This is a genomic window from Pedobacter miscanthi (assembly GCF_003315595.1).
GTDB classification, from domain to species: Bacteria; Bacteroidota; Bacteroidia; order Sphingobacteriales; family Sphingobacteriaceae; genus Pedobacter; species Pedobacter miscanthi.
In genome coordinates, this window is record NZ_QNQU01000010.1 from 172,675 (window position 1) to 230,345 (window position 57,671).

56 protein-coding genes, 1 tRNA gene and 1 pseudogene (2 of these 58 only partly in view) are annotated in these 57,671 nt (G+C 41.0%); 16 read left to right on the forward strand and 42 right to left on the reverse strand.

Annotated features, from left to right (window positions below; all coding sequences use genetic code 11):
- From hmpA to DRW42_RS13515, 3 genes are all read right to left on the reverse strand, one after another.
- On the reverse strand, positions 1-1,072 hold the 5' portion of the coding sequence (gene hmpA, locus DRW42_RS13505) for an NO-inducible flavohemoprotein (protein WP_113949346.1). The gene continues 134 nt to the left of window position 1, outside the view; the window shows 1,072 of its 1,206 coding nt (coding positions 1-1,072); the start codon lies at positions 1,070-1,072; its stop codon lies off the left edge, out of view.
- A 171-nt stretch (positions 1,073-1,243) separates the two neighbouring features.
- A complete protein-coding gene (locus DRW42_RS13510) occupies positions 1,244-1,546 on the reverse strand; it encodes a GNAT family N-acetyltransferase (RefSeq protein ID WP_113949347.1) in 303 nt (100 codons plus the stop codon).
- Positions 1,547-1,555: 9 nt separating this feature from the next.
- Positions 1,556-2,560 carry a hypothetical protein gene (locus DRW42_RS13515; protein ID WP_113949348.1) on the reverse strand — a complete coding sequence of 335 codons (1,005 nt, stop codon included), beginning with the start codon at positions 2,558-2,560 and terminating at the stop codon, positions 1,556-1,558.
- Positions 2,561-2,731: 171 nt separating this feature from the next.
- Here DRW42_RS13515 and DRW42_RS13520 point away from each other — a divergent pair, with 171 nt between their 5' ends.
- Positions 2,732-3,685: a helix-turn-helix domain-containing protein gene (locus tag DRW42_RS13520; RefSeq protein ID WP_147243743.1), complete on the forward strand. Its 954-nt coding sequence runs from the start codon at positions 2,732-2,734 to the stop codon at positions 3,683-3,685.
- Between the two features lie 73 nt (positions 3,686-3,758).
- Positions 3,759-4,661, forward strand: a complete 903-nt coding sequence (locus tag DRW42_RS13525; protein WP_113949350.1) for an oxidoreductase — start codon at positions 3,759-3,761, stop codon at positions 4,659-4,661.
- 150 nt (positions 4,662-4,811) lie between these two features.
- On the opposite strand, the gene DRW42_RS28590 is transcribed toward DRW42_RS13525, so the two are convergent.
- The 21 genes from DRW42_RS28590 to DRW42_RS13630 all read right to left on the reverse strand — a co-directional run bounded on the left by DRW42_RS28590 (position 4,812) and on the right by DRW42_RS13630 (position 27,371).
- Complete coding sequence (locus DRW42_RS28590) at positions 4,812-5,000, reverse strand: hypothetical protein (protein ID WP_147243744.1); 189 nt, start codon at positions 4,998-5,000, stop codon at positions 4,812-4,814.
- Between the two features lie 379 nt (positions 5,001-5,379).
- Positions 5,380-7,494 (reverse strand): DEAD/DEAH box helicase, encoded by a 2,115-nt coding sequence (locus DRW42_RS13535; RefSeq protein WP_113949352.1) that lies wholly within the window; start codon positions 7,492-7,494, stop codon positions 5,380-5,382.
- Positions 7,494-8,459, reverse strand: coding sequence for a HamA C-terminal domain-containing protein (locus DRW42_RS13540; protein WP_113949353.1), 966 nt, complete (start codon positions 8,457-8,459; stop codon positions 7,494-7,496). Before DRW42_RS13540 ends, DRW42_RS13535 begins: the two co-directional genes overlap by 1 nt.
- A 374-nt stretch (positions 8,460-8,833) precedes the next feature.
- Positions 8,834-9,010, reverse strand: coding sequence for a histone H1 (locus tag DRW42_RS13545; RefSeq protein ID WP_113949411.1), 177 nt, complete (start codon positions 9,008-9,010; stop codon positions 8,834-8,836).
- Between the two features lie 51 nt (positions 9,011-9,061).
- Entirely contained in the window at positions 9,062-9,433 is a 372-nt protein-coding gene (locus tag DRW42_RS13550) for a recombinase family protein (protein ID WP_113949354.1), read from the reverse strand.
- A 42-nt stretch (positions 9,434-9,475) separates the two neighbouring features.
- Positions 9,476-10,753, reverse strand: a complete 1,278-nt coding sequence (locus tag DRW42_RS13555) for a hypothetical protein (protein WP_113949355.1) — start codon at positions 10,751-10,753, stop codon at positions 9,476-9,478.
- 14 nt (positions 10,754-10,767) lie between these two features.
- Complete coding sequence (locus DRW42_RS13560; RefSeq protein ID WP_113949356.1) at positions 10,768-11,817, reverse strand: hypothetical protein; 1,050 nt, start codon at positions 11,815-11,817, stop codon at positions 10,768-10,770.
- 2 nt (positions 11,818-11,819) lie between these two features.
- The gene (gene traM / locus DRW42_RS13565; protein ID WP_113949357.1) at positions 11,820-12,902 is read right to left on the reverse strand and encodes a conjugative transposon protein TraM; all 1,083 of its coding nucleotides are present in this window, start codon (positions 12,900-12,902) and stop codon (positions 11,820-11,822) included.
- 265 nt (positions 12,903-13,167) lie between these two features.
- Positions 13,168-13,797 carry a conjugative transposon protein TraK gene (gene traK, locus DRW42_RS13570; protein ID WP_113949358.1) on the reverse strand — a complete coding sequence of 210 codons (630 nt, stop codon included), beginning with the start codon at positions 13,795-13,797 and terminating at the stop codon, positions 13,168-13,170.
- 60 nt (positions 13,798-13,857) lie between these two features.
- On the reverse strand, positions 13,858-15,051 hold the full coding sequence (gene traJ, locus DRW42_RS13575) for a conjugative transposon protein TraJ (protein WP_113949412.1): 1,194 nt from the start codon (positions 15,049-15,051) through the stop codon (positions 13,858-13,860).
- 30 nt (positions 15,052-15,081) lie between these two features.
- Positions 15,082-15,729, reverse strand: a complete 648-nt coding sequence (locus DRW42_RS13580) for a TerB family tellurite resistance protein (RefSeq protein ID WP_482811915.1) — start codon at positions 15,727-15,729, stop codon at positions 15,082-15,084.
- Complete coding sequence (locus tag DRW42_RS13585; protein ID WP_113949359.1) at positions 15,716-16,411, reverse strand: hypothetical protein; 696 nt, start codon at positions 16,409-16,411, stop codon at positions 15,716-15,718. The genes DRW42_RS13580 and DRW42_RS13585 overlap by 14 nt, the downstream gene beginning before the upstream one ends.
- Entirely contained in the window at positions 16,404-17,087 is a 684-nt protein-coding gene (locus DRW42_RS13590; protein WP_113949414.1) for a conjugal transfer protein TraI, read from the reverse strand. The genes DRW42_RS13585 and DRW42_RS13590 overlap by 8 nt, the downstream gene beginning before the upstream one ends.
- A 128-nt stretch (positions 17,088-17,215) precedes the next feature.
- Positions 17,216-17,590, reverse strand: a complete 375-nt coding sequence (locus DRW42_RS13595) for a hypothetical protein (RefSeq protein WP_113949360.1) — start codon at positions 17,588-17,590, stop codon at positions 17,216-17,218.
- 12 nt (positions 17,591-17,602) lie between these two features.
- Positions 17,603-20,080, reverse strand: a complete 2,478-nt coding sequence (locus tag DRW42_RS13600; protein WP_113949361.1) for a TraG family conjugative transposon ATPase — start codon at positions 20,078-20,080, stop codon at positions 17,603-17,605.
- Positions 20,081-20,085: 5 nt separating this feature from the next.
- Complete coding sequence (locus DRW42_RS13605; protein ID WP_113949362.1) at positions 20,086-20,403, reverse strand: DUF4133 domain-containing protein; 318 nt, start codon at positions 20,401-20,403, stop codon at positions 20,086-20,088.
- Positions 20,404-20,405: 2 nt separating this feature from the next.
- Positions 20,406-20,750: a DUF4134 domain-containing protein gene (locus DRW42_RS13610; RefSeq protein WP_113949363.1), complete on the reverse strand. Its 345-nt coding sequence runs from the start codon at positions 20,748-20,750 to the stop codon at positions 20,406-20,408.
- Between the two features lie 56 nt (positions 20,751-20,806).
- On the reverse strand, positions 20,807-21,343 hold the full coding sequence (locus DRW42_RS13615; RefSeq protein ID WP_113949364.1) for a hypothetical protein: 537 nt from the start codon (positions 21,341-21,343) through the stop codon (positions 20,807-20,809).
- A gap of 369 nt (positions 21,344-21,712) precedes the next feature.
- Positions 21,713-25,669: an NACHT domain-containing protein gene (locus DRW42_RS13620; protein ID WP_113949365.1), complete on the reverse strand. Its 3,957-nt coding sequence runs from the start codon at positions 25,667-25,669 to the stop codon at positions 21,713-21,715.
- Between the two features lie 341 nt (positions 25,670-26,010).
- The gene (locus DRW42_RS13625; protein WP_208643561.1) at positions 26,011-26,250 is read right to left on the reverse strand and encodes a VapC50 family PIN domain-containing toxin; all 240 of its coding nucleotides are present in this window, start codon (positions 26,248-26,250) and stop codon (positions 26,011-26,013) included.
- A 230-nt stretch (positions 26,251-26,480) separates the two neighbouring features.
- A complete protein-coding gene (locus DRW42_RS13630) occupies positions 26,481-27,371 on the reverse strand; it encodes an RteC domain-containing protein (RefSeq protein WP_113949366.1) in 891 nt (296 codons plus the stop codon).
- Between the two features lie 275 nt (positions 27,372-27,646).
- Here DRW42_RS13630 and DRW42_RS13635 point away from each other — a divergent pair, with 275 nt between their 5' ends.
- The 3 genes from DRW42_RS13635 (at position 27,647) to DRW42_RS13645 (ending at position 30,802) form a co-directional block, all read left to right on the forward strand.
- Positions 27,647-28,273 carry a Crp/Fnr family transcriptional regulator gene (locus DRW42_RS13635; protein WP_113949367.1) on the forward strand — a complete coding sequence of 209 codons (627 nt, stop codon included), beginning with the start codon at positions 27,647-27,649 and terminating at the stop codon, positions 28,271-28,273.
- Between the two features lie 674 nt (positions 28,274-28,947).
- Positions 28,948-30,216 carry an AAA family ATPase gene (locus DRW42_RS13640; RefSeq protein WP_113949368.1) on the forward strand — a complete coding sequence of 423 codons (1,269 nt, stop codon included), beginning with the start codon at positions 28,948-28,950 and terminating at the stop codon, positions 30,214-30,216.
- The gene (locus DRW42_RS13645) at positions 30,209-30,802 is read left to right on the forward strand and encodes a hypothetical protein (RefSeq protein WP_208643562.1); all 594 of its coding nucleotides are present in this window, start codon (positions 30,209-30,211) and stop codon (positions 30,800-30,802) included. Before DRW42_RS13640 ends, DRW42_RS13645 begins: the two co-directional genes overlap by 8 nt.
- Before the next feature lie 128 nt (positions 30,803-30,930).
- Here the strand turns inward: DRW42_RS13645 and DRW42_RS13650 are convergent, their stop codons facing one another.
- Positions 30,931-31,152, reverse strand: coding sequence for a helix-turn-helix domain-containing protein (locus DRW42_RS13650; RefSeq protein ID WP_113949369.1), 222 nt, complete (start codon positions 31,150-31,152; stop codon positions 30,931-30,933).
- Positions 31,153-31,462: 310 nt separating this feature from the next.
- Here DRW42_RS13650 and DRW42_RS28790 point away from each other — a divergent pair, with 310 nt between their 5' ends.
- The 4 genes from DRW42_RS28790 to DRW42_RS13670 all read left to right on the forward strand — a co-directional run bounded on the left by DRW42_RS28790 (position 31,463) and on the right by DRW42_RS13670 (position 37,561).
- Positions 31,463-31,612 carry a hypothetical protein gene (locus DRW42_RS28790; protein ID WP_158544345.1) on the forward strand — a complete coding sequence of 50 codons (150 nt, stop codon included), beginning with the start codon at positions 31,463-31,465 and terminating at the stop codon, positions 31,610-31,612.
- Between the two features lie 262 nt (positions 31,613-31,874).
- Positions 31,875-34,847: a SusC/RagA family TonB-linked outer membrane protein gene (locus tag DRW42_RS13660; RefSeq protein WP_113949371.1), complete on the forward strand. Its 2,973-nt coding sequence runs from the start codon at positions 31,875-31,877 to the stop codon at positions 34,845-34,847.
- A 7-nt stretch (positions 34,848-34,854) separates the two neighbouring features.
- A complete protein-coding gene (locus DRW42_RS13665; RefSeq protein WP_113949372.1) occupies positions 34,855-36,228 on the forward strand; it encodes a RagB/SusD family nutrient uptake outer membrane protein in 1,374 nt (457 codons plus the stop codon).
- Positions 36,229-36,244: 16 nt separating this feature from the next.
- Positions 36,245-37,561 carry a TlpA family protein disulfide reductase gene (locus DRW42_RS13670; RefSeq protein WP_158544346.1) on the forward strand — a complete coding sequence of 439 codons (1,317 nt, stop codon included), beginning with the start codon at positions 36,245-36,247 and terminating at the stop codon, positions 37,559-37,561.
- Positions 37,562-37,625: 64 nt separating this feature from the next.
- Here DRW42_RS13670 and DRW42_RS13675 read toward each other — a convergent pair whose 3' ends face one another.
- From DRW42_RS13675 to DRW42_RS13685, 3 genes are all read right to left on the reverse strand, one after another.
- A complete protein-coding gene (locus DRW42_RS13675) occupies positions 37,626-37,907 on the reverse strand; it encodes a hypothetical protein (RefSeq protein WP_147243745.1) in 282 nt (93 codons plus the stop codon).
- Positions 37,908-37,938: 31 nt separating this feature from the next.
- Positions 37,939-38,412 carry a MauE/DoxX family redox-associated membrane protein gene (locus DRW42_RS13680; RefSeq protein WP_113949375.1) on the reverse strand — a complete coding sequence of 158 codons (474 nt, stop codon included), beginning with the start codon at positions 38,410-38,412 and terminating at the stop codon, positions 37,939-37,941.
- Between the two features lie 127 nt (positions 38,413-38,539).
- The gene (locus DRW42_RS13685; protein WP_113949376.1) at positions 38,540-39,127 is read right to left on the reverse strand and encodes a cyclic nucleotide-binding domain-containing protein; all 588 of its coding nucleotides are present in this window, start codon (positions 39,125-39,127) and stop codon (positions 38,540-38,542) included.
- A gap of 302 nt (positions 39,128-39,429) precedes the next feature.
- Between DRW42_RS13685 and DRW42_RS13690 the strand changes: the two genes are divergently transcribed.
- Positions 39,430-40,158 (forward strand): LytR/AlgR family response regulator transcription factor, encoded by a 729-nt coding sequence (locus DRW42_RS13690; protein WP_113949377.1) that lies wholly within the window; start codon positions 39,430-39,432, stop codon positions 40,156-40,158.
- Here DRW42_RS13690 and DRW42_RS28795 read toward each other — a convergent pair.
- Positions 40,155-40,307 carry a hypothetical protein gene (locus DRW42_RS28795; RefSeq protein ID WP_158544347.1) on the reverse strand — a complete coding sequence of 51 codons (153 nt, stop codon included), beginning with the start codon at positions 40,305-40,307 and terminating at the stop codon, positions 40,155-40,157. The genes DRW42_RS13690 and DRW42_RS28795 overlap by 4 nt on opposite strands.
- Positions 40,308-40,394: 87 nt before the next feature.
- On the opposite strand from DRW42_RS28795, the gene DRW42_RS13695 reads away from it, so the two are divergent.
- Positions 40,395-41,432 (forward strand): sensor histidine kinase, encoded by a 1,038-nt coding sequence (locus DRW42_RS13695; protein ID WP_113949378.1) that lies wholly within the window; start codon positions 40,395-40,397, stop codon positions 41,430-41,432.
- Between the two features lie 410 nt (positions 41,433-41,842).
- Here DRW42_RS13695 and DRW42_RS13700 read toward each other — a convergent pair whose 3' ends face one another.
- The 5 genes from DRW42_RS13700 to DRW42_RS13715 all read right to left on the reverse strand — a co-directional run bounded on the left by DRW42_RS13700 (position 41,843) and on the right by DRW42_RS13715 (position 46,078).
- Complete coding sequence (locus DRW42_RS13700) at positions 41,843-43,243, reverse strand: type IV secretory system conjugative DNA transfer family protein (protein ID WP_425273473.1); 1,401 nt, start codon at positions 43,241-43,243, stop codon at positions 41,843-41,845.
- A 65-nt stretch (positions 43,244-43,308) separates the two neighbouring features.
- Positions 43,309-43,944: a YWFCY domain-containing protein gene (locus DRW42_RS29505; protein ID WP_425273474.1), complete on the reverse strand. Its 636-nt coding sequence runs from the start codon at positions 43,942-43,944 to the stop codon at positions 43,309-43,311.
- Between the two features lie 10 nt (positions 43,945-43,954).
- Positions 43,955-44,890: a DUF5712 family protein gene (locus DRW42_RS13705; RefSeq protein ID WP_113949379.1), complete on the reverse strand. Its 936-nt coding sequence runs from the start codon at positions 44,888-44,890 to the stop codon at positions 43,955-43,957.
- Between the two features lie 2 nt (positions 44,891-44,892).
- Positions 44,893-45,435, reverse strand: coding sequence for a BfmA/BtgA family mobilization protein (locus DRW42_RS13710; protein WP_147243746.1), 543 nt, complete (start codon positions 45,433-45,435; stop codon positions 44,893-44,895).
- A 229-nt stretch (positions 45,436-45,664) separates the two neighbouring features.
- Positions 45,665-46,078 (reverse strand): hypothetical protein, encoded by a 414-nt coding sequence (locus DRW42_RS13715; protein ID WP_113949381.1) that lies wholly within the window; start codon positions 46,076-46,078, stop codon positions 45,665-45,667.
- 159 nt (positions 46,079-46,237) lie between these two features.
- Here DRW42_RS13715 and DRW42_RS13720 point away from each other — a divergent pair, with 159 nt between their 5' ends.
- Together DRW42_RS13720 and DRW42_RS13725 are read left to right on the forward strand one after the other, a co-directional pair.
- Positions 46,238-47,371 (forward strand): DUF262 domain-containing protein, encoded by a 1,134-nt coding sequence (locus DRW42_RS13720; protein WP_113949382.1) that lies wholly within the window; start codon positions 46,238-46,240, stop codon positions 47,369-47,371.
- Positions 47,364-47,855, forward strand: a complete 492-nt coding sequence (locus DRW42_RS13725; RefSeq protein ID WP_113949383.1) for a HEPN domain-containing protein — start codon at positions 47,364-47,366, stop codon at positions 47,853-47,855. Before DRW42_RS13720 ends, DRW42_RS13725 begins: the two co-directional genes overlap by 8 nt.
- A gap of 124 nt (positions 47,856-47,979) precedes the next feature.
- On the opposite strand, the gene DRW42_RS13730 is transcribed toward DRW42_RS13725, so the two are convergent.
- The 3 genes from DRW42_RS13730 to DRW42_RS13740 form a co-directional block, all read right to left on the reverse strand.
- Positions 47,980-49,437, reverse strand: coding sequence for a hypothetical protein (locus tag DRW42_RS13730; protein WP_113949384.1), 1,458 nt, complete (start codon positions 49,435-49,437; stop codon positions 47,980-47,982).
- A gap of 177 nt (positions 49,438-49,614) precedes the next feature.
- Entirely contained in the window at positions 49,615-50,022 is a 408-nt protein-coding gene (locus DRW42_RS13735) for a hypothetical protein (RefSeq protein ID WP_113949385.1), read from the reverse strand.
- A 282-nt stretch (positions 50,023-50,304) separates the two neighbouring features.
- Positions 50,305-50,760, reverse strand: coding sequence for a JAB domain-containing protein (locus DRW42_RS13740; protein WP_113949386.1), 456 nt, complete (start codon positions 50,758-50,760; stop codon positions 50,305-50,307).
- Positions 50,761-51,076: 316 nt separating this feature from the next.
- On the opposite strand from DRW42_RS13740, the gene DRW42_RS13750 reads away from it, so the two are divergent.
- The gene (locus tag DRW42_RS13750; RefSeq protein WP_147243747.1) at positions 51,077-51,307 is read left to right on the forward strand and encodes a hypothetical protein; all 231 of its coding nucleotides are present in this window, start codon (positions 51,077-51,079) and stop codon (positions 51,305-51,307) included.
- Positions 51,304-52,083, forward strand: a pseudogene (locus DRW42_RS29295) (recombinase family protein); the annotation flags it as partial. The gene DRW42_RS13750 and the pseudogene DRW42_RS29295, both read left to right, overlap by 4 nt.
- Positions 52,084-52,825: 742 nt before the next feature.
- Here the strand turns inward: DRW42_RS29295 and DRW42_RS13760 are convergent.
- Positions 52,826-52,899: transfer RNA gene (locus tag DRW42_RS13760), tRNA-His, on the reverse strand.
- Positions 52,900-53,074: 175 nt separating this feature from the next.
- Between DRW42_RS13760 and rnhA the strand changes: the two genes are divergently transcribed.
- On the forward strand, positions 53,075-53,548 hold the full coding sequence (gene rnhA / locus DRW42_RS13765) for a ribonuclease HI (protein ID WP_113949389.1): 474 nt from the start codon (positions 53,075-53,077) through the stop codon (positions 53,546-53,548).
- On the opposite strand, the gene fbp is transcribed toward rnhA, so the two are convergent.
- The 4 genes from fbp to DRW42_RS13785 all read right to left on the reverse strand — a co-directional run.
- Positions 53,545-54,624: a class 1 fructose-bisphosphatase gene (gene fbp, locus DRW42_RS13770; protein WP_113949390.1), complete on the reverse strand. Its 1,080-nt coding sequence runs from the start codon at positions 54,622-54,624 to the stop codon at positions 53,545-53,547. The two genes, rnhA and fbp, sit on opposite strands and share 4 nt — an antisense overlap.
- A 19-nt stretch (positions 54,625-54,643) precedes the next feature.
- The gene (locus DRW42_RS13775; RefSeq protein WP_113949391.1) at positions 54,644-55,135 is read right to left on the reverse strand and encodes a metallophosphoesterase family protein; all 492 of its coding nucleotides are present in this window, start codon (positions 55,133-55,135) and stop codon (positions 54,644-54,646) included.
- Positions 55,136-55,319: 184 nt separating this feature from the next.
- The gene (locus DRW42_RS13780) at positions 55,320-57,131 is read right to left on the reverse strand and encodes a serine hydrolase (RefSeq protein ID WP_113949392.1); all 1,812 of its coding nucleotides are present in this window, start codon (positions 57,129-57,131) and stop codon (positions 55,320-55,322) included.
- A gap of 75 nt (positions 57,132-57,206) precedes the next feature.
- A protein-coding gene (locus DRW42_RS13785; RefSeq protein WP_341866232.1) for a tRNA1(Val) (adenine(37)-N6)-methyltransferase crosses the window boundary here: on the reverse strand, positions 57,207-57,671 show its 3' portion. Its footprint extends 249 nt past the window's final position; only the last 465 of its 714 coding nucleotides appear in the window; its start codon lies off the right edge, out of view; it ends in the stop codon at positions 57,207-57,209.

Here is a 57,671-nt window from a genome sequence, read left to right on the forward strand (position 1 = left end):
CATTGATTCCCTTTTTTAGTTGTTTTAATTCTACCCAGCCTGAATAATGGTCACCGGTAACCTGACCGTCAGCTGAATTGTAAAATATATATTTTTTAAGGGCCTGATCCTGATTGGTCCAGTGAGATACCTGTTTATTGAATGCATGTGCCTCCGGGGTTTTACTTCCGTGAATCCAGACCTTTTCCCTCATCGATCCTGAATTGATCAACTGTTCCATCATCGCTATCAAGGGTGTCTGACCTACCCCCCCACTGATAAAAACAGCAGGACGATCACTATCCTTGAGGGTAAAGACGCCTGAAGGCGAGGACACATCAACCAGATCTCCTTCTGAAATATCATCATGAAAATAATTACTGATCATGCCATTCAGATTCGGATCCGATGATAGCTCTTTTTTAACAGAAATCCTGTAGTACTTCCCGTTCGGTGCGGTTGAGATACTATACTGCCTTGGCTGAAAAAGATTTAACTTGGGCAGAAAAACCTTTACACTGATATATTGACCAGGCTTATGTTCTGCAACCGCCCCACCATCTGCAGGATAGAGATAAAATGATGTGATTTCTGTCGATTCTATGATTTTTGATTTTACCAGAAAAGGCCTCCATCCCGACCAGCCGCCAACCTGGCCAATCTTATCCCGATACAATGACGCCTCATGACCAGACATCAGGTCAGCGAGCTGAAAGTAGGCCACTTCCCAAGCTTTCAGCAGCTTGGCTGTAGCGCCAGATCCAACCACTTCGGCGATTGCGGCAAGCAGGTGTTCGCCGACAATCAGGTAATGCTCAGGCCGGATACTTAAACTCACATGCTTATGGCCTATACCATCAACCACAGGCATTAGCACCGCAGGGTTATCAATATTGTCTGCGTAAGCTAAAACTGCCATGGCCAGCGCAGTCTGCTGTTTTCCGTTTTGCTGGTTTCCCATGTTGAATACATTCTTGAGCTCAGGATTATGCTTAAACATCCTCTTGTAAAAATGATCGGTGAGGGCTACCCCATTCTCCCTAAGAAAAGGAACTGTTGCTTTAACCAGGGATTTTTGTTCTTGAGTTATCATATTATATATATTAATATCTTTTTATCTTTTATTAACCGCTGAATTTTGTACTTGACAAACAAAAGTATAAGTAAAAAGCATAATAAAAGACAAAAAAGTATTTTATTATGCTTGATGACACTACCGTGATCTTATACCCGAACTTGTAGATAAATCGCTTAAAAAATTGGTCTAATCCTCATCACCTTTTAACCATACATCTTTGTAAAGATCAGGATGGGATTTAAACAGGCTAGCAACGTAATGACACTCGGGAATCACTTTCATCTTGTTTTTTCTTGCATACGCTACCATTTGGTCAAATAATTTTCTCGCGTAGCCTTTTCCCTGCTGGTCCTCATTTACCAGCGTATGTACCGAAGTAAGCACATCTCCGTCGACCTGAACGGCAATTTCACCGGTTCTCTTTCCATCAACATAGAGGCCGAAAGACTGATCCCCATTCTGGTTAGATTCAAATTTTATGTCAGTCATTTTTCTGTGTTATTGATAAAGGTAAATTGAATCATAGCGCTCGAGGTCGCTCACCCAACCGGAAATATAGGATTGAACCGCATCAAGGTCTGGCAGGTTTTCATACTTTCCGCATGCGCCGAAGACGATCAGGCCGAGCGCGATGCTTTGCGGTAAACTGTGACCGAACAAAAGGCCTGCACTATAACCGGAAATAAAATTGACCCTGGCATTATTGCCAAGCTCAACTTCGGCATTTTCAACCTTTCTGGACAAGATGAACTGTTCCTCATGTGAAATCAAGATAGCGCTACTGGTGGAATATATAAGCAGGCGGGATACCCCTATTGTATTGTAGATTGAGAAATACTTCAGTTTGAGCTCAACGACTGTCTGCGTAGACAGATTAAGTTCCGGTCCTACGCCGTTCAATTGTTTCCAGAGGTTAAAAGCTTCACGCTCGTCCAGGGCTAAGGTTACGCTTCCAGCACCGGAGAATCCGGCCATTACCTCAAGTGCCTGGCCAACATCAAACCGATCTTTTTTTGATGCGTCCCCCAGGTAGAATATGAATTCGATACCTGGATTTTCAGTTGGTAAAAAAACCTTCGACAGAAGTTCCGGCCACAGCTTGGCAGCGTCTTTAAAATCAGTCCAGTCATCAAAGGCAACTGTCCGGCATTTGGCGAATATTTCCTTGAGCATAGCGGTGAGCTGGACATTGTGCAGGTAATCTTCAGGGCGCAGATCTTCATTCCAGAATATTTCGTTTCCAAGCTGATTCAATGCTGTTATGTCATAACCACCGAACAGGGTAAGGCTCCTGATCCCGAAGGCATGGATAATTTCTGGCAAAATATATTCACGCATCCCAAGTGCATTATTTTTCAACCCCATATTCAATGGATTTGCATAATCTTCCTGGAGAGGCATTTTGAGGTAAACCTTTTCAGTGGGTTCATTGCTACTGAATTTTAACTGTAAATCCCGAAGAATCGGGCTGGGATTCGTAATCTCCAAATTAAATGTCTTCATAATATCTATCAGTGTTTATACCAAAGTAGCAAGACAACATAAATACCACAAAGCTATACAACTGAATACAAAGGCTTTACATATAAATAATCTAAATAGGTAAGGCGATATATCGTTATTAACTACTCATACGCGCGAAATACAAAGAGATAATAGCCCACCATTTTGGAATTGGAAAGAAAAAGAAATCCGGCCCTAATATATTTGATTTATGTATTTTTGTGGATGATCCCAGTGATAACATTAAATGGTCTTTACGAGCAAATTGGATTAAAACATCCAGATTCGATATTTTCCGGAAGTTTCAATCTGATCAGGGTTGAAGACCTTCCCAACAATACTAAATATCCGGGTTACACCAGGAGGGAATTTTTCAAAATCAGTCTGGTAAGGGGAAAGAGCCGGATTGAATATCCTGACGTCAAATTTAAAATTAACGAACGGGCCCTTGTTTTCACCAACCCCATGCTGCCCTACAAATGGGAAAAGGAAACACCGGACCAGCATGGTTATGTCTCGCTGTTTACCTCCGGTTTTTTAAAGCGGTTCGGTTCAGTAACAGACTTCGTCTCTTTTAAAGATATCCAGTATAGCGTGATAGAACTGACCGAACATCAGTATACCCTATTCGAAGATATTTTCATACGTATAAAGGATGAACTTGAGGAGAGCTACTTGCAAAAGTATGAGCTTATAGCCTGCATGATGATGGAAATTATCCACCATTCCAACAAAATTACAGGCTACGCGGATCAATCAGCTGCCGCATTGAGTCCTTCCGAAAGAATTGTATCGATTTTCCTCGATCACCTGGAACGTGATTTCCTTTCTGCGCAGTCCAGCCAGCGAATCAGGCATGCCTCCCCTTCAGAATATGCCCAAAGGATAGGGGTCCATGTCAATCATCTAAACAAAGTCCTAAAGCAGCTTACCGGTTTTAGCACTTCAGTGCTCATCGCCCAAAGAATACTTCAAGAGGCAAGCTATCTTCTGGGTAATACCCCAAAGTCGATAAAAGAAATTTCCTGGATCCTGGGATTTGAGGAGTCGAACCATTTTTCTTCCTTTTTCAAAAAGTACAGTAAGCAAAGCCCCACTGAATTTCGAAAACCCAACGATGATTGATTTTTATACCTGAATGATTCGATACTATATCCCTTCCGGAGATAAAAGTATCGAACTTTGTAATAAAAAAAATATGTGGACTAAAAATGATATTCCCGACTTATCGGGAAAAACAGCAGTTGTCACCGGCGCAAACAGCGGTATTGGTTTTGAAATTGCGCATGCGCTTTTTGAGAAAGGAGCCAATGTGGTTATCGGATCCAGAAATAGGGATAATGGTGAAAAAGCGATCAGGGAACTGGAAAAAAGAGGTGGGAAAGGAAACCTGCACCTTGAAATCTTAAACCTTGCCAACTTGAGTGAGGTGAGTCAGTTTGCACAAAATATAGGCAGCAGATACGATCATATAGATATATTGTTTAATAATGCCGGAGTTATGGTCCCACCGGAATCAAAAACGGATGATGGATTTGAAATGCAATTCGGAGTTAACTTTCTGGGCCATTTTACCCTGACCGGTCAGTTATACCCATTGATAAAATCAGGTAATGGCGGAAGGATTGTCAATCTGAGCAGCGGCGCGTTTAAGTCCGTGGAAAGTGTTGATTATGACAACCTGAGACTTGAAAAAGCTTATAATCCCTACCGGGAATATGCAGTCAGTAAACTGGCAAACCTTCAGTTCATGAGCCACCTGCAGCTTCTGGCAGATTCAAAGGGAGACGCTATACTTTCACTTGGGGCACATCCAGGTGTTACGGACACCCCCTTATCCAGATTTATGGCCAAGAGCGATTATGATGCGGCGTTACAACAGTTTGGCCAGCTTATGCCAGCCTGGCAAGGCGCTTTACCAGCGCTTTATGCCGGAATTTCTAAAGAGGTCGCGGGCGGGGAATATTTTGGTCCGGATGGAAAAGACGAACTTCGAGGCTATCCCGCAAAGGCGCAAATCACCGCAGCGGTAACCGACCAGAAACAGGGAGCATTATTATGGGAATATGCAACGCAGCAAACAGGAATTTCTTTCCCGTAAATACAACGTAATCTAAAGGTAACCATCCGTTACCTTTAGTTTACATTTTTTTTATCCTAGTAATTTACTGATCTATAGGTTTACCAACACACCATCATCCGTAGTAACATGCTTAAGTATACGGGGATTGGAAGTATAGATCAATGGTTACTACATAGAAGAGTTTGGTTTTAATAATGATGCTATTCGCTGATCCCTATCTTTTAGGTGATAACTGGCCATCTTATCGCCAGCTCTTGGGATAACTTTTTTAATTTCTGTTCTTAGCCTGTCCAGATCTACCCTTACAACAGAGTAGAAATCGCTTTCTGTGGCTTCACCTTGCTTGGTTGTCATCATGCCGATAATATTTTCAAAGCATGCTTTTTGAAGGTTCCTTCTGTACCGATCCAGTTTCAGCGTTTTTGCAGACCCAAATTCAGACCAGATGTTATGATGCAAAATACTACATAGTTCTCTAAAGACATTGCTTTTGAACCGAAGCGGGCAATCATTGCGTCCATTTTATTTAATTTAGCTACGTCAAACAAAGAATTCAACACCCTGGTTTGGGTGTCAGAGATGAAGTCCGGCTCAGCCGGTGGCGCAACCCGGTCCAATACTTTTTTTTAGATAAACTTTAATTTAGGATGGATTCTGTAACGCTCTTAAACCTGATTTGTGTTTGCAATGAACATTAGTATTCTATATTCCGGTTTCCAAAATCCGTCACAAACTCCTAGATGTTTTCATAAAAATTGTCCAAGATAAACTCATCAAACTCTTCAATAAATTTACCACATCTTTCAACAATCAACTTTTTACCTACTCGTTTGAAATTTACTATTGCAGTATCAATATTCATTGTCTCATTAAAATGGATTACATTAACGTGGTGAATTTTTTTGGTAATCATCCTTGGTAGTCCATATTCCTCCAATTCGAGTACAACACCAGGCATAAAAGCATTTGAGCATTTTGTAATGAAAGGCGTGATATCAATAAAATCCAAAGGATTAATAATTCTGTTTAGCACATTAAAATCATGGAGGTAGCTTGCAAAGGAATGGCAAACCTTTTTTTCGAGTGTAAAGAAATCCTCGATTCCAATTTCATCTGGCTCGAGCTCCTTTAACAAATTACTAATTGATGTTGTCCATTGTTTTGAAAGCACCTGAATATATTTTCTGGCGTCCTTATATTGTTTACCCTCTCTGTCTTCAGCCCACCTGATTGATTGTGCATTTAAAAAAATAAGTTTTCCAAGTATATAGTCCCATTTTTCCGGTTTAGCAGCATGCAGCATTTTAAGACTTTTATACTCACCATAATTATCCTTTAATTCAACGGCAATTTTATAGACAAGTTCCTCATTACTTGTATTAAGCTGATTATGTAAACGAAGGCTTTTATATACACCGGTCCCAAGGATAGCATCAATTTTTTCAATGAAAGTTTCTGATTTAGCCTGCTGATCATTGGTGACACCAGAAAGATAGTTGCTATCAGTGATTCCACTAATCAGTGAGCCGTCGATTTCAATATTGAGTTGGATACTATCTTGTTCTCTAGTCTTGGGCTCTACAAGCTCGTAAACATTTCCAATAAAATGACGGAACATTCTTCCTGCCCTACCTTTAATGTTCCTGTAAGAAAGTGGAGTCAGGTTTTGATTGGCCTTTCCGCTTTTGAACGACCAAACAATCACATTTTTAGCAGAAGTGTTCACTCCTTCTATTAAAGACGATGTAGAAATGATGGTATCCAGCCCACTTTCCTGATCATCAAATAGAAGCACCTGCAACTGGGTAATAGACCGGTGTAGCCTTCCATTATGAATTCCAATTCCCCTTAATATCAGATCAGATAGTGTCCATGTCGGATGATAATTTTTTTTGAGCCATTCTGAGAACAGCAAAATCTGCCGTTGATTTCTTATGATATATTTCTCCAGAAACAATTCTCTCAATATGTCGATCTCTTTAAAGAGAGCAGCATAAACGAGATTTTTATCTTTCTGACAAATCTTTAACAGATGAGTTTTCTTTTTTTCCAGATCGTCATTTATCTCCTTGTATAACTTGTGGCTCTTTAGTACTACGGTATTAAAATCCAACTTTCTTACCGTAACCATGCCTTTTGTAAATGGATTCTGCTTGATCGTAGAAATATTTGGTGCCAAAAAATACTTCTGTTTTGCCTTATGGTCTAACCTTATCAGTGCCTGCTGCAATTTAGATGCGCGCTCACTATCATTTTCTTTACTGATTTTGTAAAACTCATCAATAATCAAGAGGTCTATCTCCTCTATTATCTCGACATACATTACAGCACGTTCCTGGGGAAAAACGAATATATTTCGCTCGCCCAAAGTAATATTGGGCGTCGTGATAATTTTGTAACTATGGGAAAACTTTTTATTTAGCCTTTTCCGTGTTTCATCAGTTAAGGAGATCGTCGGAACGATTATAACAACATTTTTAGGTGATTTTTGAGCTATGAAAGCATCAATAATAAAACTCTTGCCAAAGCTTGTGGGTGCACTTAGCGCAATATTTTCACCATTTATCAATCGTCGTAAAACATCGGACTGTTCGATGTGAATAGCCTGACGTTCGCCGCCGGTATCTACCTTGAACATCTCTTTTGCAAAACGGTCGCTCCAGTTGGACGTCTTTTCATCAATATACTGATAAAGGCCTACTTCCCTGATCAGCGTATTGATAAGTTCGTCATAAATTCCATTTGAGTCCTTGATATTCTGAAGAAGTGAAATCGTACTATCCCTCGCCTTAGCGAGTTGATTGTTATTGATGAGTTTATAAATATTCTTGCACTCAATGAATGTATCCATTAGCCCTTGGATTTAAAATGTTCAACTTCGTTCAGAAATTCACTGATAATTGATTTTTTGTCCGGCACAGGAAAAAAAATAAAGTGCAGCTTTATCTTTTCAAAATTAATGACAGGAATATTCTTTCCATCATCCTTGCTAGCTTTTGAATGGATCTTCTTATGAAACTGGGATGCACGCTTTCTTTGATAGTCCAATACCTGCTGAATATACTCCTCACACATTTCCTTGAAACTACCTGTTATCTTACATTCGTGGAGGAAAAGAATTGGCACATTAAGCCTTGCCTTTATTGGGTCTATTGATGCTTCATCATCCAAAATTCTGATTACCTTTTCATAAAGATCCGTGTTGTCCTTCAAATAAGATTTCAGGTCGCTACTACTTGAAATGATTCTATTCTCGTTGACAATTGCAGACTTCTCCAAAGATGTCAATACTGATTCGATGATTTTGGGCAATCGATTATCCTCTATGCTATTATAAAATTTTGCCTCACCATGCCAAATTGTAAAATCACCATGTTTATCTGCAACTAGGTGTATACTATCAGCACCTTTTGCATTATCCTGGGCATTTTGTTTATTAAAAATCTTGGGGACAACTGGAAGTGCTCCATAATGATGATGCATGATGCCATATAATATAATCTCAGCCAATTCGCTCCCCTCCGTATCCTGATCTCCGTTTGTTCGGTCTAGTAACCTAAGTTTCTTTGCAGCTGCAATTAATGCGGAATAGCTCCCATCGACTAATTTGTCACGCTCATTCTTTGAGAGTGCGGTTAAAGCGATGTTATTCCAAATAAAGTTCAGAAATTTTTGCTTTTGCCAGACCTCATCAGAATAATCATTGAGAATACTCAACACCTCCCTCCCATCGACAAGCGAAACGTCAATTTCTGGGCAAAAACTACCTAAAGTACCATGAAAGGCAATGTCAAACTTATCTAGTGTACTACTCATCAAGAACTAAAAACTAAAGGAGAAGTCCTCAACAGCTAAAATTGATATTGCATTCTCCTTGTAAAGGAAGTTATGTGAAGATATATAAAAGGGTCTTTTAAATAGAGTGATGAGCATAATGTTAATTTAAACGCAAAATAGGAATACTTATATTAAAAACAAATAATCCTTCAATTATAATTAAATAGCAAGATTAGAATCTAGTTGATGACAAGAAATTAAAATAGTTAGAGCTCCTCAACATTATTTAAAGACTGTGTATTTCACTGAAAAAGAGTCTTCCCCAATCATATCTTTGAAATCAGTAAGACATTGATTAAAAAAATGCCCGGCCAAATGACCGGGCATCCAAACAAACCCAAAAACAAACCAACCTATTTCTTTTTCTTGCTTTCGCTCACCTCAACCCTCAGACTTTGAGCCAGTAATTTAGCCTTTTGCATCGCCAGGCGAAGCCGGGTCCCAGCCGCCTGATTTCCCTTTTCAAAAAATTTCAGGGCATCTTCCTCTGCCCCCAAAACTAATCCCTTCAACGAATCAAATGTTTTCATAACCTTCATTTTAAAATTTAACAAATTAATTAACCTCGCTAACAAACCAGGCTAGCCCATCCTCATCTCGCCGTTTTTATCAACACTGAGCTGGCTACCGCGAACCGAGATCAGTTCCACGCCATAGCGGCTTTCAAATTCAGCCTGCTTTAACAGCAACCAACCCACGTCACGTGATAAATTACCCATCTCTGCTACCACCACCATATCCAGCCTTCGGTTAGACTCTTTTAGTATATCTTCTAAAATCTTCCAGGACATGCCCCGCTCCCCCTGCTCAGAAAGCACCAGATTCAGCTTGATCCCATGCTTCTGGCAGAAATTGTAGATTTGCTCAGCCTGCCTGTCCAGGTCACGCATATCACCGGAGCGCCCGATCCTGGCATACCCAACCGCCAACAACCCTTTTCCTTCTTCTTTCATGAACCAACTTCATTGAACCGAAACCAAAACAGAAAAACACAATTAGCCGCCTATTCCCATGCCAGCTTCCTGCACTTTTTCCTTGCTTTTTGATTTATCCTGACCTGTGTCCAGCACGCTCGCCAAAGCTTCCTTGGTCATGAACTGCTCGCGTTTTTCCATCTTGCCGTCCGGTGTATAAAAGTTAAGTTTATTATACCTGGGAACAGCTTCCAGCAGTAGCTTTACCGCCTGTCCATCCTTTTCCACGCTCACCAGCGGTGTCATCCCGTTACGCAGCTCCACTTCCAGCTTTTCACGTTTTTCCGGAACAGCGAGTTCTTTGATCTTATAGCTATCGAGCACCTTGGAGAGATCAAAACCATATTGGGGAACATGATATTGCTGCAGGTTGAAATTACCATTGGCACCAGCACCTTTATCCATATCAAATTTTACCCAGGCCGCATATACCTCACCCGAGGTAAAATTCACCAGATCATTACGAAAAACTGAATGCCCCTGGATCATCTGTGCAGTTTGCTGCACGGTAAAACCCTTTCCCCTTTCCGGCCAGATGGTCTGCGATGCGGGCTTACCATAAAAAGTACTCCTGAAAGACTTGGCTACATAGTTTACCTTACCGGCTTCCATCGTTGCAACAGTCACTTTACTTGCGGCATTTTTGCCGATTGCCAGCTCAGCATCCCCGTCCCTTTTTTTGAGGGCCTCCACAGCATCAGTTACCAGGTTAAAAGTCTTTACCGAATTGCCTTTACCTGACGCATTGGGAGAAATAATCAGATAATGCTGATCCTGCTCTAAGGGTTTGCCCAAGTTATGCGAAACAGTAAAGCGGTTCAGATAATAAAAATCCGACTGCCTGGATTTTTGAAAATGAAACTCCACATCCACCTGCCCTTTAATGGCTGCAAGCGGCTCATGTAGTTTAAACGGGGCTGAGCCCAATTTCATCTGCTCCTCCATTTTTGAAATGGTCTGCTCAGATGCCCCCAGACGAAGCATTTCGTCCTTACGGTCTTCTAAATTGTTTAAATTCATAGTTCTTGTATTTAAATCTTGTTTAGGATTATTGATTAATATTTTTAGCGAACTGATCATATCCCCCACAGGAACCGCCAGATGCCAGTTAAAAATCTGCTGATACCGCTTTTCAAAGGCAAAAGCTTCCGCTGCGTCAGTAAAGCAATTGAAATCAAACACAGTGCAAAGCGGCTGATCACTATCATAGACCACCCAGTCGCACCCGGCGGAAACCTGCTCCTGAAGAAATTCCAGTAGCTCATCAGCCAGCCCCACTTTTTCGATCAGTTTTACCATAATAGCCTTATTTTCTAGCGGCTTATTTCCAGCTGTTTATCATTACCTATATCCTGGCCAAATAGCGATACTTCCTTTACGGATGCAACCTGATTCGGGACCAACTGCGATTTTAACTTATCAAAAGCAATCTCTTTTTTATTCGCATCAAAGAATTCCAGCCGGTTTTCAAAAGGTCCAGCACGGATATAGAACTTATCTTTCCCGGTCATCGAAATCGCTACCATACTACCACTTTCCAGCTCCCGTAACACGGTATCGCTACTGATGGCATAACATTCAAGCGCGATCGCATGATCCAGCAACTGCTTTTTCAAATCAAAACCAGCCATAACGTTACTGGAAACCAGCAGCGAAAGTTCAGCATGCCCTGGCTGCTGCTCCAGTTTTACCCAACTCTGCTCCCACTGCCCATCTAGCCCCTGATTACTTTTCAATATTGACCCACCGTGCAGCAGCTTAAGTGCCTGCGATAAGTTAAGTCTGCTTTCTGCAGAAAAAAAACACTCCCGCACATTACCATCAATGGCCATCAGCCTCGCCTGAAAACCGGTAAAGCGATACTGTCCTAAGCCTTCCTTCAAAAAAGAAGCCTCCACTGCCAGTTTTTCCCCTGTGGAAATACCCCTAAGCATTTCAAGCGAAACACCTTGCCGCTCATAATCCAGCTTTACTGATAAATCAGCTGCAAGGCCGCCTAACCCTTGCTCAGAAAGCTGCTGGGAAAGCGATACAATATTTTCTTCCTTGCGGATGCCAAACCCGCGTAAATGCAGCGGCCCATCCAAAACCCTTTCCTTAAGCGCAATCAAAAACCTTAAAACGGGACTGGGATAAAGTACCTTGCGCAGCTTTAAAACGATAACCTTAAGCACCTGGATATAGAGCCGCTCCTGTTCATTCGCTTTCGCCGAAACCCTAAAAAGCCCTTTTAAAAAAAACGAATATTTGAGCTCCTGCATTTTCCGCGCATCCAGCGAGGTGCCCATCACACGCTCCAGTTCCTTTCGACGCTGCTCCCAGGCCACATACAGCTGCTCAGCCCTGTTTATCCCTGGATCCATCGTTAACGTAGCTTTAATTTATTGTCACGCAAAAGCACCGCCTGACCGCCACGCAACTTAACTTTTACCTTGCGTAGCTTTTTAGAAAGCATCGATTTCGCCGCATCAATCCCAGCGCCCGCCACCTGGGTTGCCAGTGAGCCATCGAAATTATTTAGCGAAAGATCACCAATGGCGTTATCAGCTCCATCATTTACCGAACTGGCGAGTACTGCTTCAGGTGCATCCAGTCCCAACATCCCATCATAACTGTAAACCGATAAATCGGCTGGAATAATCGCATTACCCAAACGGATTTGCTTTATATCCAATAGAACTCTTTGGTTGGTAATCCTGCAGGCTCCAAAAAGCTCATGGCCTTTAGGAACCAGCACCCCATTTACGCGCAAAGTATCTAGCAGCAATAGCTTGATTGTAGCTCCCTGAACCACTTTCTTATCTGATGCGATCACTGCCGGGATCGCTTTGAACAGGCTATCAGTGTTCACCTTGCGAACAATCTCCATACGCTGTTTTACCAGGTCAGGGTGCTGTATATCAATAATGCTCTGCATAACGGTATTCAGCTGCTTCATTTCCGGATCTTCGCCAGCATTCTTATTCTCCTGCATTGCTTTCATCAGTGCTTCAAGCCTGTCCACATCATTTTTCATATCCGAAGATCCGGCTCCATAACCAGTGGCCATACCCAAACGTCCTCCACCTATAGGAGCAGAAACCGCTGCAGGTTTATTAATTTCCGTGTTCAGCGCATCCAGACGCATCGATATTTCACGTTCCTGCCCAGCATCTGCACTACCAAATCCCAAATTTCCGGCCATCCTTTCCAGTGAAGCAGAACGGCTGGCCGCTGAATCCTTCCCGGCCTGTTCATAAAAACCCATTTTATCGGCAGGCTGCGCCTTTTTAATACTCGCATCCGGCAATGAAAAATTTACGCCAGTGCCCTTCACCACAGATGTACCTGAATCATCACCTCTAAATCCGCCGAGCATAAAAAATGCGATAGTCAATACCGCAACCGCGAGTAGTGGCAAAAAAATCAGCAGCACTTTTTTCCTGTTTACCTTTGTTCTATTTTCCATAATGATTGTTTAATTAAAAAATAAATAATCTAAAACCAGCCCGAAAGAGCGCCTAACAACAGATACAGGCAGTAAGCACCGAATGTCCCTACAAAGCAGACCAATATCGCCAGCCAACCCCGCGAGGAAATGCCCCGGGTCCTGGTATTCAGATAATTCGCCAGCTGCCTTTGAAGGGCAAGTATTTTTGCAGCTATCCTGAAAGACACCTCCTCGTTCCGATTGTGAAAAGGCTTTTTCCCGGTTGTCCTATTGATCAGCCAGCTCATAAATCCACCTTTTGTTTATTTACCGCATCCCTGTTCTCTAAAATCTCCCAGCCCCGGATTAAAAAACCATGCGGGTTATTATCGGTCTGGTTCTTCAGGTCATCCACCACGCCCTGACTAATGAGTTTCCTATAAACCGTTGAAGAAGACCGCACCAATTTCTGGGTTGCAAAACACCTGAAAGGATAGGGAAAACGGTCAACATCCAGCTGTATGCTGTCTACCACGATTTCCTGGGAGATATTCGCAGCAATCAAATTATTGTAATAGCCATTCTCCTGAAAATTATCGTACTGTTTTTTAGCGGATTCATCTGCCAGGTAAAGTGCCCTGGTCACACTGGCCTTAATCGCCTTATCATCTGGTGAGAGCGAAAAAAAATACTGATGAAAGGTTCGGATATGGTCACGGAGTTCTACCGGCAGATTACTTTTCCGATCAGAAGCCAGCGCCGTCAATACCTTACCATTATAAAGGATATAGATACGCTGGTCCTTTAAATTGAAAAATGCATAATATTTATAGATCGCAAAGCAGCTTATACTGACGCAGGCCAGGATCAGAAAGAAACTGAACAGTCTGATATGCTTAAAAGCGGTATCGATATTTTTAAATTGGGTGAACATAAAAATAAAATCAAAGGGTTAACACTTAACAACTCCATTATCCAGGGGCCAGCCCCGCGGCTACTTTCCTTCGATCCGCTGTTGCTGATGAGGATTATCAGGAAAATAGTCCCCCTGGGCTCCTGAAGAAAAACTTTGCTTTAAATTCCGGTAACCATCTCCCAAAGCATCCGCTGCCATTCCCCCACCTGCCCTGCCCGCCTGCATCCCAGCTCTACTACTGGAAGAGACAATAGAATTCACCTTTTGCAGGATCGTATTTCCTCCTCCGGCATGCACCACGTAATTGGCTATATTAGGGACACAGAAATAACCTACAATGCCAATAATTAGAAATATGAGATAAGCGGTATCTAAACTGGAAAAGAAAGTATCTCCCTGCTGCTCAATCTGGGAAAGATCCAGGCGCAACATATTTTCCTGTATCTTGCCCAGGATGCTGGAAAATATATTGCAAATCGGGAGCCACAAGAATATATTCACGTACCGGGCGATCCAAACTGTTAGCGTATTCTGGAATCCATCAAAGACCGCAAATCCAAATACCAGAGGCCCCAGTATCGCCAGTACGATCAAAAAGAAGGTTCGGACAGTGTTGATACATAACGCAGCAGCAGCATAACATATTTCGAGTACCTCGCTCATCCATTGTTTGATGGAATTGCGAAAATTGTAAGAGGCTTTGGCGACATTAAACTCCAGCCCATGACCCAGTTCATCCAAAAAACCTTCCTTTTCACGGTCAGGGTCATCCGGATAAGCATATTTATACCATTTATCAACATTACCACTACCACTTTCCCCAACGTACATTTGCCAGAATTTACTCTTTTTGATCGCCGCTTCCTTCATTTTCAAGAGCCGCTCAATTGCTTTATTACTATCCGCCACCATTGCATTGGTCGATGAAACTGTTGGCTGCAATACCCCATTCATCATCCCCAGTACTGCGGGAAAAAGCATCACAGCCATCCCCAATGCAAAAGGCCGCAACAAGGGATAAAAATCCACCGCTTCGGCAGCGGCCAACTGCCGCCATACCCTAGCCGCGATGTACCACAATGCTCCAAAACCGGCCAGCCCCCTACCAACGTTTATCATCCCGGAACAAAGTGGCAGCATCTCACTATACACCTTATCCAATATAGGCTGCAAACCTGAAATACTCTGCGCCGCACTCTGGGCAAAAGATCCACATGGTAATAGCAGCACTGATACCCCAAAAATCACTGATAAAAAAATCTTATTTTTCATAGCTAATAGCATTAACCACCCACCAAAAAATCAATGTCCAAATACATCCGAAAGGCCTTTGATATCATCCCTTTCCCTTCTGCGCTGTAAATCCAGCATGCCAGCCTGATCATTAAATGCCCGCAAAAACTGCAATTTATCCTCGGTATCGGCAAAGATCCTATCAATTGCCGCAAGCCTTTCCTGATCACTCATGCGCAAAGTCAATGCGGTAATTACCATCAGCAGTTCATCCAGGTTATCTTTACTCAGCTCAAAAAGCTGTCCATACACGCTGGAGAGATAAGCGATATCGGAATCCGAAAAATTACCCGATGCTTTAAAGCGCCTGAAAGCAGCCTTATATTCTGCCAGGATTTTCCCCTGGTCATTAATAATGTCAGCCACCCTGTGGTATTTTTTCACTTCCGGACTCACCAGCATCATCCCATCCAGAAATACCTCATGCAGGGAAAAATTACCCTGTGCGATATCCTTGACCGCCTTATAACCCTTAGAAACCAGCGTGTAGCCTTTTTTCATGTCCGATAAAATGTTTTTTAGCTGGCTTAACTTTTCAACATTTAACAGCAATTGTTGCACTTCAGTGGACTGAGAATAGCAGCGGGCACACGAAACGCCCAAAAGCCCCACCATCAAAAATATAGTCACCAAAAACTTTCTGCTAATCAATTCCATAAAGCTTCCTCCCGATTAAAATATCCAGACCATCCCTTTCTCTGTCCCGTACCAAGCGCGATACCCCAAGTAGAAAGTCTGCGGTAAAAGCAGCTTTATCCTGCATGGATAGATAGAGCGCATCTATACGCCTGATCCGTTCAGATTCAGACATTTCCAGCCTGCCAGAGCTCACCACCATCAGCAGCGATTCCAGGTCTTTCCCACATTCAGCCATGATCCCAGCCTTCACATCCAGGATATAGAGCTGATCAGGGGCCGAGAGCAGCGCCTCCCACCTGAATTCTGCGAAAGCCTTAGCCATACCGATTTGATAACTAATGATCTGCGCCACTTTGATGTTGTTCCTCACCAAAGGGCTCACCGCTTTAAGGGAAGAAATAAAGGTATCATGAAGCGAAAACTCACCATGAGTAATATCCTTGATCGTGCCTAAACCTCCATCCACCAGTTCGTAGCCTTTTTTGGCATAACCGATATACAACTGCAAAGCCGCGATTTGCTCCAACAGGTATTTTTTCTGCGTTTTTTTCTGGCTAAAAAACTCTCCCCAGGTCTGCGCTTTTGCGGTTCCACCGATAAGCGACATCAACACCACAGCCAAACCGGCCATAAAAACCATCACCTTAAATCTGGCCCCTTTTCCAAAAAGCGCCCAACCACAACCAAAATTTCTATTCATCGATTCCATAAATCTCTTTGAGTTTTGCGCTTTCCTCCATCGAAGAAGCACGTTGTATACTTAATACTGCATTTCCCCTGTTAAAGGATTTCAGGTCAGAATAATTGACATCCATCTGCTGGGATGCTTTGGCAATAATCTCCAGCCGCTCCGCATCGCTCATCTGGGTTTTAAAAGAATTCACCACGAGCAGCAACTGATCCAGGTTTTTGATGCTCTCATCCAGGATCCCTGAATACACCTTTTGCATATAATCCAGCTCTGAAGGCTCAAAATGAGAATCCTTTTTAAACAGGTTCCAGGCCCATTTGTATTCATCTACTATGGCAATCTGCTTTGTCGTCAGGTCTTTTACCTTTTTATAATATGCAATCGCTGATTTGATTTTCCAGAGTTCTTCATAATACTCTTTGTACAATTCCTTCTGCCTTTTCGTCCAGTCTGCAATCTCCCCAAGTTTCAGTTTGGACAGCTGATTTTCCAAAACCTTTTGCGCATTCTGCAGCCAGATCGTTTCATTCTGCAATCGCTGGATCTTCAAGTCCACTGCCTTGATCACCTTTTTAACCCCTGCTTTGATCACTTCCACTACTGCGATCTGTGCGTCTGCCCCTTTTGGCAGGCCAACGATCAATGTCATTGTACTCACCGGCAGGATTACCATATACTGCTTCATACATCCCAAAATTTTAGTCCATAGCTTCCCTGGCCAGGCCAATAGCCCAGCATTTAATCCCAATTCCATCATGTTATATGTAGTTTATAAACTTGACACCTGTTGACCAAGAATGGCCTGTACTGATCTTACATTATCTTACGAAACTCCCTGGTTCCCAGAACCAGCATTCCGGAGTCTGGAAAAAAGCGAACTATTTTACTTCTGCTAGGTATCTGAAGAGATTCGCTCTCTTTATCCCAGATCCCGTAATAATTCGATGTTTGATGCTCCAGTTTCCCAACCTTACCTGATTCAAAACGTCTGAAAGCACTCTTTCGAATAATTTTAAAAATACCAACCTCTTTATTCACTTCCGTGATCACCCGCGTATCTGAAGATTCGCTATATTCCCCCCTGACAAAGCTCACATAAGTACCCGGTATAAAGGAAACCACATCATTACGGCTACAAGCACCAATCAGGCTTATCCCGATAAAAAAATGAAGCAATTTTGTTTTCATGATATTGTTGTTTTAAGTTTTAGATTTAGAAAAATTACCAGCCCTCATCTCCCCAGCCAATACTGAAATCCCCTTCTGGATACTGCCATAACGGGCGGCATATTCCTGTACCCTAATCTTCTCCCGCTCCTCAGTGGTATAAGCTAAATACTCTTCCAGGCTGACTTCGGTACGGTACACTTTACTCATCTGTCCACCCAGCGAGATAAAAATCTCTTTATATTTCCCTCCAACTTCATTCGCTTTATTCATCGAGAGCACCAGCGCCTTTTCTTTATCGGTCAGCCCCAGCAATTCCTGTACCTGGTCAAACTTGTTCTGGTATTTACTCTGATCGAGCAGGATCTTACAATCCGCATTATTGATAATCGCCTGCTTGACAATGGGCGAGGAAATTACGTCTTCAATTTCCTGGGTCACCACAATCGGTTCCCCAAAAAATTTCCGCATGGTTTTAAACAGGTAGCGAATGTACTCTGCCATACCTTCTTTGGCTATCGCCTTCCAGCATTCTTCAATCAGCACTACCTTGCGGATCCCTTTGAGCTTTCTCATCTTGGAAATCACCATTTCCATAATGATCAGCGTGACCACCGGAAAAAGTATGGGATGATCTTTCACATTATCCAGCTCAAAGACAATAAATCGCTCGGTTAACATATCCAGGTTTTTAGCCGCATTAAGGAGGTAATCAAATTCTCCTCCCCGGTAATAAGGATTGAGCACATAAAGGAAATTTCCAATATCAAAATCCTTTTCCTTTACCTTACCATCGGATAGCACCTGCATATATTCCGACATTAAAAACTCGTAGAAGGAATTAAAACAGGGGAAAATATCCGGCCGAACCGATAAGTGCTCGTAATAAAGTTTCAGAGCATTGGATATCGCCACATATTCCGAGCGGCGATAAGGCTCATCGTCTTTCTTCCAAAGTGCCAAAAGCAAAGTTTTAATGCTCTCCTTCTTTTCGGTATCCATGACATCGCCCTGGGATAAAAAGAAAGGATTAAACTTAATCGGATCTTCCTCCGAATAGGTAAAATAATAGCCGCCTACCAGTTCACATAATCCTTTATAACTGTGCCCGATATCCACCAGAATACAGTGCGCCCCTTGCTCATAGTAAGAGCGCATCATGTGGTTCACCGCAAAAGATTTCCCCGATCCTGATGGACCGATCAGCAGCTTTGCCCTATTGGTAATCACTCCCTTTTCCCAAGGCTCATCAGAAATATCCACATGCACCGGCTTTCCCGTTAACCTGTCCCCTAAGCGGATCCCGAAAGGACTCAGCGAACTCTGATAACCAGTTTCCAGGTTAAAAAAACATGCAGCTTGCTCTAAAAAAGTATCAAAAGTGTCATTCATAGGGAAATCTGCCTCGTTTCCGGGCAGCCCTGCCCACCAGACCTGTGCCTGTCCATCGGTCTCCAGTTTGGCTACTGCATCCAGCCCCGCCATGGCCGAACTTACCAGATTCTTCAGGTCTAAAGCTTTAACCTTATCATCCGACCACACCAGCACATTAAAATGCGCTTTGACGGGAAGCCGCTGCGAGGCGACAGCCTCATTTAGAAAATCATTGGTCGCATCTCGCGACAAAGCATTTTCGCGGGAATAAGCCGAAAGCGACTGCAAACGAAGCTTCTTTGCCTCCAGTCTTTTTATCGTTTTCTGGCTATCACCAATAAATACATACTGATTATAAATATGGTTACACGATAACAGCGAACCCAAAGGACTTGCAAAGCCAATAGAAAACTTCGACCGGTCCGAACTGTATTTATCATAATTGATCCGCGGGCCACACAATCCCGGCAAATCCTCGGCATCAGAAAGCGTATACAGCTCGCAGCGCTTATCCCCAACCCTGATTTCATCCCGCAAATGAATATCCGAGACTACAGACATTTCATCCCTGCCCAAAAGAAAACAATAACGCTCCAACAGCCCTGGCTTATTCGCTGTTCCAGCCAGTTCATCATCAGTCAAGCGAACCAGCGATACAAAACCACTGTCCGATAAAATCCTCGAAAACTGCCCCGCATAATCTAGAAAGGCACCAAACACCGCAGGATCCAGGACCTGCGAAGGCACAATGCCCTTGCGCAAAATATTGCTGTATGCAGAACTAGAAAGCTTACGACCAGCCGGACGGCTTGTTAAAAACACATAACATTCATGATCCAAAAACGGCCGTTCATTGAAAAACCTTTCCGAAGCCCCTGACAGAAAACTATGTTCTAAACTAAAATCAGCCTTAAACTTACTTTCTAAAAACCAATCCTGTTTATGTAGCACCGTTCCCGAAGGCAAAACCCGGATCGCCTTTACCCAGGCCTTGTGATAACTATCATAATCCCTTTCCGAAAGCGTAAACAGTTCGGGAAGCGCCACCCGAAAAGCGATCGTCAGATCTCCTGCCATTGACTGTATACAATCATGCTGTACTTTATAAACCGGAAAAATATTTGCTGCTTCTACCATCACCCTTATTTTTTTAAAGAAATAAACATCCTTCTCGAGCGAAATACCAGATGAGAAGGCAAACTGCGTTTAGCCAAAAACTTCAAAAGTCCATGCTCCCCAAAACGGGCACTCATGCGGAACACCACCACAAAAAGCCCAGTCCCTAACACCACCACTAATGCCATCAGCAGAACCAGCGGAACACCCGAAACATAGCCAATCGCAAAAGCAATCAGCAAGAGCACCAATCCCCCGGCCAGATAAGCGATATACTGCGCCTTTAAGCCCTTAAACATGATCGGCCGGCCAACCCCTTTATTGATCTGATATACCGTTGCCATCGTTAAATCCCGAAAAATGATTTTAAAACCGTAGCCACAATCACCAAAAACACGCAAGAGCCAAACCAAGCCGAAGCCACCTTTGAGGTATCCGGCTCGCCCGCATTCCATTTGTTAAAGACTTTGACAGCGCCAATGATGCCCATAACTGCACCAATTGCATACATCAAATCACAACCGGTATCGAAATACCCCACCACCTTATTTGTTGCCTCCTGAATCCCGGCATTACCATCCTGGGCGAAAAGTGGTACAGCACATAAAAACTGATAGGTACAAAGCACATAGGCCAGCAACAAAAACTTAGCTATATATCGCGCGGCAGCGCTATTAAATTGATTTTTCATAAAAGAATTAGGATAAAAACGATGAATAAATGAACAGCACTGAAAGCAAAACCGGTTTAATACCAGAGATTCTCCAGCTCCTCTTTGCTGATGTGAAAGGAGGCATGATCAGCAATAAAGTCATTGATCACCCTAATCCGGGGATAAGAGGCCATGCCCGGATAAGTTTCCTTCACTACTTTCATCAGATTTACAAAATCACGTTTTGATCCATCTTCTTTGGCTAACACCATAAACACCGACTTAATTTCCTCCAATAAATCCGGTATCAGACCAAGCTGGTCCACCTTATCCGCATCTTTGTCCAAGTCCACAAAGCCAATCTGATCCACTCCTACTATACTCATTCCTTCGGGAAGACCAGCCTTACCCATCATATCATCACCAAGAGCATCCAACGAAATATCATCAGACAACCGATTACCACTTCCCTTATCTGCCAAACCCAAAGCACCACTCTCTCCACTAAGACCAGTTCCCGATCGCCCCCCATTCTTTTTCAAATAAAAAAACAGATATACCCCGCCGTACCAGAGCACTCCCACAAGCACCAGCCCGGTCAAAAATTGAGCAGTAGAAAAACCATGTAACATAAACCTTAAGCTTTATCTCCCGGCACCCCATTGTACCGGGATTTGATAAAGCAAAGTTCCATAAGAGCGAAAACTTCCTATCCAATATTGGATAGATTGGATTTTGCACATAGCTAATTGCGCATTAGAACGGCATTATTGCCGAATTTGCATTTAGCATCCACCACAGTAATAAATAGCCGGAACGGGTTTATAAAGGCCAATTAAGAATTAGAGCTTCTGACTCGGGTTGGAAGAGAGGGAGGGGCGGATCTGAAAACAGATAAAAACAGTTAAACTGTTTTGGAAATGGTAGGCCCCACTTCTTTTGGAGCAGGGCTTTTTCGTTCCTAAATGTTTATAAATTTTAGCTAAAAGTCCTCACACAAATTAGGATACATTATATCCATTTATTCCAATTAGGCTCGGCTGACTCTGAACAAAATCTTTGGTTGCCTCCAGGACCATTGTTTTGATAAAGTTATTTTCTATAAAAACACTGTTCAGCATAAGAAGTATCGATTCGTTTTGAGGCCCCACAGGTATATTTCTTAAAATGAATCTCACTGCCTGGGGTAAATCAGATTGTTTTAAGCTATCTAAATTGTTTTTCAAATAGTCTCCTAGTTTTTTTATTGTTTTTGATGAGATGTTTATATCAAAAAGCATTAACAGCATTCCATATCGGTCAATGTTTTCATCATCCGCCATATCTGAAAACGGAAGGCTAACCTCAGCAAGGTTATCGAATGAGTTTACATAGTAAATAATGGTTTGAAAAAGACATTTATATGAGGCAAGTTTCTCTGAAAGCAATTGTAATTGTATAACCTTAATACATTTATCTAAACAGATTCTCAGCAGCTGGGGTTCAACCTGTTTTCGGTCGTAAAAAACTATATATTCTAGTTCTGGCCGCTCATTTCTTCTGCGAATATTTAAAAAATCGATTATTTCTGCTACTGGCAACAAGAATAAAGTGTCCAATATCCTATAGGAGGAATAGTAAGGCTGGATATATTCTTCAGATTTATAAACACCCCTGTAAAACGACATGAATCCGTCATCCTCCCTTAATTCTTCAAACTGCGAAACACTCATTTTAAACACACTGTAGCTAACAAAGTTTCTGAAAAGCATAGCTATAGAATTCACATCTGCGTCTTTATATCGCTCGTAGAAATCCATTATATTATATCTTGCCCGTCCTTCATACGCAGTTTCAAACACGTATTTGTAGTTGAGTACAACGTTTTCAGAATTGTGGTTTTCAACTCCCGAAATAATATCAAAAATATCTTTTCTAGTATGATCAAAAAATACTTTTTCACAATCCTTCTCCTCCAGAATAGTTCTTCCGAGCGAATCAAAAGAGGACAGCGAAGATTTCAGATCATTTGAGTATGCTGGTTCTTGTAAATCGATTTCCTGAATCAAAAGGCGGTAATTCTCAAAAGATTGCTGATTGAGATAATTGCACAATAATATACTTAATTTACTACCCTTTGAACGGCTAAATGTGGTGATTCTATCTAATATAATATTTTCATCAGGGTAGTAACCTTTAATGTCGTATGAGTATCCGCCTACTATATCTATGTTAAGAATCCGCATACTACGCTGAAAGAACGATTGGCTTTCAATTTCTTCGTTTGTTAATAAAATCCCTATAAGCGCGTAAAGCTTTGCATAATTAGCCCTTGTATGATCACTGTGGTAGGTTGCGAATAATAAAAGCTCCCATACCTTCGCTATATTATCAACACTTGCAATCGCTAAAAAGGCACTTATAAACCCATAATTATCTTCATCGGAAAAAAAATCATAAAGAGTGTGCTGGGAGTAATTGAGAAAGTTGCTATCAAATAACTCTAAAATTGGTTTATCATACCGACCATTATCTGCAATCTGGATGATATATTCAATTTCAGTTTGTGGATCTTTTGGCATTAGAGAAATCAGTGTGGTGGTGTCTATTTTTCTCTCAAAGTAAAGAAGAGACATAATCAGCCAACAGGTTGAATTATTCGGATTTTCTTCTAATTTTTTTTCCAAGAATCCCAGCACCCACTTGTTGACGATATTTTCTGAAAGCATACTAAATTCTTCATGCTTATCAATTGATGCTAATGAAAAAAGTGGCTCTAAGAATTTGCAAAAGCGGTTTTCTAGCTTTGGAATGTTTCTAAAAATACCTTCATTAAGAATATCAAGGGCAAGCCAGGAACCCAGCTTAGTTATAGATGTTAAACTTTGGTCACCAGGATTTAACCCATCTCCATTTAACTCTCCGCAAAGAGCAAGAATATTATCGGTTAGATATTTCTTGTTTTCGGCGATATAACCGGTTATAAAAATTAAGGTATTGCTCCAATAGGCATTTTTTGAAATTTTGGCTATTCTTTCCAGAACCTCTTTATCGTCAATATTATCTACGTAGCCATTAGCTGCAAAGTATTCCTGCAGTGATCTTATAGCAAAACCAATCCGTTGGTCCTCCAGTTGGGAAATAAAAACCAGTCTATCAATAGCAGCGTTTTGAATGTCGCGTGTGTATAGTTCAATTTTTTGTTCATCTAATTCCTTGTCTATTAGGTAATGAGTTAGAATCTGATCAAATTGGGTAATGTCGATAGAGGCTGATGGGTTTGTACTTTTCTCCGAAATTGCCTGTAGGTATACGCCAAGCTTATAGTGAATTTCAGTCACGGAGGCGGAATCAGATTGTAGTATTTCAGATATCCCTCTCTGTTTTTCCCTATTTAGAATTGTAGTAAAATATTGTTTAAAAAGGTCATACTTATTCGTTGGTGGTTCGCCGCCGCTATTGACTAGTATCGCCATTATAGATGCCTGTAATGGGGATTTCATAATTCTTGAAACTTGTGAATCTGCCAGTGCACGTTCAAGTATTGCGAGCTTTGATTCTCTGACCAATATATTATCTATTGTATTTGCCAATAATCTTTCCAAGTAAATCTTGCAGTTATCTTCGGTAAGATCCTGGATATTGAGATGATTATATTTGGTAACATCAAATTCTTTGGAATAGCCTTGTGGCCTGGTAGTGGCTACAATGATGACATCAGCATCCATTTTCCTCAGGATCATTTCTGTGAAAAGATTTAATTCATGAAGTACCACTTCCCTATTACTCGAAACAGGAACTTCATCGAGTCCGTCAAAAATAAATAGACTTGACATATTTCTTAGAAGAATTTCAATTTCATAGCTATTGACATTCATTCCCGTTTTTTTGTTTATCAGCCGGGATAGATAGGTCTGAATGGAAATAGATTCTGTTTTGTCCCGTTTATGGGTTTCTGTTATCCATCCTGCATAATCCTTTAGAATTATTTTAAAGGGTAGTCTAGGCCACTCAGGAGTTCGGGAAATCAAAGAACTATAATCTTCTATAAAAGTCAATATGGGCTCAGAAGGATAGATGCTTTCATCCAAGTCACGCAGGAAATATGCCCTGTAAGTTTGGGCTAAGAATTGGCTTAAGGTAGATTTTCCCTGTCCTGGCCCAGCTTTTAGGACAAATTTATTTATCTCTTCATTTGATCTCCATTTTTGGATCGTATTTCCCAGCGCTACAATATGTTCAACAAACCTAAAATTGTGATAACGGTTCTTTTCAGATGAAACATCGAGGTCGATGAATACTTTTTCGAGGTTAACTTTTTCAGTTACAAGTTTCCCAGCCTGATCGAGTTTTGTCTGGATATCCTCCATAAACTCGGTTTCAAAAAACCTGCAAATTGCTCCATGAACATGTTTATGGCGTTCCTTATCATTATCCAAAAGTTCCAGCATTTTCGCAAGCACATCTCCAGGTAAGACAAATGGTGCATATGCAATGGCGAGATCCCTGTTCAGATCTAAAAAATCTTGGATATCATGGTTTGAAATAACATGAATATGTTTTATGCCGTATATAATTTCCAATGACCTACATAAGGCGCTGATTTTATCCTGTCCACCAGTTTTGGCAACAGAAGTCAGTATAATATTTGTAAAAAAAATCAGATTGTCCGGCAATGGAACAGATTGCTTCCTATTTACATATTTGTTTAAGTCCTTTTCCATCTCGGATTTCAGCCACTTGTGATCTTTCCCCTGGGCCTCAATTGTAATTGTCCGTGCCTTAGCCTGAATAACCCAATAGCCTGTCCAATTTTCTTTTTCTGATGGAAATGGCGAACTTCCCTGAAAAGTAGCTTCTCGCCCACCATCAGGTCCTTCGCCAAAAGATGTACAACCTGACCCTATATATTTTTTACAGATTGATTGAACCAAATGCTCAAAATCGTAGGATTGAAGTCTATTTAAATCGTATTTCATGAAGCGTTAATAGTTTAAAGTTCGTCGAAAATAAATAAAAGAAGACATACTGATTATGATAATTCCAAAATTTGTCTGATAACACAAAGGGATTTGATGATTTTTTACAATATAAAAGCGCTATTAAGTTTAGATATAAAGCAAAGTGATGCCATCCCTCGGATATCTTTAGCACAAAAATCAAAGAAGGGATAGTAATCAATCCGAAAGCAACACAAGAAAGATAGCGCCTTGAAAAATGAAATTAACTCAAAAACCTATCAGGTGTGCGCTTAACAGAAGTGCCTGGCATATATTATGCGAGGTCCTTGTGGCAGATTGGCCATTTTTATCCTTTACTTTTACAACAGCACATACAGATAATTTGCCGTGTCCATAAGACCATTCCTACGCAGGCTTTCAAGCAGCTGATATTCATCCATCGCAGGATTCTTTCTGTTAAGGACCAACTCCCGGAAAGCCTTGATCGCCTGCTTCTGGTTCAGATCAACGATGTCCGTGAGAGAATCATCGACACTTTTCGCCTTCATGCCGAAAGTGTCGACGTATTCTTCTGGAAAATCCTTCAGGTTATTGGTCACGATCACATTTGCATTCGTCTGATTACCGCTGCAAGCACATCCCGGTTATTCTCAACCGGTAGCCCGAGCTGCCCAATAAGCCCTTTATGATTCCCCACCAACATGAGGCAAATCTAATTACGTCAAAGAACAAGGCGGTAACTCAAAACTGATTACCTTAACTATCAGACAAACAGATATAAACAGCATACCATCGAAAAAAAGGAATTTTGATCCACCCTAAAAGTAAATTAAAACCCATTTCTACGGGCTGCCCGCCTGGGATCATACGCATCATCCTCATCCATTTTTTTCAAAACCGCTACCTTCATCATATCCAGAAACGCAGTCTTGCTCATCGTCTTTCTAGCCTTCAAATCATCAAAGCCCCTTTTGGGTACACGCAGGTTTACCCCAAAAAAATCACCCACCACTTTAAAAAGTTCTACAATCCCTATCTGCCCATCATTTACCTGTCCGGTCAAATGAATTCCATGCACCAATTCGATCAGGTGGATATCTCCGCCCGTCCATCTAATCTCATGCTGCAGCCCACCGGACGGATCTACTACCGTATGCGATACCGGCAACTTTCCAGAAAGGGTATGCAACAGTGCTAAAATTTCATTGCGCAAACGTTCATATGCGATAAACCAACTCACCATTTCCGACATCCGGGTTCCTAAAAAAGGATCATAACCCATCACCACTGGCTGTAGTACATTACCGGGATCCCCAAGGGTATAAAAAACCTCATCCAACATACCGCCATCCAAACGGAAATAATCATAATGCAAACGGTTCTGCTCGAAAAAATCAGCAATAGCCTTAAGCTTAATAAGGAAATAACGCTTTTTAGCCTTCATCCCCATATTTGGGACAGCCGATAAAAAGTTATAGTGCTCAGTATAATACACGAGTAAAGATTTAAATTGGGGATAGATAAATTTGTAATAATTAATTTCTGACAGGTTATCCACAAAGGGGTTTTCCAACACAAAATCAGACAAAGTATTTAAAGCATCGGCAATGGCGGCAGTCTGTGCCCTCACCAATAGATCAGGTTTACTTTCCTTTAAAACGAATGATTCCAGCAGCGGACAGAGCCCGTCCATCAAATTCTCACTAAACTTGTTGTACATAGGTTTGATATTTAGAGTAACTCCCACCCCGCCAGTTAACCGGCAACAACTCTCACAGGCAGGAAAAATTTACGAATCAAAAATCAACCGGACATCAGCCGTCCAACACACCAATATAATCCCCATCCCAAGTCTCCAGTTACCAGCGAAACCTATTACCTTGATCCTTATACTAAACCTTCAGATAAAGCGTTAACCAATTGTATCCATTCCGCAAGGACAATATTAGTCCGTTTAAAAATAATAATGGTTGATCTGTGACACAATCGATCAACATGCAGCATTTTAACAATTCCGAAGCCGACCTACTGGAAACACTAAGCTTCATTATGCCCCTTCCAACCCCAATGCAAAACCGGGTTAAAGAAGAAAGCCTTATCGAAACATTCGAACGCAAAAAAATTCTGTTATCACCAGGCGAAACCGCCCGCCGTATTTACTTTATCCGCAGCGGCTTCCTGCGTGCTTACTTCATCGATGAAGATGGCAAGGAATGTACCACCTGGTTTAGCACTAAAGGAGATCTAATGGCCTCCGCATCCAGCTTTTTCACCCAGCAACCCGCAAATGAGTACATCGAAGTCCTTCAAGACTGCACGCTTCAATCCCTAACATGGCTCGAGCTTAATGCCTATTATGCCGACTTCAAAGAAGGCAACCTACTAGGCAGAATCATCATCCAGAAATACTACATCCTCGGTGAAGAGCGCGCCATCTTATTACGTACACAAAGACCCGAACAGAGATACAATCTCCTACTTAAAAACCACCCTCAAATCGAACAGCAAACCACACAGCAAAACATCGCCTCTTATCTCGGCATCAGCCGCGAAACACTCAGCCGAATCCGTAGAAAAAAATTAGAAATGTGTCACCAGACACAAAAAGGGAAAAAATCATAATAACAAAACTCGATAAAAATTAACTTTGGAAACTCAATTATAGCAATGCGTAAATGAGTCTTATTGAAGGATTTCAGAAATTTAAGTGCATTTTAATTAATTGAAAAATGAAAATAAACAAAATCATTTCTATCAACAGCAGTCCATATTATCAAAAAACATATTCAAAAAACAAGGACAAGCAGCACTTTTAAATATGTAGAGAAAGATGTGTTATTAAGAAAAAAATCCAGATACACAAATATCTATCTTTAAATCCATTTTTTTTATGGGAACGGCAGAATACAAAACCAATCTATGATATACCTTTTATTTATCATTCGTACTGGTCACAGAGACTATGCTATTCTTTTATATTCTGATTTTAAAAAGACAAAAATTGATACTTTCAGATAACGGATTTAAAAGTTAAACAATAAAACAGTCGATTTTCACTAAATTCACCGGTTAAACACAGTTTTTACATCGAAAAAGATTTACTTCGAAAATTGGGTCTTGACAATGAGATTCGATAATAATTTCTAACTTTGGCGTTAAAAACACCATTGAGGTTTAATAAACAAGTCAATAGTTTTTTTCGGGGAGCCCTTTAAAAAAACAGGGATTATTTAAACATTAATTATAATAGTGACAAAACCATGCCTTTAAAAGCATTTATCAATAATAAATCCTAAATGAAATTTATCAGAATAGCTAATGTTGGCCCATTAAAAGAAATAGCGATCGACCTGAACAAGGTTAATGTATTTATGGGTCCCCAAGGTAGTGGAAAAAGTACCATAGCTAAGATAATCAGCTATTGCAGCTGGGTGGAGAAAAATGTATCGATAAATCAATCTCTTGATGACTATCAGAATGATCATGATTTCTTCGAAAAAAGACTAACCAGTTTTCACAAACTCAATGGATATTTTAATAAAAATAGTGAAATCCAGTATTCCAGTGATGCTTTAGACATTGATTACCGGCACAGAAAATTCAGTATTAAGTGGAAAGACAGGTACGCATACAAACGCAAAAAGATTTCCTACATACCATCAGAGCGAAATTTGGTTATTTTGCCAGAAATTGAAAAAGTAGAACTTCCGCATAATAATCTCAGAAGTTTCCTTTTTGATTGGTTGGATTCCCGCAAGGCTTTTAACGTAGACAATAATCTTGAAGTTTTGGACTTAGATTACTCTTACTATTTTAACGACATTCACAAGGAAAACCATGTGATTAGCAAGAATCGGACGAACGATATTCACTTAAGTGACGCGTCTAGTGGTTTGCAATCATTGATTCCAATGTTGACCACCATTGAATATAACACATCATTGATTTATAATGGGGAATCAACCTCTTTTGAGCTCGACGAAATCAGGCGGGATACTTCCAGAAAGCTTCTTTATGAGTTTATAATAGGTAAGATTTATCCAGATAAATATCATACAGAGTCCTTGACAAAAGAAGAAATTGACCATATCAATTCCTTAATTTCACATGCAACTGGTGAATTGCAAAAAAGCATAGATCAATATCACAGAATTATGGACAACTTATTTAGGACCTCTGGGTCTGATCTGATTATTGAAGAGCCTGAACAAAATGTATTTCCAGCCACACAGAAAACCTTTGTCTACAGTCTACTGGAAAAGATAATCAATAGTCCACATGAACATAGCTTGACTTTGACTACTCATAGCCCTTACATTCTATATGCGATAAATAGCTGTATAATGTATTCTTTGGTTAAACCTAAATTGAGCGAGGCAGAACACAAAACTTTGATTTGTACTCATTCAGAACTCTCACCTAAAATTATATCAATCTACGAGTTGGTTGATGGCAAAATCAATCATATCCAAGGAAAAGACGGTCTTATTGAAGCCAATTACTTCGATACGATAATGAATGGTTTAATGGAAGATTTCTATGCAATGTTAAACCACTATGATTAAGCTGGCCGTAAGCACTCAATTTCCACATCAATATGTTGGCTACGTTACTACAACCGATTCATTTTACATAGCCGATTATACCGACCAAACAAAAACCTCAACAGTTAAGCGCGGGGTTGAATTTCATTTAGGAACAGCCCCAGCAGACAATGTATTTTTTACTCTTACAAACAACATTGGACTAGAAATTGGTGGTATACCTTTTGATAATTCTAGCTTTATATGCGGTGGTAATCCTAGATCCCAATGTGAATGTGTCGTTTTCCCACATGATTCAACAACAGACTCATGGGTACTTTTCTCTGAATTGAAGTATTGTCAAAACAATACAACAAAAAACAGTAAACAAATTAAAAAGGCAATACGTCAATTATATCGAACAAGGCATTATTATGTTCAGCATGGAATAATTACCAAACAAAACACTAGTTATCTAATCGTTTCACTTCCTTTACAAAACGTGCCTTTCAAAGGTTTTACGCCTACTCCTGCACAACTCGTAAAACTGAAACGTGACAGAAACATTATTCTTGCATTCAGAAACAATTCTTCGGTCATAGATCAAAAATTATTAAGTGTCGTTTAATTGATTCTTATTTAAAAAGCTATCCATAATGACTGGTTCAGGTTGCATTTATTATCATTTTACGCAGATCTGAAACGGATCTTTACCTTTTCTATCTGTCAGGTTATAAACTTTTAAAGTCAAAATAATCAGAAATCTAACAAATCTTTTGGATGCACAGATAGCCCCTTTGCAAGATCAATAATAGAAAGCAAGGTTGGATTAATTTTACCATCCACATATCGTTTAATATCACTATGCTCAATATTACAATTTGCCGCAATCTTTCGATATGATAATTTTTTATTTTTTTTAATTTTTCCTACAGTCTCCCCAAACCTCTTCAAGGTATTCGCAGCTACATCATTCATATACAAAAAAGCTTTCAGGAAAGTTCCGTGAAAAAAGGATTTTTTTTGTTGTGCTTTAACACAACAATTGGTATATTTGATTTATAATTAAGGCATTAAAAGAGTCTCGCTTGCTAAATTTCGACAAATGCAAATGAACGGGACAATAGATAATGCCTATAGTGATATTTTGCGTATTTTCGTGCGCACTATAGCGCTATGGGCTCTATTGTAAATCCGTTTCATGGGCCGTCGAAAGCCTAGCAAGGCGGTATATAGAGCCCAGCTATAGTGCTTTACCTACCAACAGACTCGTATCAACCATACGAGCATGAAAAGAAAAAACAACCCGGTAACCCAATCTAAGCTATTCCCACTGGCTAATGGCACTGCCGTGTTTTTTCCTTTCCATACACAGAAACCCCAATCCTCCTACCCGTTTGACAGGCTTTTCGCCATCAAACCCAAAAACCCTATCTAGCTTTGGCATAGCCCTGTCCCTCAAATCAAAAAACACTGGTTCGTTAATAATGTATTCACGGGCCGGGCTATGCCTTTCACCAAAACAATCAGCCAAAAGCACATCTCTAACCAAAAACGACTAACCAAAGTATAAAGAATTTTACCCGAATCGTCCCACAACCAGGCGGGAAGCCATGTTTATCGGTTAATGGTTATTTCACCATGGCCCCCGTCCTGGTTTGTACAACACAGTAAACCAATCAACTAACCATATCAACAGTATGAACAAATTAATCCTATTAATTGTCCTGGCCACGCTTTGCCCTAATTTAAAGCTAAGTGCCCAAACCAGCACACAGATCAGTGGACGGGTCCTCGCCAGCGATGATGGAAATCCCCTTCCAGGTGCCACGATCAGTATCAAAAATTCAAATACCGCAGTCCAGTCAGCAAAAGACGGCTCATTCACCATCCAAACTGAAACTGCAACCGGCACGTTAATTATTAGCTATACCGGATATAAATCCCAGCAAATCAGCTTCAACGGCCCTATAAATAATCTAAAAATCAGCATGGAGGAAAGCCATGAAGCATTCGACGACATACAGGTTATCGGCTATGGCAAAACAACCAAACGGTTAAATACCGGATCGGTATCTTCCATCAGCGCCAAACAAATCCAGCAGCAGCCAGTTGGAAATGTAGTCGCTGCACTATCCGGCCGTATGCCCGGCGTATTTATACAGACAGCCAACGGGCTGCCAGGCGGCAACATCAATATCCAGATCAGGGGAAAAGGATCAATAGTAGCTGGCACCGATCCCCTTTACATTGTTGACGGCGTCCCTTTTGACGGTACGCCAATCGGTAAAGGAAATACAGACGTGATCAATATCGCGGGCGCAGTTAGCCCCCTGAGCAACCTAAACCCTGCTGACATTGAAAACATCACTATTCTTAAAGATGCCGATGCCACCTCTATCTACGGAAGCAGGGGCGCAAACGGGGTTGTCCTGATTACGACCAAAAAAGCAAAATCAGGAGCTACCAAAATCGATGTTAATCTCCGCCAGGGTATCAGTACCATCAGCGCAAAACCAAAACTGCTTAACCTGCAGGATTATCTGCAGATGCGAAAAAATGCCTTTTCCAACGATAAACTCATCCCTTCATCCGATCCTGCATCTACCAGTTACGCCCCCGATCTTACCCTATGGAGCCAGACCCAAAGTACCGACTGGGTAGATTACATTTTCGGTAGTTCAGCCAGCTCAACCGATCTCCAGGCAAGGGTGTCCGGAGGAAAAGGAAATACGACCTTTTCTGTCAACGGAAACTTCAGGAATGAAGGGACGGTCCTGCCCGGAAACAACAGCTATTACAGAACCGGATTATCTTCAGATATCCAGCATTTTTCCGAAAACCAAAAATTCAGTATCAGGATCTCAAACCAGCTCAGCAGGCAGCAAAGCGATCTGAGCAATATTGTAAACAACATCGACAGAAGTTTTCTTATTGCTCCCAATTACCCCCTTACCCTGCCGGATGGCAGTATAAACTGGTATGCTGGAAATATAGATGCGGAAAGTCTGGCACGAAGCAAAAATACAACGGACAACAGCATTACCAGTGCAGAACTTGCTTACCGGTTTTTACCCAACTTAAGTTTTAAAGTTAACTCAGGCTATACCAAGAGCAGTTATGACCAGACTTTTATCTCCCCCTCTTCATCGTTACCACCGGGCAGCATCAACAGCACCAACTTTACCAAAAGCAGCACACAGTCTTTTATCACCGAACCACAGCTCGATTATAACTTAAACTTTGGGAGGCACAAGTTGAGCTTCCTTGTTGGGGCTACCTATCAACACAAAAGCAGTGAACGCATGTCGGTAATCGCCAGTAACTTTAGCCTGGAAAGCCTGATGGAGAATCCTGGATCTGCCGGAACCGTAGCCAGTACGGGAAGTGATTCCCAATACAAGTACGCATCACTGTTCAGCAGGATTACCTATAACCTCAAGGACACATATATATTAAACGCGACTTTAAGACGTGATGGTTCCTCCCGTTTTGGACCGGGAAACCGTTATGGTAATTTCGGCTCTATCGGAGCGAGCTGGATTTTTTCCAACCAGAACTGGGTCCGGGAAAAACTTCCCGTACTTTCCTTGGGTAAACTCAGGGCAAGCCTGGGTACCAGCGGCAATGACCAGATCCCGGATTATGGCTACCTCTCCACCTTTAGTAGCCCCGGATCCGCCGTCTATCAGGGGACTGCGATTATCAGGCCAAGCAGGATCAGCAATGCTGATTTCAAATGGGAAAACACCCGCAAAATGGACCTGGGGGTTGAACTTGGCTTTTTTAAGGATGCCCTGAGCCTTATTGCAGACTATTATCGCTCCAGCAGCTCAGATCAACTGGTCAACTACGCCATCCCCTTAATTACCGGTTTTAGTAGCTACCAGGCCAACCTACCTGCAGTTATCCAAAACAGCGGATGGGAAATCAGCGTTAACTCCAATAACCTAAAAGGAAAAAAAATAGCCTGGTCAACCAACTTTAACATCACCATCCCAGAAAATAAGCTCAAATCTTTTGACAATTTCGAGAATTCCAGCTACGCTGCCATTTACGAACTGGGATATGATATCACCCGCATTAGGGGTTATCAGTCCCTGGGCATAGACCCTGCAAGCGGAAAGGTTCTATATGCCGGCCGGGATGGCCAGGCTTCAGCAGCACCCTATTCCAACTTTACCCTTGGCAAAACCGCACCGGACTTTTATGGCGGGCTTGGCAACACCATCTCCTACCAAAACTTTGAGTTCAGCGTATTTCTACAATTTGTGAAGCAGCGTACCAAAGGCGGCATTAACCGGAATCCGGGAGGAGGCGGGACCTTTAATGAATTTGATCTGGAACCCTGGTCCCTGTCCAATCCATCCTCAACTGTCCCTCCGCCCTCCACCCAGTTTGACTTTTACTACGGCCAGTCCTCCGCTAATATTTTTGACACCTCCTACCTCAGGCTAAAAAACGTATCCCTTTCCTATTTGCTACCTGCAGAGGCTGCAAAAAAAATGGGGCTTACCACACTCAGGATATTTGCAGAAGGACAGAACCTCTACACCTGGTGGCACCACAATTCCGCAGTTATGGATCCTGAATCCGGTGCGATTTCTACCACAACCGGCAGAAACATCCCGCCACTTAAAACTTTTGTTATGGGGCTTCAAATCAGTTTATAATACGAATATGAAAACAAACTTAAAACTAACAGTAGTCTTACTACTGCCTCTCGCTATTCTATACTCTTCCTGTGAAAAACTACTGGAAATACCACCGTCTAAGAACCAGATAGAGAGCGGGACCGTATTTGCCGACAGCACTACAGTAAATACCGCTTTACTAGGAGCCTACTACACTTTGGGCACCGTCCATAGCTCGATGAAATTCATCAGTCTATATGCTGATGAATACAATACGACCTCCAGCGCGCTGATCAATCTGGAATACGCAAATGGTAAACTGCTCAGTAACAACACCAATAATAATACCCTCTGGAATAATCTTTACTCAGTGATCTATCAATGCAATAACCTGCTGGAAGGCATCGAAAGTAGCACAGGATTATCTCCTGCAGCTCGAGAGCAATTTTCCGGCGAAGGTAAATTTCTGCGCGCTTATGCCTATTTCTATCTGGTTAACTGCTATGATCAAGTTCCCTTACTGCTTTCCACCAATGTTACACTCAACCGCAGCGCTTTTCAGGCAACTACTGACGCGGTATATCTCCAAGTAGTGAAAGATCTTACCGAAAGCAGTAACGACTTACAGGAGGGATATTTAGGAGCAGGCCGGGTCCGCGCAAATAAAACCTGCGCCCATTCCTTACTGGCCCGTACTTATCTCTACAGGGGTAAATGGCAAGAAGCAATAAGTGAATCCTCAAAAGTCATTCAAAATAGCGTCTATCAGCTCACAACAGTCAAAGCTGAAGATGTTTTCCTTGCAGGAAGTTCGGAAGCTATCCTTCAGTTATGGATGGTAAATGGATTTTTGACTGATGTTGCGCAGCTCATTCCGGCATCCCCAACCACGCTCCCAATCTATCCATTGAGGGAAGAATTTTATTCCGGATTTGAAACTGGCGACCAGCGAAAAAGCAAATGGACCGCATTGGCGAATGTAAACAGTGCCGGGCAAACACGTGTATATGCTTACCCTGCCAAGTACAAAAACCGGGTTGCCAGCACGGCTAAACCCGAGTTCGCCATGGCTTTGAGGCTTTCCGAACAATACCTAATACGGGCTGAAGCAAAAGCGCAATTGAACCAGATCAGCAGCGCTGTAGATGACCTGAACCTCATCCGCACCAGGGCCGGTCTTGTCCCTTTAAACCAGAACCTAAGCCAGGAAAACTGTTTGGAAGCTATTTTTAAAGAGCGAAAATCCGAACTATTTGGTGAATGGGGGCACCGGTTTTTTGACCTGAAGCGCTACGCAAAGCTTGAAGGAATCATGGCACCGATTAAAACCAGTTGGAAAACCGGTACCTCAGAAGTTTTTCCAATTCCCAATAATGAAATTATTTACAATCCTAATTTGAAACAAAACAATGGTTACTAAGTTCACAACAACTGTCATGGCACTAATTATTGGCTGCTATTACACCACCTACGCACAAAAGCAAAGCCCGCTACAAATCGGGGATAAACTGCCCGATCTCGAAGTCATTACCTACAGTGGAAAGAAAATCAGGCTCGCTGAGCTCTATCAAAAAACTCCGCTGATCATAGATTTTTGGGCTACCTGGTGCGTACCCTGTATTAAGGAGATCAGGTTAATGGATTCCCTTAACCAAAAACAACCTGGGAAGTTCAATGTTATCCTCGCCACCGATCAAACTAAAGAGGTGATCAGCCAATATATGAAGCGACCTGCTAACAATGATTTTACTGCAATATCTGAAAGGATCGTACCCTGGGATACTTTGCTTAGAAAAATGTTTCCGCATCGGGGAATCCCCCACAACGTCTGGATCGATCGGGATGGCATTGTAAGGGCAATTACTTCTGGAGAGGAGATCAGCGAAAAAAACCTACTTGCTTTCAGCCGGGATCCCGCAGCACTTGCCGTCAGGACAAAAAAAGACAATTTCACTTTCCGTCCCGAAGAACCTTTTCACCTTGCCGATTCTATTTATACCTATCGCTCCATAGTTTCTGCTTTCGTTCCAGGAATCCCTTCAGGTGAAAAATCACCACAAAGGGGAATGATGAAAGAATATACACAGTTTAATCAAAGTATCACGCGCGCGCTCTGGGGAGCCTATAGCCAGTTCAATACCGGGATCAGGCCAATTATGTTAGAACTGCATACCCGTGATTCTTCCCGCTTTTTTGGGCCAAAGACCCGGGATACCAGCTTTTATAAAAAATATCCTTATCAGGACCGTGGAGACTGGGAGCGAAAAAATCTTTTCTGTTATTCGCTGACCATGCCTGGTATGACACCTGACTCGCTTTTCACCAGTTATATCTATTCAGATATCGAGCGCATATTTATGGTCAAAGCCAAAATCGTAAGTAGAAAAATTCCATGCATTGTAGTGAGCAAAGGCAAAGGGCAGATGCTGCCACGGGCAGCAAATCCCAAACTTGCACCACAATTTACCTTTACCACCGATCATAAGCTCATTGTCCGCAACTCGAATATTCCAGAATTACTGGATTTCCTTTTCCGCCGAATACCGCCTGGAACATTACCTTATCCCTTTATCGACCGTACAGCTAGCAATGATCTCCGATTCGACATTGATTTAGATTATTCTGATGCACCGGGAATCGCCCTTAGTGGTGTAAAGCCGGAAATGTTATATCAGGAACTAGCCAAGTATGGATTGACATTTAAGCTACAAAATGAATTTTTCCCCATACTCCAGATCAATGACCTGCGATGAGTAAATAAACGAAATAAGCCCCTGACCAAAACGGCCAGGGGCTTGAAAATAATCACCTTGCGAATTAATCTTCGTAGCGTAAAGTGATGGTCTGTTGTCCAGGTGCAATTGGCGTACCTACTGCACAAACATTGTCAGCGCCAGCACATTCTTCGGCAAATGGACCTGTTGAATCACCGAGCTGCGGATCGCCATCAGGGGTAACGCCATCAGGCAGGTATTTCTGCCAACTGTGGGTGTTGGCAGCTTTGCCATTGAACAAGGTTGAGATCTCAGCAGCAAAAGCTCCTGTAACACTGGCCATTAATGCAATGCCCAGAATTGCGGTTTTAAGATTTGTTTTCATTTTGTTTAACATTTAAAGATTTAAAAATTGGTTATTTATATATACTCCGCGGTGAATATCCTTTTGGAAAAATACGCCCCCATAGAAATGGCAGCAGAGATATGAGCATAAAAAAAGCATTAAATATCAGGTGCTGCCGCCACCCCAGTTTAGAAATTAATCCCCCACAGGTACAGGGCAGCCTCAAGCCTGACAATAACATCAGGGAGATATAGAGCGTGAAGACAAGCAGCAAAAGAAAAGATAACCAGAGGCCAGTCTTTCTAAAACGTTCAGAAAACAGCAACCCAACCAGAACGAGTTCAGCAACCGGAACTGCAATTCCTAGTAGCGGTGCCAAATGTTTCATCAATGGCACTGGTGCGAGCTTCATCTGCTCCACGAAACGGCCATAATCCGCCAGCTTGGAAAAACCAGCATAGCCCCAAAGCAATACCAGCAATATTGCTGACAATAATTGGAGCAAATCATTACCTTCATATTTAGTTTTGTTTTTACTGTCCATACCAGATGCTTTTCTTTTTAATATTTAGCTTTGGAAAGCCTGGTACTAATCTCGCAAGTAGCTCAACTTTTCAGCGTATGATTTTGCCTAGATCGTCAGCGACATTTGCCGCATTTTAAATTGCCGTTTAAATCCCCCGAAGAAATCGGTGAATACCATTGTCCTTGATACCAAGAAATGAAGCAATATCCTTCGCCCTTGCGGTAAGGAAAGTGGCTTTATGCTCCTGATAGTATCTGCGTACCATTTCCGCATGCTTTAGATTGACCAAATCAGAAATATGGGCAGACCTTGCCGCCTGATTGCGGTAACGAAGTGTTTCGACCAGCACTGAGCCTTCCTTAAAATTCTGTATTAATAACGAAAGATCTACACGTGACAATTCCAAAAGAACTGTTCCGGCATATACCTCAACTTCGACCAGGCTCGGTAGCCCGGCGAAAAAACCTGGATGCGCAAATACGAAATCCCCTTCGTACCAGAACCAGGAAGTTCTACCTGAAGCTGTATCCGCTGAAGGACTGACTTCCCTTACCAGACCGCTCACTACAAACCAGATCTGCTGTTGTACTTCCCCTTCCCTGAGCATGTTTTTTACCATACCAAACTCCCGCAAAACGATTAAGGGATTTAAAGCTTTTTCAAACTCAGCTGATACCGGACATAGCTGCTCCAGCATCCGGAGCAGTTGCCCGAAGTATTCTTGACTAACCATAACTTAAATAGACTATACACCCGGCCAAAAAAAAGGGAGCCTATCGGCTCCCCTTTGAGTATCCATAGATCCAACAGGATCCGTTTAAAGAACGATGGCCAAAATGATCGGTTAAAAATTGATTATTTCAGCGCTCAAGATATGCCCCAAAGGAGTGAAAAAATCAATTTATTATATGAAAAGCATAAACCACTATATGAAACAGACAAAAAAGGCATCGCGACTTTTGTCTTCATTTCAACCAATAACTTGCTGATTTAAAAGACATTTACGATATTGCAGACTATCTAACTTTTCTGCTTATGGAACTTACCAGTATTGCCATCGACGATGAGCCACATGCCCTTTCTGAAATTAGGGATCTTTTATCACTCACTCCAGGAGCCCACCTGCTGGCAACTTTTGATAATGTCACTGATGCAGTTGCCCATCTTCAGGAATTCGGGCCGGTAGATATTGTTTTTTGTGATATCAGCATGCCAGTTACCGATGGCATCGAGGGTGCGAAGATGCTCAAGGTATATTGTGACCACCTGGTATACACTACTGCCCACCGCAATTATGGGGAGGAAGCCTTTCAGGAAGGAGCGTCAGGATATCTGGTCAAACCGATCATTCATGAAAGGTTAATTGAAAAAGTAGAACAGTTAAAGGAAATTCAGGAGAAAAGCCGCCGGGAAGAATACAGAGAAAAGAAGTTTGCCTTTGTGAAAGGAAAAACCAAACAAAGCTTCATCCGGGTATTCTACCAGGAGATTGTTTATTTTGAAGCGCTACTCAACCATATCAAAATTATCACCGTCAAAAATACAGAAATTACCTATCTGGGTCTCAAGCAACTAGAAAGGGATCTTATGCGCCATCCCGACTTTATCCGGATTGGTAAATCACACATGATCTCCATCAATTACCTAAAAAAAGTGGAGGGGTATATGGCTTTTATGTCCAACGGGGAATGTCTCCCGATAGGCGAAAAATACCGTAATGCCTTTACGCAAATATTGCGCAAAGGCATGCTCAGCGGTGGTTAGCGTTTGGCCATACTGGTATTGACGGTTGTGGTCAATACCGTAGTTGGATCCGTACTGGTTGTTGTAGGCTCAGTTGATCCTACCGGATTACTGATACTTTTAAAAATAAATACCGTTCTTTTTTGAAGTTTTGTTACCGTGTTTTTCATGGTCTATCGGGATTGATTGACCAATTTTAGCCAAGGGTAATCCCCTGAACATTTCTATTATATAACATACCTTAACCACTATATGAGATGGTAAATTTTAGTAAAAAAGAAATACGGATCCACCTGATCTGCTGGCTGGTATACATTTTTGTGGAAGTTGTACTTGCAGGTTTTATCGCAGAAAAATTCCATAGCTTTTTTTTCTATGCGCTGTTTTATGTCATCAACATCGGGATATTCTATTTCCATTCCCTATGGGTGATGCCACTTCTGTATAAAAAGTCAAAAAACCGGTTGTTATACTTTCTGCTGGGACTACTTTTCGCTTATGCTTTATACCTGGCGGGGGTAACAATAGTCAACCTACTGCTGGAATATTTCAGACTAAAACCCTCCCCATTGGATTTCAGCTTAAAATACATTAGCATTACCCTCTTTAGGGCAACTTTTTTTACCATGTACGGAACCGGTTATTTTTATTTGAACCGGTATCTGGAAAGAAAGGATGGCGAGATGAAGCGGGTGCTGGAGATTGAAGGTTTAAAGTACCAATTGGTTGTTGCGGAAAAAGATTTTCTGCGCGCCCAGATTAACCCACATCTGCTTTTCAATACACTGGCCTTTATCAGGAATGCTTCAAAAAATAACCTGCCCAATGCCTCATTAGCCATTGGAGGATTAACTGGGCTAATGGAGTATGCCTTGGAAGATAGCAAAAGTGACTTTGTTTTATTAACCAGGGAGATTGAACAAATGGAAAACCTGATCAAGCTCAACCGTCTGCGCTTTGAACACCTACTTCATCTTAACTATTCCAGGGACGTCAGGAATGAAGGGGCTGTAATTTTGCCGATTATCCTGCTGACACTGGTAGAAAACATCTTCAAACATGGGATATTAAACAATCCGGATCACCCCGCCAACATTGAGATCTTCAGCGATGAAACACAAATATCTTTTTCGACCAGCAATCTTGCGCAAACAAATGGCAAAACTACAGGTAGAAAAAATGGAATGAATAATATCAGTGCCAGACTTAAACATGCTTACACAGGCAGGCATCATTTTGTTTACGGCATGATTGGCAGCAAATTCGAAACACAATTAAAAATCTATTTTGTATAGTATTATTTCTTAACATCCCACCTGAAATAGAGACAGTTAAAAATTTTGGGCCGGGTAATAGTTCCGGCCCTAATATCACCCAGCCCCTCGCGGTTAGGGCTTACTTAGGTGATTAAATATTATTAGGAGATTGGAAATACCGCTTACATACCGAAGTATTACATATTAACCGGATGTCTGCTTAAGGTATCCAACCTATGGATTAGTAATCAGTTAAAAAATAAGCCGGTAACTGTCAGAGGACAAGTCCCGACTAAATTAACGCTCTCGAGGGTAAAGTTAAAAAAAACCCCACATTGAGCATTCAATTATTTGTATTATTGAAGGTATTAAACTAACTGCTAATGCACGATGCTGAGCAAAGCTTTTGCAAAAGTTAGAACAAGTCGTTTATACCAGTCCATTTCCTGCTAAATTGAAACTAATTGCTCCGGATCAGCACTATCATCTTCTGCGCTGACGTTTACTGGGCTTTGCTTATTGCGGAAATCACGAACCTGATCTGCATTATCACCGCCATCCAATCTGCGATTATCTACTTCTTCTTCACCACGATCCGTTTTTGCCAAAATATTCTCACATTCCTCTTTCAGTAACCCTTCCACCTGAGCCTTAACTAGCGCATAATTTTCCATAATTTCTGCTGCCCCTACCTCACGCGGACGCGGAATAGCCACATAGCTTTCCACCTCCCTGGCAATAGCTCCGTGGTCATTCTGCAAGGCCGAATGAAACATCTTTAATCGGATTTTCTGATCCGGATTATCCGCCACAATCCCCACAAACTCCCCAGAAGATAGTGAAGCAATCTTAGCGGATGGCACCGCATAATCCAGCTGTGTAGACCGGGAGACTGAAATATCAGAACTATTGATACTCTTGCTTTCCTTATCCTGCACAATCTTTCCAAAATTCTCAGATAACTTCTTTGCCGTATCTCCCGACACCTGGCCACTGATGATATTCCCCACAATATTGGTAATCACATCCGCCTGTTCCTGGCCATAATCCTTCCTCAGCTGTGAAAAGTCCTGCAAGCCCAGCGTGGTAGCACACTTATAGCCACGCGCCACCGCAATATGACTATCCATCCCCCCAACAAAAATGGAAGAATATTCATCAAAGACAATACTGCTTTTGAGCATATCCTTTTTATTCACCAGTTTGAGCATCCTGTTTACATAAAGCGACAGCACTGCACCGTAAGTCTGCACCTTCTGCGGATTATTGCCCATACAAACTATCTTCGGGGCATCAATATTATTGATATCCAGCGTAAAATCATTCCCGCTCAAAACGTAATAGAGTTGTGGCGAAGAAAGCCGGGCAAGACCGATCTTGGCAGAAGCGATCTGTCCCTCAAGTTGAGGCATCGCCTTACGCTGCAAAGCAGAAATAAAAGGATTGATCAAAACCCTGATCTCCGGCTCCTGCTGTAAAACGGCAAATAACTTATCATAATCCGCCTGGATCAGTTCTATTGTATGCGGCAAAGTACAGTATCTACCACTCTTGTACTTCTTTAAAAACCAGATGACCGCCGTCACAAAATTAATCGCACTCTCTACAAAAAAATCCCCCTGCTTTTTAATCCAGTCCCGGTTCAGCCCCAGCATAATCGTACGGCTCGCTTCAGTCGCGTCGGTAATATCATCCATGCTCTGCGGGTCCAGCGGGTTACAACGGTGATAAATCCGGTCAAAATCAATTACCCAGAAAGTGGGTTTCACTTTATAATTTCCCCTATACCTCAGCAGCGCATTATAGGCAATTATGGAAAGATCGTCGAACTTAAAGTCGTAAATGAACATCGAAAAGCCCTTTTTAATGTGCTGGGTGATCACATGCCGGATCACAAAATAACTTTTTCCTGACCTTACCTGGATCCGGGGCTGCCGGTAACCAGCAAACCCCGGAAAGGATTAATAATATTGATAAAAGAGTTTCTGATTTTTCCTTTCAGGTTATACCTGGCAGGAAGATTAACCGAATATTCATTTTCCAGTAGCCGCTCCTCCTGCGGAAAAGTCTCATTCTCGGTATTGAACACATCGGTCATCAAACCAGCTTTAAGTACACGTGAAAGCAGCGTACCACCAGAGAGGATTAACAGGTAGCCAGTCGCGGTAATCCCGATATAGATTCCGGCCAAAAGCTCCGGTTCAATGTTCAGCTGAAAGCAGATCGTGCTCCCGAAGTAAAAAATCACCCCTAAAATTAAATATACCCCAATCTCACGATAACGGATCTTTTCATCCTTCCGCCCTTTCACTGCCATCAATGAAATCAGCAAGCATAGTAATGCTGCTAATTTCGCTATCCAATAACCTTCAAAGAGTCCTGTCCTGGCAATGCCTGTAATCAAACGATCGGTAATTTCTGCGGTAAAACCCCAGCGCTTAAAGGCCATGTAGCAGCCCATGTAAAAATGGATGCTCAAAATAAATAGGCTGATGAGCCTGGTAAAATCAGTAATCTTCCGTAGCCCCTGCGTGTCCTCGCCTGTATTCATCTTATATAATCTAAATTGTTAATTCCTGTGATTGGGTTTTACCTTTTCTGCGTTTTTTCTTTTGCAGTGCAGGATTTAAGGGATCGTAATCCGGTTTTTCGAGCAGCAGGTCCAGTATCCCGGATTCAACCGCATTAAAAAAACCTTTAATTTCAAGCCGTTCCCGTTCTGTGTTCTTTTCTGTGCCCGGCCCGGTGTTCCTGTCCCCTGTTTCATTCTGCTGCCCGGCCAGCACCATCCGCTCGGCCAGCGAGCCATTTGCCTGTGTGTTGGCATAACGGAAAGTATCTGTCAGTGGCCGCTTAAAATCAAAAGTCTCATCAAACACTTTTTCCCCAGATTCCTTAAATGCGGTCCGGTCAAACTGGCCCACCTTTTTAGAATGCTCCACGTTTCTTCCCTTGGAATTGTTCATCGGGCTGAGTTTGATTTTATTAGTGATATCCTTGCGGCTGACGATCACCTGTATATGCATCTGCTCTCCTGGTTTCAGATCTCCTCTTTTCACTGTACCGGTTTTCACTTCTTTATCTTTAAAAGAATAATAACGGTGATTCTCCAGTTTTCCAAACCAGAGCAGATCCTCATTGCTGGTCACCCCGGCACGTTTAAAGTTCCGCGCATATTCATCCATTATCTTAACTGCGAAAGCCTTAAATTCCGCTTTGGTACCGTCCTCGAACAAACCTTTTAGGTGCGTGATCTCTTTTTGACTGGGATTAATATTGATCAGGAAAAATTTAGCATCATCATGGCAAAGCTTGGCGATATTTTTATCCAGTAAGTTTCTGACCTGGTAAGATTCGATGCCGCTGGCACTGCCGTTAAACCACAACTCGGGATCAGCATCCTCGAACATCCAGCTTTCCTTATCCAGGTAGTGCACCAATGCCCCGCTACTGCCCTTGTTATTTCCTGTGTCACTATCCGTGATATTGATGTACATAGTTATATGTTTTCCACCTGTTTACGTGTCAGTTCCGCCAGCTCTTCTTTTTCCCTGCCTTTAAAACTGCCCAGCTCTTCCCTTGATTTAATGTAACCATTCAAAATCTGCAGGAATTTTGCCTTTAACTGGTCCGCCACTTCCATACGCTGAAACACTAATTTGATTACTTTATCGCTTTCCGCCGACTTATCCAACATTTGCTGCTGATTTTTCAGCAGGGTTTTATTGGCCCCGAGTACCTGTTCATTAAAAAATTTAACAATGTCCCGCTGGTTTCCTATCATTTTATCTACTCCCTGTTTGATGGGAATGAGCAATAAATCTTCCTGGGACTTGATGAAACCCATGTAAGTTTTATGACTTTTGGACAGCGAATTTTTCAGCAGATCATCGTTCAGGTCAGTAGGATCTTTTTTATTGCGGTGAAAATAATCCACCATCTGCACAAAGACCAGCCGCTTCGATCGGCCCAATGCCAGAGCGACCTTATCCAGTTTCTGATCTGTTGTCGTGTTAAATTTTATAGTCCTTAAGGGTTCCATTTTTCAAGCTTTTTATTCCCTAAGCATTTCGCGTAGGGTTCCTTTTCCATTGTTTCCAGCCCATTAGGCCCCATAAGAATCCCCGGAGGATTCTCAAAACGCCTCTAACGCTAGCTTAGAGGCACAAGTTAGGCTCCGCCTTACTTCGGCTTGCTCCTTTTCCTTTGAAGGGGAAAAGGACAAGCGGCGAAGAACCTGAGACGCTGCGATTAAATAGAATTTGTTGCTGTTATTTTCGGTCCTGGTTAGTACTTCTCACCACAGCATCCGTTAATATTGGCTTACCGATTTCGTTTTGCTCAACAGTCAATTTAAGTTCAGTACAAAAGGGTAAAAAACGCACTTCTGTATCTCCAGCCATATACCTGCCTTGACGCGAAGATTTTTTATAAACTGATAAGGTGATTTTTTTGCCGGAATCCTGCAAGCTAAAAAAGCAATTTATGGTGAGCCCGCTTTTCGACCATAACATAAAGTCAAGTTTTGCGTGATAATTGCCTAGAGGAATCTCTTCTCTGGCATAAGAATAATCTTTAGGTTCGTAACCAACTTCCAGAGCAGTGAAGAACTCCAATACCGTTGTTTCCATGTTTTTTTCAATTTGATAATCAAAATTGGCAAGGAAAAACTGGCGCTTATCCAATATTGGATAGATTGGATTTGCTAAACAATAGAAGATGCCGATAGGTTCACATTACTAAATTGAGACAATAACTTTTACTAAAAGTGAGTAAAAAACATAAAAAAATATCCAATAGCTATATTTTACATAATTTAGGAACTGATTTCGAAACAATAACTAATGAACGAAGAGGAAACAAAAAATGTAGTGCACATTCCTGCAGAGCAGGATGACGATTATTCCAATGATGACTTATTTAATATCACATCTTGGGGTGCTGATTTGTCATTTAGAGAACTAATAACAATGTACGAAGAAGGAGAATTACTAAAGCCTGAACTTCAAAGAAAATATGTATGGGACAAGACCGAAGCTAGTAGATTCATTGATTCAATCTTACTAGGCCTACCAGTACCGTCTATTTTTTTAGCAAAAGAGCCAAATGATAATAAGCTAATTATCGATGGCTATCAGAGAATAATGACTGTTTATGATTTTGTTAAGGGCATTTTTTCTACTGACGGGAAGGTTTTTAAGCTTTCAAATACCAAAAGGATTAATGAACGATGGAGAGGTAAAGCGTATATTGAGCTAAACGATAACGATCAAAAAAAGATCCGAAGCACAACAATACATGCAATAATTTTTCAGCAGAAAAAACCAATTGACAACGATACCAGTTTGTATCAAATATTTGAAAGGATTAATACAAGTGGGAGAACTTTGAAGCCTCAAGAGATAAGGAATTGTGTTTATCAGGGCAAATTTAACACATTGCTATTTACACTTAACAGTGATCCCATTTGGCGCAAACTATATGGATTAGACACAGATGATCCAAGGATGGAGGATTTGGAATTTATACTTAGGCTATTTGCACTTTCATCAGAAGAAATTAAAAAGAAGGAGTCAGGTCAGATCTCATTGAAAAAGTTCTTGAATGAATACATGGGTTCTAAAGAATCCGAAAATGAAAAGGTTTTAGAAAAACGAGAAAGTACCTTTACTAAGGTAATTAGTCTAGCTAATACCATTTGGGGTGAGCAGGCATTTCACAATATCTCCCAAAAAGACGGGAAGTTGATAAATAAGTTTCATCCAACGATTTTCGACTCAATAGGAATTGCTTTAATTAATGCCATCAACCAAAAAATCGATGTGACAAAAATATCCGATTTGCCTACAAAGAGGATCAACCTGCTCAAAGACGAAGATTATAAGGCGTTTACCTCTACTCGCACTACAAATGTAGAAAATATTAAAGGTCGAATAAATAAAGCATCAGAAATCCTTTTTGGAATAAAATATGAATAATTCGAACGCTCAAACATACCTCGATGATTGTAGAGATGAGCTAGCTAAGGTAGATCTAATTATTCAGGCTTTTGGCCAATTCAACGACGCAGTACCATTTCTTACTAAGTATGCAATTATCAAAGCTTGTGGAACAATCGAACAGTGCTTTAAGACAATAATTGCAGATCATAGTAGCAACGGTCAGAGTCAACAAGTTAAAAATTATATTGATGAAACCGTTAGGAAAAGCTCAATGAATCCTAATTATTCAAACATTTGCTCACTCTTAAAAAAATTTGACGGGTCGTGGACGACTGCCTTTAAAAATGCCGTGAATGCACACACTGACAAAGCACAAATTGAAACCTCTTTAAGTTCACTAAATGAAGAACGAAATAAATTTGCACATGGAGGGCAGCCGTCAGCCTCATTTGTAAATGTTCAAGATTATTTCACCCATGCTAGAAAAATTATAGACATGTTGGACACAATTATTGTTTAGATCAAGAAACACTTTCTTGATTTTAGTGTATTTTAACAGGAGTTGATATTTTGACTTGATCAACTCCTGCTGTACCTAACTATTTATTTGGTCAAAATTACCGATTAACAATGAGGTGGCAGAATCAACAATGCTTTATAAAATATTCATTCATAATATCATTAAACTTTTTTGATTTAGCTTGGGCAGAAATTTTTACTATTTTTTCAGCATTAAAAAATTCAACTGTAAACTTTTTAGCTGCCTCCATTCTGACTATATATGAATCCGCATCCTCAGTGAATCCACCTGTACACCAGTATTGAAAATGGATTTCTTTATCATTTAGAGATGGCTGGTCTAGAATCCATTTGCGAATTATCGGTACCTTATCCGTTAACCACGATTCTAGGTCAGCCTTCCCCACAGGATAATTATAACCCTTACATTCCGCCACCACGACCTTATTTCCATAAACAGCGTAAACATCCATCTCTCGCTGAACATAATCATAAGTAATTAGTTTACCAATGTCAAGTGTTCCACACCCCATTTTAGAATGATAATATCCAACCGCCATTTCAAATAGATCGCCCCTCAAATTATTAGTTTTACCGCTGACCAATGCTTTCAATTTTATCAAGAGATCAATAAATTGCTCTGGATTTTTTTTGAGCACTGCCCCGGCGTTGACAACAATATTTATTAATGAGGATATTAAGTTTGTATATTCCTCACCAAAGAGCTGATTTACCATACCGACAATAATTCCATTGCTCCTTAAGGAACTTAATGCCTCTGGCTCCAAATTATCAACGATCAAAAAAGGCAGAAATTTAAGTGTATTTTTTTGTGCCTTTAATATCTCTATTTTTTTAATAAAAAATTCCACATGTTCAGCCGTTACTGTATTGCCGATTAAAATATCAGCCACCACAAAACCCGGCTTCAAGACTTTGTCTGACCAGGTCGTGATCGTACTAATGTAGGAAGGAGCAACAAATGCAAAAGAGAAATTTCCAAATGGCGAATAAAAACTTGAGGAATCATAACTGGTCATTGATAATTTTCTAGCCCAATCATTAAATTGCAAAAGCAAAACATCTTTTACCAATTGAACAGCCATCGACTGCCTTTTGTTGATTAGCACATTTGTCCGCTGCTCATTTATTTTAATTTCGGAATCTCCACTATATATTAACTGAAGCGACTGTAGCTTCTCAAGTGCTGAATGGCTAGTTACGTGACCTTTTACATTAATAACCGGGTTGACGCCGTATGCAGAAAACTGTTCTTTAGGTAAAACCCCTCGATGAAATTCTAAAGCCTTAATCAGATAGTGGTATTGCTTAGCATCAGACTTCAGCGCTGCTCGCAAACCCTCAGTAAATACATCATCAAAAAAGTCATCTTTGATATAAAACAAAGTTTGACGATGAGCAAAATATCCCTTTAACTTGAATACATCTTCATCTTTAAACCGTGATAGCTGTTTTCGAATTGCATCATCCGATAAGCTCGATCCACTAGCCTTCAACTCTTCGATCAGTCTGGAAGTTAATATTGGTCCCTTGTCCTGTATAATTGATTTTATAGATGTCACACTACACTATTTATATAAAATTACTAATTAAGTGCCTCCGTCATTTTTTCAAAAAAGCATCACTTCATTCAAAAATCTTCTTTCGCAATAGCGCAAAAGGCATTTTTTTACAATATATCATCCAAATCTTAATAGCCAAATCAAACGTTAAAAAGTTCAGGAAATATGGACTCACGATTACTTATATTTAAAGCTGGTCTTGAAGTAAGCCATCGATTTATTGAAGCTCAAGATTTGCTGAGATAGCGAATCAGACATCGAAACAATCATATCCTTACTTAAATCAATTTCTTTAAGCTTCCGATACATATCATCAGAAAGCTCAATACGTTCCATATCCCCCAAATACCGAATGTATCCGCCGACAGTTAACCTATCACTAAATAGTTCCGATTCTCCATGAAGAAGTGCGTATGCTTTCAATTCCGCAATTAGATTACGGATTAACTGCTGCGATGTGCCAATTTTAGCCGCTAACGCAAGTTTAGATTCATCACTTTCTTTTTTCGGCAGGAAAGTGAATTGGTAGATTAAGTAACCAACACCGACTATTGCACATATTCCAGAAATTATTTCCCAGTTCATTTATTTAATTTTGAGAGGTATTGTAAAATAATAATTCTTCAGCCATAGCCGATGTCAAAGTAAAACACAAAATAATAATTTCCATGTGAGATTTACTTTAAAATCTACACTATTTTATCAAAAAACTGGCCGTATCGAACTAAATTAACCAATTTGATTGAGTCCAGCTCATCTACAATACTATCATCATGATTAGTAAACAGAACAAGATTAATTAGTTTTTGATAGTACCGTTAAAGCCAGATACAGCAAAGAAAGGTCAAATAACTTGACAGAAAAACTTCAGATCAACCCCTCATCTGCAAAACTGTAATAACCATATCGAGACACAATCAAATGATCATGAATCTCAATATTTAAGATATTCCCACCATTAATTAAATTTCTGGTCATTCGTATATCCGTTTCACTTGGCCGCAACTCCCCACTTGGATGGTTATGCACCATGATCAAAGCACTCGCGCAGGCTTTCAAGGCCACGGCAAAAATCACCTTCGGATCTACCATCACCTCAGAAAAACTACCCTGAGAAATATTCACAATTCCCAGCACCCGACCCTGCCTATTCAACAATATAACCTTAAACTCCTCCAATAGCTCCAACCTCCCGTCATCCCACTTCCCCAGCAATATCCTGTAAGCCTGTTTTGAAGAAGTAATCTGTGGCCGCTCTGCCACTTTAAATGCCGGACGGTAGCTGATCTCGATCTCTGCTACCCTAAAACTTATATTTTCCATAATTTTCTGATTTAATTATGGCGCCCGACAATGTTCAGGTTCTGCCAAAGCAAAAGGAGGAACGGAATAAATGGCCGGGCGGGCAAAGGCCACAGGAGCGTTTATGCCGGAAATTCCTTTGCGTGCCAGAACTGAACCTTAAATTTGTAACAGAATTGAATAAGAACAAACCAAACTTAAAAAAACATAGGCCATTGTCTAGCCTGAAGAAACCCAACCCGCCTACAAAATAAATCTAATACCTTCGACTTCCTTTCCAATATTGGATGAGATCCCTGTAATTTTCCGCAGAATTGTAGCTTAAAAATGCATGATGATGAAAGCAGAATATCGCAAGAGACCAGGTAGCAGAACCATAAGGACAACAAACCACATAGCTATTCCAAAATTACCCAATCTCAATCAAGCGCATAACATAACTGTAGACCAGGCACAGAAAATCTTATTTGAGAGCGGCATAAATATAGAAAAAGATGATGCGGCAGAAGTATTGGAACTCATGTATCAATTGGCTAAATTGATTGTAAATCAAAATTTTAAAAAATGAAAACAGCTGACTTATACATCAGGGTAAGTACTGATGAACAAGCCGACAAAGGCTATTCCCAGCGTGATCAGGCTGAACGCCTCGAAAAACATTGTAGAGATTCTGGCATCAGTGTAAGAAAAATCATCTTTGAAGATCACTCTGCTAAAACTTTTGAACGCCCCGCCTGGAAGAAACTTCTAGTTGAACTACGCAAACAACGTGGTAAAACCGAACTGGTGCTATTTACCAAATGGGATCGCTTTAGCCGAAACGCACCTGATGCCTATAATATGATCCGAATGTTGAAATCACTGGGCGTAGAACCACAGGCTATAGAACAGCCCCTGGATATGGACGTGCCAGAAAATAAAATGATGCTGGCCATCTACCTAACTGCACCAGAGATTGAAAACGATCGCCGTGGTCTCAACACTTTTTACGGATTGAGAAGAGCCCGAAAAGAAGGTCGCTGGACCGGACTTGCGCCTACAGGATATATCAACAGAACAGCTGAAAATGGCAAAAAATATATCGCCCAGCATGGAGATCAGGCAAAACTCATGGAATGGGCATTCAAAGAATTATCTAAAGGGAAATATGCGATTGAACAGGTATTTAAAAGGAGTGTCGAAATGGGTCTCATCTGTAGCAAAAATAACTTCTTACGCCAGATTAGAAACCCAATGTATTGCGGTATCATTCAGATCGCAAGTCACAAAGATGAGGCGGCCTACACCGTAAAAGGTTTACATGAACCAATTATATCACCCGCCCTTTTCTACCAGGTACAAGATGTAATTTCTGGAAAAAAACAGAATATCAAAACCAAAATCCTTGCGAATGAACACCTGCCTTTAAAAGGATTCATAACCTGTTCAAAGTGTACCCGTACATTATGCGGTAGCGCATCCAAAGGACGAAGTGCCTATTATTATTATTACCACTGCAGTTCTGCATGTGGATGCAGATTAAGAGCAGAAATGGTCAACAGGGAATTTTTGGACTTACTAAAGGAGTTTAGCCTTAATGCGAAAACCGCTGAGTTATTTAAACTGGTCATCCTAGATGAATTTTCAAATGATTCAGATAACAATAAAGAATACAAAGCCCAGCTGGCTAAACAACTCACAGAATCCAATAACAAACTCACCAGAGCCAGAGAATTATTATTGGTAGGAGATCTGGAAAGCAGTGAATATAAAAAAATAAAAACCGAATGCGATGAAATTATTATCAGAATTGAGGCGAAACTTCAGGACTTCGGCCGAAAAAAATACAGCAAGGCACAACTCGAGCCCATCCTGAATGATGCAATAAACACGTTTTGTGATTTATACACGATTTTCACAAAATCGGGCATAGAAGACCAAAGGAGGCTGATTGGTTCGATGTTCAAGGAAAAATTCAATTTTGAGAACGTACAACATCGAACCGCTCAAATGACTTATGCATTCGACCGTATATATTTGATTAACAACAAATTAGGAGGTAAAAAGAAAGGGCAAAAAGTTATTAAAAACTCTTTGCCCCGTCAAGGGTGGCTGATGGGGCTCGAACCCACGACCCTCGGCACCACAAACCAATACTCTAACCAACTGAGCTACAGCCACCGTTTTTTTGATGTCACAAAAGTACGACTTTTAACATTCCTTGCAAATATTTTTTTCAATGTTTTTACAACTAATTTTTAATTCCTTAACATTCAATTATTTGAAATTGAAAAAAAATTTCAGCAGCAGATAAAATAGGCGATTTTAAAGCTAAAAACATAACTTTACAGCGTTTATGATTGAAATTTATACAGACGGAGCAGCTAGCGGAAACCCCGGACCAGGTGGTTGGGGTACTATTTTAAGGGCCGGACAGCACTATAAAGAACTGAGCGGTGGTTTTAGGATGACCACCAATAACCGCATGGAACTGCTTGCTGTAATTAAAGGATTAGAAGCATTAAAAAGCCTAAACCAGCAGGTAACCGTTTATTCGGACTCTAAATATGTGGTTGATGCCGTTGAAAAGAAATGGGTTTTCGGCTGGGTAAGCAAAGGTTTTAAAGACAAGAAAAACAAAGATCTCTGGATGCGTTTCCTCGAACTATATAAACTGCATAAGGTAAAATTTATCTGGATTAAAGGTCACAACGATCATCCGGAGAATGAGCGTTGCGACCGTTTAGCTGTATTTGCCTCGCAAGACAAACAAAATTTAGCGATAGATACTTTTTTTGAAGCAGAAAGAAGTAAGGCAAACCTTTTTTAGTCAATTCCGCCGATTACATTTAAATCTTCAAGTTTAGCTTCTACATTCTCATCAACCGAGATCGATTTTGCAGTGTAAAGAAACATCATTTCTTCTGCTTTTTCGACCATTTTTTTTGAGCCGATAAAAATCGGGACCCTTTGATGAAGTTCGGTAGGGTTAATATCCAGTATCCGCTCAAAACCTGTACTGGCTTTACCCCCAGCCTGTTCAATAATAAATGCCATAGGGTTACATTCATACAATAACCTCAATTTTCCATTTGGAGAGCGCGAAGTAGTAGGATAAATATAGATTCCACCCTTTATTAAATTCCGGTGAATATCGCCCACCATCGAACCAATATAACGCGAAGTGTACGGCCGTTTAGTAGCCTCATCTTCTACCTGGCAGTATTTGATATACTTTTTAACCCCATCAGGGAAATGCACGTAGTTACCTTCGTTTACTGAATATAAATAGCCTGTTTCCGGTATTTTCATCTGCGGATGTGAAAGGCAGAATTCGCCGATAGATGGATCAAGGGTAAACCCGTTAACACCTTTCCCGGTTGTATAAACCAGCATGGTAGACGAACCATAAATAATGTAACCCGCAGCAACCTGCTCTGTTCCTTTTTGCAGCACATCATCTAAACTGGCCCTGCCATCAACCGATTTGCGGCGGTAAATAGAAAAAATAGTACCAACAGCAACATTTACATCCGTATTGGAAGAGCCATCCAAAGGATCGATACACACAATATATTTGGCATTTTGCGAAACCGGCGATTCGATATGGATAATTTCATCTTCTTCTTCTGTAGCTACGATACAACATTCGCCACCACTGGTTAAAGCTGCAATAAACTGCTCGTCAGCATAAACATCTAGTTTTTTCTGTTCTTCTCCCTGAATATTAGTGGTACCCATATCCCCAAGAATATCAACCAAACCGGCCTTGTTGATTTCGCGGTTTACAATTTTTGCAGCAATGCCGATGTCTCTTAACAGCCTCGAAAGTTCGCCCTTTGCATAAGGGAAATCTGCCTGTTTTTCTATAATAAATTGTCCTAGTGTTTTAACGCCACAAACCATACTTAGTGTATATTTTACATTATCTACCCGATAACTCTATAACCTCTAAGGTATGAATATTTTCGTCAGTAATGCAAAATCTGATCAGTGTACGCACCTTGTGCCAGCCGTGTTTCCCTGCCGCACCGGGGTTTATATGCAAACATTTTATTTTTTCATCGAACATTACTTTCAAAATATGGGAGTGCCCGGTGATGAATAATTTTGGAGGGTTAGTGTATATTTCTGGTTTTACAAAATTAGAGTACCTTCCGGGGTAACCACCTATATGGGTCATCCATACATCAACCGCTTCACAGCTAAATCGATTTTGTTCAGGAAAGGCTGATCTGATTGTTGCATCATCAATGTTTCCGAATACCCCTCGCAAGGGTTTAAATGCCGCCAGGGGTTCGGCAACATCGGGACCAAAATCACCCGCATGCCAGATTTCATCTACCCCATCAAAATGTTTGAAAACGGCCTCATCCAAAAAACCATGCGTATCAGAAATTAATCCTATTTTTTTCATAAATCAAAGGTAATATCAATCCGGTTTCCCACATTAAACATCGCAACAAATTATTTTCTGCCTGTTTAATTTTTTCAGAAAAAACAAACTTTTTAACTTGAAAAATCATTAAAACCCGAAGAAAGCACTTAATTTTATCTATAGGATATTAGCATTAGAACAGGGTATCATTTCAAAGAAAAAATTAATTCTGCCTTACCTGCTTAAATGTGCCGTTGGGTTGTACAAACGAAACCGACAAAGGTTTTGACATGCCTTCTTTCTTTTCGAACTTTAAACTAAAACCCTTTAAATTTTTAAAATTAAAAGTATCGCTTCCAACTGAAACGGTTTCATATTCGGGCTGGCCAGGTACGGAAACAAATAAAACTCTACCTTTTAAATAAACTTTTACCATCCCCTTTTCGCCATAACTACCGGTATAATTTTCTAATTCTAAAGCACTTAATTCAACCATTCTCGGCTTGAAATTAAAAATGGTTGGCTTCAATCCCTTTTCGAGCGGAATACTGATGCTTTCAATTTTACCATCTGCCCCACTGATAAAATTAAACCGAAGATCACTTACTGCAGTGTCAATTTTACCATTTTTATCAATACCACTGATACTGAACACATCGTAATGATAGTGCCTGAGCAAAAGTTTTTCCTTTCCCATTACAGCAAAAAGTGAATCATTTTTAAACGATACACTGATTACCCCATAAGCAGGATTATCGAACAAACCATCATAATCTTTTAAAGGATGCGAAGGTTTGGTATTTAAAACATGGGCATTTTCTGCTGTTTTCTTTGCAGCATTTTCTCTTTTTTTCGCTTCAGCTTTTTCCTTGTTCGCCCTGCCATTCCAGTCGATGTTTTTTAGCCCTAACAATCTGTCGGCAATGCTACTGAATACAATTTTCGGAACAGCAGAGGCGTTTTGATTCGTTAACACCACAATCCCTAATTTATCGGTAGGAAAAAAGGATACACTTGCCGAGAAACCATTGATATTGCCTCCATGCTCCACCATATAATGTCCACGATAAGAACTGATCATCCAGCCAAAACCGTAAGTAGAAAGGTAAATATCATCGTCTTCTGCCGGTAAACCACCACCCATCGACATTTGAGAACTGGCTGCCTCTGCAATATAAGATGCTGATAAAATCTCTTTCCCTTTATACTGCCCGCCATTGATCCAAACCTTTAACCAGTGAGTCATATCATTTACACTGCTATTGATGCTCCCTGCAGGCCCCATTCCGTCGATATTGAAATAATCAATCTTTTCGATGGCGCCTTTATCATTTACCATATAAGGCAAAGAGGCTTCGCTGTTTTTTTCGAATTCGAAAATGTTTGTATTAGAATGGCTCATCTCCAGCGGATCAAAAAACTTTTCTTTAATGTTCTGCTCCCAGGTTTTTCCGGTCAGTTTTTCTACAATCATGCCCTGGGCCAAAAACATGAAATTATTGTACTGCCATTTCTCGCGGATGCCAGCTGTTGGTTCCATATAACGCACCCTGTGTATGATGCTATCGCGGTTGGAGGTGTTGAATATGAACCAGGATAAATCGTAACGTGATAAACCTGTACGATGGCACATCATATCGCGCACCGTAATCTGGTTATTCATATTATCATTATAAAACTTTAGTTGCGGCAGATAAGAAGTTGCAATACCATCGTACGACAGCTTTCCTTCTTTCTGCAATAAACCGATAAGCGATGAGGTAAAAGCCTTAGTACTCGAACCAATGGCAAAGAGTGTATTCGGCGTAACCGGTTTCTTATTTTCCACATCACGGTATCCGAAACCTTTACTATAAATTACCTGATCGCCTTTTACAACTGCAACTGCGAAACCGGCCACCTTTTGATCTTTTAATACCCTGTTTAATAAGGTATCGATCCCCGCTAAAGGATCGCCAGTTTTTTGCTTTTTTGATTGAGCGAGAGAAGACAGTGCAATCAGGCATAGCAAGGATACATTTAGGATACGTTTCATTAAATTTAGGTGAGATGATTTGAGCCTAAATTACAAATGAAATATTAGAAAAGGTGAATACTTCAAACTATTTACTTAGTAAGCCAGGAAAAAATCTTTAAGTAAAACTTTGTATTCCTGCGTATGCTCCTTTAAAGACTCATAAATATTGAAATCACTTTCATTTAAAAACACTTCTCCTTTTTTTAAACAGATGATCTGCCTGAAAGTAGGTTTATTTTTATCAGAATGAATATTGACGCGTTCGGCAAGTGATAAACCATAACGGGAAGCGATATCGATCACTTCATCTGCTTGTTTTATCGGGAGAATGAACCAGATTTGAGCTTCATCAGCCAAAAGCGAGTGTGATTTTTCTACCAGCAGACTAAAAAAATCTTCATCGGCATGCCGGGCAATGCCTTTTCTGATTTCTTCGTTCTTTAAATCATTTACAAAAAAAGGTGGATTGGAAACAATCAGGTCAAATTGTTCCTTATTGTTATATTGTTCAATTGAAACATGGTTAATATTCAGTCGCTTACTGAAAACTGATAACTG

What these genes read in the sequence shown, in the direction of transcription:
- DRW42_RS13680 (WP_113949375.1), bottom strand. Translation starts at nt 38,412, where the DNA reads ATGGACAGTAAAAACAAAACTAAATATGAAGGTAATGATTTGCTCCAA.
- fbp (WP_113949390.1), bottom strand. Translation starts at nt 54,624, where the DNA reads ATGGTTTGTGGCGTTAAAACACTAGGACAATTTATTATAGAAAAACAG.
- DRW42_RS28790 (WP_158544345.1), top strand. Translation starts at nt 31,463, where the DNA reads ATGAAAAGAAAAAACAACCCGGTAACCCAATCTAAGCTATTCCCACTG.
- DRW42_RS13675 (WP_147243745.1), bottom strand. Translation starts at nt 37,907, where the DNA reads ATGAAAACAAATCTTAAAACCGCAATTCTGGGCATTGCATTAATGGCC.
- DRW42_RS13750 (WP_147243747.1), top strand. Translation starts at nt 51,077, where the DNA reads ATGAAAGCAGAATATCGCAAGAGACCAGGTAGCAGAACCATAAGGACA.
- traJ (WP_113949412.1), bottom strand. Translation starts at nt 15,051, where the DNA reads ATGAAAAATAAGATTTTTTTATCAGTGATTTTTGGGGTATCAGTGCTG.
- DRW42_RS13545 (WP_113949411.1), bottom strand. Translation starts at nt 9,010, where the DNA reads ATGAAAACATTTGATTCGTTGAAGGGATTAGTTTTGGGGGCAGAGGAA.
- DRW42_RS13550 (WP_113949354.1), bottom strand. Translation starts at nt 9,433, where the DNA reads ATGAAAGAAGAAGGAAAAGGGTTGTTGGCGGTTGGGTATGCCAGGATC.
- DRW42_RS13525 (WP_113949350.1), top strand. Translation starts at nt 3,759, where the DNA reads ATGTGGACTAAAAATGATATTCCCGACTTATCGGGAAAAACAGCAGTT.
- DRW42_RS13660 (WP_113949371.1), top strand. Translation starts at nt 31,875, where the DNA reads ATGAACAAATTAATCCTATTAATTGTCCTGGCCACGCTTTGCCCTAAT.
- DRW42_RS13590 (WP_113949414.1), bottom strand. Translation starts at nt 17,087, where the DNA reads ATGAAGCAGTATATGGTAATCCTGCCGGTGAGTACAATGACATTGATC.
- DRW42_RS13670 (WP_158544346.1), top strand. Translation starts at nt 36,245, where the DNA reads ATGGCACTAATTATTGGCTGCTATTACACCACCTACGCACAAAAGCAA.
- DRW42_RS13685 (WP_113949376.1), bottom strand. Translation starts at nt 39,127, where the DNA reads ATGGTTAGTCAAGAATACTTCGGGCAACTGCTCCGGATGCTGGAGCAG.
- DRW42_RS13720 (WP_113949382.1), top strand. Translation starts at nt 46,238, where the DNA reads ATGAACGAAGAGGAAACAAAAAATGTAGTGCACATTCCTGCAGAGCAG.
- DRW42_RS13515 (WP_113949348.1), bottom strand. Translation starts at nt 2,560, where the DNA reads ATGAAGACATTTAATTTGGAGATTACGAATCCCAGCCCGATTCTTCGG.
- DRW42_RS13585 (WP_113949359.1), bottom strand. Translation starts at nt 16,411, where the DNA reads ATGAATAGAAATTTTGGTTGTGGTTGGGCGCTTTTTGGAAAAGGGGCC.
- DRW42_RS28795 (WP_158544347.1), bottom strand. Translation starts at nt 40,307, where the DNA reads ATGAAAAACACGGTAACAAAACTTCAAAAAAGAACGGTATTTATTTTT.
- DRW42_RS13630 (WP_113949366.1), bottom strand. Translation starts at nt 27,371, where the DNA reads ATGTACAACAAGTTTAGTGAGAATTTGATGGACGGGCTCTGTCCGCTG.
- DRW42_RS28590 (WP_147243744.1), bottom strand. Translation starts at nt 5,000, where the DNA reads ATGATGACAACCAAGCAAGGTGAAGCCACAGAAAGCGATTTCTACTCT.
- DRW42_RS13640 (WP_113949368.1), top strand. Translation starts at nt 28,948, where the DNA reads ATGAAATTTATCAGAATAGCTAATGTTGGCCCATTAAAAGAAATAGCG.
- DRW42_RS13605 (WP_113949362.1), bottom strand. Translation starts at nt 20,403, where the DNA reads ATGGCAACGGTATATCAGATCAATAAAGGGGTTGGCCGGCCGATCATG.
- DRW42_RS13650 (WP_113949369.1), bottom strand. Translation starts at nt 31,152, where the DNA reads ATGAATGATGTAGCTGCGAATACCTTGAAGAGGTTTGGGGAGACTGTA.
- DRW42_RS13725 (WP_113949383.1), top strand. Translation starts at nt 47,364, where the DNA reads ATGAATAATTCGAACGCTCAAACATACCTCGATGATTGTAGAGATGAG.
- rnhA (WP_113949389.1), top strand. Translation starts at nt 53,075, where the DNA reads ATGATTGAAATTTATACAGACGGAGCAGCTAGCGGAAACCCCGGACCA.
- DRW42_RS13595 (WP_113949360.1), bottom strand. Translation starts at nt 17,590, where the DNA reads ATGAAAACAAAATTGCTTCATTTTTTTATCGGGATAAGCCTGATTGGT.
- DRW42_RS13700 (WP_425273473.1), bottom strand. Translation starts at nt 43,243, where the DNA reads ATGTTCATTTACGACTTTAAGTTCGACGATCTTTCCATAATTGCCTAT.
- traK (WP_113949358.1), bottom strand. Translation starts at nt 13,797, where the DNA reads ATGTTCACCCAATTTAAAAATATCGATACCGCTTTTAAGCATATCAGA.
- DRW42_RS13580 (WP_482811915.1), bottom strand. Translation starts at nt 15,729, where the DNA reads ATGGAATTGATTAGCAGAAAGTTTTTGGTGACTATATTTTTGATGGTG.
- DRW42_RS13710 (WP_147243746.1), bottom strand. Translation starts at nt 45,435, where the DNA reads ATGGAACCCTTAAGGACTATAAAATTTAACACGACAACAGATCAGAAA.
- DRW42_RS13695 (WP_113949378.1), top strand. Translation starts at nt 40,395, where the DNA reads ATGGTAAATTTTAGTAAAAAAGAAATACGGATCCACCTGATCTGCTGG.
- DRW42_RS13560 (WP_113949356.1), bottom strand. Translation starts at nt 11,817, where the DNA reads ATGGATCCAGGGATAAACAGGGCTGAGCAGCTGTATGTGGCCTGGGAG.
- traM (WP_113949357.1), bottom strand. Translation starts at nt 12,902, where the DNA reads ATGGAAAATAGAACAAAGGTAAACAGGAAAAAAGTGCTGCTGATTTTT.
- DRW42_RS13780 (WP_113949392.1), bottom strand. Translation starts at nt 57,131, where the DNA reads ATGAAACGTATCCTAAATGTATCCTTGCTATGCCTGATTGCACTGTCT.
- DRW42_RS13620 (WP_113949365.1), bottom strand. Translation starts at nt 25,669, where the DNA reads ATGAAATACGATTTAAATAGACTTCAATCCTACGATTTTGAGCATTTG.
- DRW42_RS13645 (WP_208643562.1), top strand. Translation starts at nt 30,209, where the DNA reads ATGATTAAGCTGGCCGTAAGCACTCAATTTCCACATCAATATGTTGGC.
- DRW42_RS13635 (WP_113949367.1), top strand. Translation starts at nt 27,647, where the DNA reads ATGCAGCATTTTAACAATTCCGAAGCCGACCTACTGGAAACACTAAGC.
- DRW42_RS13775 (WP_113949391.1), bottom strand. Translation starts at nt 55,135, where the DNA reads ATGAAAAAAATAGGATTAATTTCTGATACGCATGGTTTTTTGGATGAG.
- DRW42_RS13665 (WP_113949372.1), top strand. Translation starts at nt 34,855, where the DNA reads ATGAAAACAAACTTAAAACTAACAGTAGTCTTACTACTGCCTCTCGCT.
- DRW42_RS13540 (WP_113949353.1), bottom strand. Translation starts at nt 8,459, where the DNA reads ATGAGTAGTACACTAGATAAGTTTGACATTGCCTTTCATGGTACTTTA.
- DRW42_RS13610 (WP_113949363.1), bottom strand. Translation starts at nt 20,750, where the DNA reads ATGAAAAATCAATTTAATAGCGCTGCCGCGCGATATATAGCTAAGTTT.
- DRW42_RS13740 (WP_113949386.1), bottom strand. Translation starts at nt 50,760, where the DNA reads ATGGAAAATATAAGTTTTAGGGTAGCAGAGATCGAGATCAGCTACCGT.
- DRW42_RS13555 (WP_113949355.1), bottom strand. Translation starts at nt 10,753, where the DNA reads ATGGTAAAACTGATCGAAAAAGTGGGGCTGGCTGATGAGCTACTGGAA.
- DRW42_RS13510 (WP_113949347.1), bottom strand. Translation starts at nt 1,546, where the DNA reads ATGACTGACATAAAATTTGAATCTAACCAGAATGGGGATCAGTCTTTC.
- DRW42_RS13735 (WP_113949385.1), bottom strand. Translation starts at nt 50,022, where the DNA reads ATGAACTGGGAAATAATTTCTGGAATATGTGCAATAGTCGGTGTTGGT.
- DRW42_RS13690 (WP_113949377.1), top strand. Translation starts at nt 39,430, where the DNA reads ATGGAACTTACCAGTATTGCCATCGACGATGAGCCACATGCCCTTTCT.
- DRW42_RS13705 (WP_113949379.1), bottom strand. Translation starts at nt 44,890, where the DNA reads ATGTACATCAATATCACGGATAGTGACACAGGAAATAACAAGGGCAGT.
- DRW42_RS13535 (WP_113949352.1), bottom strand. Translation starts at nt 7,494, where the DNA reads ATGGATACATTCATTGAGTGCAAGAATATTTATAAACTCATCAATAAC.
- DRW42_RS13615 (WP_113949364.1), bottom strand. Translation starts at nt 21,343, where the DNA reads ATGTTACATGGTTTTTCTACTGCTCAATTTTTGACCGGGCTGGTGCTT.
- DRW42_RS13600 (WP_113949361.1), bottom strand. Translation starts at nt 20,080, where the DNA reads ATGGTAGAAGCAGCAAATATTTTTCCGGTTTATAAAGTACAGCATGAT.
- DRW42_RS29505 (WP_425273474.1), bottom strand. Translation starts at nt 43,944, where the DNA reads ATGAATACAGGCGAGGACACGCAGGGGCTACGGAAGATTACTGATTTT.